Origin of the sequence: Candidatus Enterococcus willemsii (genome assembly GCF_009933335.1) — a bacterium.
Classification (GTDB): Bacteria; Bacillota; Bacilli; order Lactobacillales; family Enterococcaceae; genus Enterococcus_F; species Enterococcus_F willemsii.
In genome coordinates, this window is record NZ_MAEL01000004.1 from 1 (window position 1) to 57,671 (window position 57,671).

General features: G+C 36.6%; 55 protein-coding genes and 1 other annotated feature (1 of these 56 running past the window's edge). Of the genes, 46 read left to right on the plus strand and 9 right to left on the minus strand.

Going from position 1 to position 57,671, the window contains the following annotated elements:
• Nucleotides 1-203: 203 nt before the first annotated feature.
• The 10 genes from BAU17_RS00730 to BAU17_RS00775 all read left to right on the plus strand — a co-directional run bounded on the left by BAU17_RS00730 (nt 204) and on the right by BAU17_RS00775 (nt 9,926).
• Nucleotides 204-1,079, plus strand: a complete 876-nt coding sequence (locus tag BAU17_RS00730) for a viral A-type inclusion protein (RefSeq protein WP_161900897.1) — start codon at nt 204-206, stop codon at nt 1,077-1,079.
• Nucleotides 1,072-1,974 carry a hypothetical protein gene (locus BAU17_RS00735; protein ID WP_161900898.1) on the plus strand — a complete coding sequence of 301 codons (903 nt, stop codon included), beginning with the start codon at nt 1,072-1,074 and terminating at the stop codon, nt 1,972-1,974. The genes BAU17_RS00730 and BAU17_RS00735 overlap by 8 nt, the downstream gene beginning before the upstream one ends.
• Before the next feature lie 45 nt (nt 1,975-2,019).
• The gene (locus tag BAU17_RS00740; RefSeq protein ID WP_161900899.1) at nt 2,020-2,718 is read left to right on the plus strand and encodes a class I SAM-dependent methyltransferase; all 699 of its coding nucleotides are present in this window, start codon (nt 2,020-2,022) and stop codon (nt 2,716-2,718) included.
• Between the two features lie 3 nt (nt 2,719-2,721).
• Nucleotides 2,722-3,342 (plus strand): thermonuclease family protein, encoded by a 621-nt coding sequence (locus tag BAU17_RS00745; RefSeq protein WP_161900900.1) that lies wholly within the window; start codon nt 2,722-2,724, stop codon nt 3,340-3,342.
• Nucleotides 3,343-3,357: 15 nt separating this feature from the next.
• A complete protein-coding gene (locus BAU17_RS00750; RefSeq protein ID WP_161900901.1) occupies nt 3,358-4,773 on the plus strand; it encodes an AcpB/EbpR/MafR family transcriptional regulator in 1,416 nt (471 codons plus the stop codon).
• 10 nt (nt 4,774-4,783) lie between these two features.
• Nucleotides 4,784-6,127, plus strand: coding sequence for an FAD-dependent oxidoreductase (locus BAU17_RS00755; protein WP_161900902.1), 1,344 nt, complete (start codon nt 4,784-4,786; stop codon nt 6,125-6,127).
• A gap of 168 nt (nt 6,128-6,295) precedes the next feature.
• Nucleotides 6,296-7,243 carry an ABC transporter permease gene (locus BAU17_RS00760; RefSeq protein ID WP_161900903.1) on the plus strand — a complete coding sequence of 316 codons (948 nt, stop codon included), beginning with the start codon at nt 6,296-6,298 and terminating at the stop codon, nt 7,241-7,243.
• Complete coding sequence (locus BAU17_RS00765; protein WP_161900904.1) at nt 7,240-8,199, plus strand: iron chelate uptake ABC transporter family permease subunit; 960 nt, start codon at nt 7,240-7,242, stop codon at nt 8,197-8,199. Before BAU17_RS00760 ends, BAU17_RS00765 begins: the two co-directional genes overlap by 4 nt.
• The gene (locus BAU17_RS00770; RefSeq protein WP_161900905.1) at nt 8,196-8,954 is read left to right on the plus strand and encodes an iron ABC transporter ATP-binding protein; all 759 of its coding nucleotides are present in this window, start codon (nt 8,196-8,198) and stop codon (nt 8,952-8,954) included. The genes BAU17_RS00765 and BAU17_RS00770 overlap by 4 nt, the downstream gene beginning before the upstream one ends.
• A gap of 15 nt (nt 8,955-8,969) precedes the next feature.
• A complete protein-coding gene (locus BAU17_RS00775; protein WP_161900906.1) occupies nt 8,970-9,926 on the plus strand; it encodes a siderophore ABC transporter substrate-binding protein in 957 nt (318 codons plus the stop codon).
• 50 nt (nt 9,927-9,976) lie between these two features.
• Here BAU17_RS00775 and BAU17_RS00780 read toward each other — a convergent pair whose 3' ends face one another.
• Together BAU17_RS00780 and BAU17_RS00785 are read right to left on the minus strand one after the other, a co-directional pair.
• Nucleotides 9,977-11,164: an anti sigma factor C-terminal domain-containing protein gene (locus tag BAU17_RS00780; RefSeq protein ID WP_161900907.1), complete on the minus strand. Its 1,188-nt coding sequence runs from the start codon at nt 11,162-11,164 to the stop codon at nt 9,977-9,979.
• A complete protein-coding gene (locus BAU17_RS00785) occupies nt 11,157-11,636 on the minus strand; it encodes an RNA polymerase sigma factor (RefSeq protein ID WP_161900908.1) in 480 nt (159 codons plus the stop codon). The genes BAU17_RS00780 and BAU17_RS00785 overlap by 8 nt, the downstream gene beginning before the upstream one ends.
• Before the next feature lie 95 nt (nt 11,637-11,731).
• Here BAU17_RS00785 and BAU17_RS00790 point away from each other — a divergent pair, with 95 nt between their 5' ends.
• From BAU17_RS00790 to ahpF, 5 genes are all read left to right on the plus strand, one after another.
• Nucleotides 11,732-12,385, plus strand: coding sequence for a DNA alkylation repair protein (locus tag BAU17_RS00790; RefSeq protein ID WP_161900955.1), 654 nt, complete (start codon nt 11,732-11,734; stop codon nt 12,383-12,385).
• Nucleotides 12,386-12,529: 144 nt separating this feature from the next.
• Complete coding sequence (locus BAU17_RS00795; RefSeq protein ID WP_161900909.1) at nt 12,530-12,865, plus strand: PadR family transcriptional regulator; 336 nt, start codon at nt 12,530-12,532, stop codon at nt 12,863-12,865.
• Nucleotides 12,862-13,827 (plus strand): permease prefix domain 1-containing protein, encoded by a 966-nt coding sequence (locus BAU17_RS00800; RefSeq protein ID WP_161900910.1) that lies wholly within the window; start codon nt 12,862-12,864, stop codon nt 13,825-13,827. The genes BAU17_RS00795 and BAU17_RS00800 overlap by 4 nt, the downstream gene beginning before the upstream one ends.
• 317 nt (nt 13,828-14,144) lie before the next feature.
• Nucleotides 14,145-14,705: an alkyl hydroperoxide reductase subunit C gene (gene ahpC, locus BAU17_RS00805; RefSeq protein ID WP_161900911.1), complete on the plus strand. Its 561-nt coding sequence runs from the start codon at nt 14,145-14,147 to the stop codon at nt 14,703-14,705.
• A gap of 11 nt (nt 14,706-14,716) precedes the next feature.
• Nucleotides 14,717-16,249: an alkyl hydroperoxide reductase subunit F gene (gene ahpF / locus BAU17_RS00810; protein ID WP_161900912.1), complete on the plus strand. Its 1,533-nt coding sequence runs from the start codon at nt 14,717-14,719 to the stop codon at nt 16,247-16,249.
• 17 nt (nt 16,250-16,266) lie between these two features.
• Here the strand turns inward: ahpF and BAU17_RS00815 are convergent, their stop codons facing one another.
• Nucleotides 16,267-17,970: a hypothetical protein gene (locus BAU17_RS00815; protein WP_161900913.1), complete on the minus strand. Its 1,704-nt coding sequence runs from the start codon at nt 17,968-17,970 to the stop codon at nt 16,267-16,269.
• Nucleotides 17,971-18,132: 162 nt separating this feature from the next.
• On the opposite strand from BAU17_RS00815, the gene BAU17_RS00820 reads away from it, so the two are divergent.
• The 20 genes from BAU17_RS00820 (at nt 18,133) to namA (ending at nt 39,086) form a co-directional block, all read left to right on the plus strand.
• On the plus strand, nt 18,133-19,155 hold the full coding sequence (locus tag BAU17_RS00820) for a YibE/F family protein (RefSeq protein WP_161900914.1): 1,023 nt from the start codon (nt 18,133-18,135) through the stop codon (nt 19,153-19,155).
• On the plus strand, nt 19,155-19,925 hold the full coding sequence (locus BAU17_RS00825) for a YibE/F family protein (RefSeq protein WP_161900915.1): 771 nt from the start codon (nt 19,155-19,157) through the stop codon (nt 19,923-19,925). Before BAU17_RS00820 ends, BAU17_RS00825 begins: the two co-directional genes overlap by 1 nt.
• Before the next feature lie 136 nt (nt 19,926-20,061).
• Nucleotides 20,062-20,113 (plus strand) — a sequence feature (sodium ion sensor (DUF1646 type); this cis-regulatory element may regulate processes involved in with the transportation of sodium ions).
• A gap of 83 nt (nt 20,114-20,196) precedes the next feature.
• Complete coding sequence (locus BAU17_RS00830; RefSeq protein WP_161900916.1) at nt 20,197-20,520, plus strand: DUF342 domain-containing protein; 324 nt, start codon at nt 20,197-20,199, stop codon at nt 20,518-20,520.
• Nucleotides 20,507-22,465, plus strand: coding sequence for a V-type ATP synthase subunit I (locus BAU17_RS00835; protein WP_161900917.1), 1,959 nt, complete (start codon nt 20,507-20,509; stop codon nt 22,463-22,465). Before BAU17_RS00830 ends, BAU17_RS00835 begins: the two co-directional genes overlap by 14 nt.
• Before the next feature lie 3 nt (nt 22,466-22,468).
• On the plus strand, nt 22,469-22,939 hold the full coding sequence (locus BAU17_RS00840) for a V-type ATP synthase subunit K (RefSeq protein WP_161900918.1): 471 nt from the start codon (nt 22,469-22,471) through the stop codon (nt 22,937-22,939).
• An 18-nt stretch (nt 22,940-22,957) separates the two neighbouring features.
• The gene (locus BAU17_RS00845; RefSeq protein ID WP_161900919.1) at nt 22,958-23,548 is read left to right on the plus strand and encodes a hypothetical protein; all 591 of its coding nucleotides are present in this window, start codon (nt 22,958-22,960) and stop codon (nt 23,546-23,548) included.
• Nucleotide 23,549: 1 nt separating this feature from the next.
• Nucleotides 23,550-24,542, plus strand: a complete 993-nt coding sequence (locus BAU17_RS00850) for a V-type ATPase subunit (RefSeq protein WP_237579059.1) — start codon at nt 23,550-23,552, stop codon at nt 24,540-24,542.
• Nucleotides 24,532-24,843: a V-type ATP synthase subunit F gene (locus tag BAU17_RS00855; RefSeq protein WP_161900920.1), complete on the plus strand. Its 312-nt coding sequence runs from the start codon at nt 24,532-24,534 to the stop codon at nt 24,841-24,843. Before BAU17_RS00850 ends, BAU17_RS00855 begins: the two co-directional genes overlap by 11 nt.
• Before the next feature lie 15 nt (nt 24,844-24,858).
• Nucleotides 24,859-26,631, plus strand: a complete 1,773-nt coding sequence (locus BAU17_RS00860; protein ID WP_161900921.1) for a V-type ATP synthase subunit A — start codon at nt 24,859-24,861, stop codon at nt 26,629-26,631.
• 3 nt (nt 26,632-26,634) lie between these two features.
• On the plus strand, nt 26,635-28,032 hold the full coding sequence (locus BAU17_RS00865; RefSeq protein WP_161900922.1) for a V-type ATP synthase subunit B: 1,398 nt from the start codon (nt 26,635-26,637) through the stop codon (nt 28,030-28,032).
• A gap of 27 nt (nt 28,033-28,059) precedes the next feature.
• Entirely contained in the window at nt 28,060-28,692 is a 633-nt protein-coding gene (locus BAU17_RS00870; RefSeq protein WP_161900923.1) for a V-type ATP synthase subunit D, read from the plus strand.
• Between the two features lie 12 nt (nt 28,693-28,704).
• Nucleotides 28,705-30,087 carry a TrkH family potassium uptake protein gene (locus tag BAU17_RS00875; RefSeq protein WP_161900924.1) on the plus strand — a complete coding sequence of 461 codons (1,383 nt, stop codon included), beginning with the start codon at nt 28,705-28,707 and terminating at the stop codon, nt 30,085-30,087.
• A 318-nt stretch (nt 30,088-30,405) separates the two neighbouring features.
• A complete protein-coding gene (locus BAU17_RS00880) occupies nt 30,406-32,289 on the plus strand; it encodes an endonuclease MutS2 (RefSeq protein WP_161900925.1) in 1,884 nt (627 codons plus the stop codon).
• Nucleotides 32,290-32,624: 335 nt separating this feature from the next.
• The gene (abc-f, locus tag BAU17_RS00885) at nt 32,625-33,992 is read left to right on the plus strand and encodes a ribosomal protection-like ABC-F family protein (RefSeq protein WP_272927940.1); all 1,368 of its coding nucleotides are present in this window, start codon (nt 32,625-32,627) and stop codon (nt 33,990-33,992) included.
• Nucleotides 33,993-34,061: 69 nt separating this feature from the next.
• Entirely contained in the window at nt 34,062-34,730 is a 669-nt protein-coding gene (locus BAU17_RS00890; RefSeq protein ID WP_161900926.1) for a hypothetical protein, read from the plus strand.
• Nucleotides 34,730-35,596 (plus strand): sce7725 family protein, encoded by an 867-nt coding sequence (locus BAU17_RS00895; RefSeq protein WP_161900927.1) that lies wholly within the window; start codon nt 34,730-34,732, stop codon nt 35,594-35,596. The genes BAU17_RS00890 and BAU17_RS00895 overlap by 1 nt, the downstream gene beginning before the upstream one ends.
• Complete coding sequence (locus BAU17_RS00900; RefSeq protein ID WP_161900928.1) at nt 35,593-36,186, plus strand: NAD(P)H-binding protein; 594 nt, start codon at nt 35,593-35,595, stop codon at nt 36,184-36,186. Before BAU17_RS00895 ends, BAU17_RS00900 begins: the two co-directional genes overlap by 4 nt.
• A 32-nt stretch (nt 36,187-36,218) precedes the next feature.
• A complete protein-coding gene (locus BAU17_RS00905) occupies nt 36,219-37,478 on the plus strand; it encodes an MFS transporter (RefSeq protein WP_161900929.1) in 1,260 nt (419 codons plus the stop codon).
• 19 nt (nt 37,479-37,497) lie between these two features.
• Entirely contained in the window at nt 37,498-37,884 is a 387-nt protein-coding gene (locus tag BAU17_RS00910; RefSeq protein WP_161900930.1) for an iron chaperone, read from the plus strand.
• A gap of 182 nt (nt 37,885-38,066) precedes the next feature.
• Nucleotides 38,067-39,086, plus strand: coding sequence for an NADPH dehydrogenase NamA (gene namA, locus BAU17_RS00915; RefSeq protein WP_161900931.1), 1,020 nt, complete (start codon nt 38,067-38,069; stop codon nt 39,084-39,086).
• Nucleotides 39,087-39,126: 40 nt separating this feature from the next.
• Here the strand turns inward: namA and glmS are convergent, their stop codons facing one another.
• Nucleotides 39,127-40,938: a glutamine--fructose-6-phosphate transaminase (isomerizing) gene (gene glmS, locus BAU17_RS00920; protein WP_161900932.1), complete on the minus strand. Its 1,812-nt coding sequence runs from the start codon at nt 40,936-40,938 to the stop codon at nt 39,127-39,129.
• A gap of 398 nt (nt 40,939-41,336) precedes the next feature.
• Here glmS and BAU17_RS00925 point away from each other — a divergent pair, with 398 nt between their 5' ends.
• From BAU17_RS00925 to yihA, 8 genes are all read left to right on the plus strand, one after another.
• Nucleotides 41,337-41,624: a hypothetical protein gene (locus BAU17_RS00925; RefSeq protein ID WP_161900933.1), complete on the plus strand. Its 288-nt coding sequence runs from the start codon at nt 41,337-41,339 to the stop codon at nt 41,622-41,624.
• 25 nt (nt 41,625-41,649) lie between these two features.
• Entirely contained in the window at nt 41,650-42,672 is a 1,023-nt protein-coding gene (gene sppA / locus BAU17_RS00930) for a signal peptide peptidase SppA (RefSeq protein WP_161900934.1), read from the plus strand.
• A 2-nt stretch (nt 42,673-42,674) separates the two neighbouring features.
• Complete coding sequence (locus BAU17_RS00935) at nt 42,675-43,313, plus strand: RDD family protein (protein WP_161900935.1); 639 nt, start codon at nt 42,675-42,677, stop codon at nt 43,311-43,313.
• Between the two features lie 66 nt (nt 43,314-43,379).
• A complete protein-coding gene (locus tag BAU17_RS00940) occupies nt 43,380-44,297 on the plus strand; it encodes a hypothetical protein (protein ID WP_161900936.1) in 918 nt (305 codons plus the stop codon).
• A 127-nt stretch (nt 44,298-44,424) separates the two neighbouring features.
• A complete protein-coding gene (tig, locus tag BAU17_RS00945; RefSeq protein WP_161900937.1) occupies nt 44,425-45,705 on the plus strand; it encodes a trigger factor in 1,281 nt (426 codons plus the stop codon).
• A gap of 139 nt (nt 45,706-45,844) precedes the next feature.
• Nucleotides 45,845-46,267 (plus strand): hypothetical protein, encoded by a 423-nt coding sequence (locus BAU17_RS00950; protein WP_161900938.1) that lies wholly within the window; start codon nt 45,845-45,847, stop codon nt 46,265-46,267.
• Nucleotides 46,268-46,454: 187 nt separating this feature from the next.
• Complete coding sequence (clpX, locus tag BAU17_RS00955; RefSeq protein ID WP_161900939.1) at nt 46,455-47,696, plus strand: ATP-dependent Clp protease ATP-binding subunit ClpX; 1,242 nt, start codon at nt 46,455-46,457, stop codon at nt 47,694-47,696.
• A gap of 66 nt (nt 47,697-47,762) precedes the next feature.
• Entirely contained in the window at nt 47,763-48,347 is a 585-nt protein-coding gene (gene yihA, locus BAU17_RS00960) for a ribosome biogenesis GTP-binding protein YihA/YsxC (protein ID WP_161900940.1), read from the plus strand.
• Between the two features lie 33 nt (nt 48,348-48,380).
• Here yihA and BAU17_RS00965 read toward each other — a convergent pair whose 3' ends face one another.
• Nucleotides 48,381-48,818, minus strand: a complete 438-nt coding sequence (locus BAU17_RS00965; RefSeq protein WP_161900941.1) for a VOC family protein — start codon at nt 48,816-48,818, stop codon at nt 48,381-48,383.
• Nucleotides 48,815-48,976, minus strand: coding sequence for an SPJ_0845 family protein (locus BAU17_RS14080; protein WP_202622252.1), 162 nt, complete (start codon nt 48,974-48,976; stop codon nt 48,815-48,817). Before BAU17_RS14080 ends, BAU17_RS00965 begins: the two co-directional genes overlap by 4 nt.
• Nucleotides 48,977-49,084: 108 nt before the next feature.
• Between BAU17_RS14080 and BAU17_RS00970 the strand changes: the two genes are divergently transcribed.
• Complete coding sequence (locus tag BAU17_RS00970; protein ID WP_161900942.1) at nt 49,085-50,407, plus strand: hypothetical protein; 1,323 nt, start codon at nt 49,085-49,087, stop codon at nt 50,405-50,407.
• A gap of 23 nt (nt 50,408-50,430) precedes the next feature.
• Here the strand turns inward: BAU17_RS00970 and BAU17_RS00975 are convergent, their stop codons facing one another.
• The 3 genes from BAU17_RS00975 to BAU17_RS00985 are packed head-to-tail and all read right to left on the minus strand — an operon-like array spanning nt 50,431 to nt 54,016.
• Entirely contained in the window at nt 50,431-52,341 is a 1,911-nt protein-coding gene (locus tag BAU17_RS00975) for a PTS fructose transporter subunit IIABC (protein ID WP_161900943.1), read from the minus strand.
• An 11-nt stretch (nt 52,342-52,352) separates the two neighbouring features.
• Nucleotides 52,353-53,264 carry a 1-phosphofructokinase gene (gene pfkB, locus BAU17_RS00980; protein WP_161900944.1) on the minus strand — a complete coding sequence of 304 codons (912 nt, stop codon included), beginning with the start codon at nt 53,262-53,264 and terminating at the stop codon, nt 52,353-52,355.
• The gene (locus BAU17_RS00985) at nt 53,261-54,016 is read right to left on the minus strand and encodes a DeoR/GlpR family DNA-binding transcription regulator (RefSeq protein ID WP_161900945.1); all 756 of its coding nucleotides are present in this window, start codon (nt 54,014-54,016) and stop codon (nt 53,261-53,263) included. Before BAU17_RS00985 ends, pfkB begins: the two co-directional genes overlap by 4 nt.
• Nucleotides 54,017-54,227: 211 nt before the next feature.
• Between BAU17_RS00985 and BAU17_RS00990 the strand changes: the two genes are divergently transcribed.
• Together BAU17_RS00990 and pcrA are read left to right on the plus strand one after the other, a co-directional pair.
• Nucleotides 54,228-55,682 carry an alpha-amylase gene (locus tag BAU17_RS00990; RefSeq protein WP_161900946.1) on the plus strand — a complete coding sequence of 485 codons (1,455 nt, stop codon included), beginning with the start codon at nt 54,228-54,230 and terminating at the stop codon, nt 55,680-55,682.
• A gap of 129 nt (nt 55,683-55,811) precedes the next feature.
• Nucleotides 55,812-57,671: the 5' portion of a DNA helicase PcrA gene (gene pcrA / locus BAU17_RS00995; RefSeq protein WP_161900947.1), read on the plus strand. Its footprint extends 378 nt past the window's final position; the window shows 1,860 of its 2,238 coding nt (coding positions 1-1,860); its start codon is at nt 55,812-55,814; the stop codon falls past the right edge of the window.

Sequence of the window (57,671 nt, forward strand, 5' to 3'; positions counted from 1 at the left end):
TTATCGAGTCTTTTTTTGTTGTATTCTTTCAAATAATTACCCTATCTGTTTTGAATTTGTTTCTTATTTAATTGTTCTGATAATAAAATCCTGTTATTTCGTTAAAAAAATACTAAAAGAAGTTCAAATAAAAGAGATTTTGGCTACTTTTTCTGCTTAAAAATGATAAACTATAAGAGAGAAAGTTAGAGGGGGGCATTGCTATGTCAGAAGATTTACACCAAGAAAATCAATATGAAGAAACTTCCAATTTGGGTGCTAACTTTGAAGAAATAAAAGAAGTAGCTTCAAAAAACATAGGTTCAATGTTAAAAGATTTACATGCATTTGAAGAAGCTATCGAAAAAGAAGATATTCCTGAAATTTACCGTATTTATAAGGGAAGATTACACAAAGAATTAAAAGAGACATCGAATCAAAATCATGAAATCGATGAATTATTATCTAAAAAACTACATGATAATTTTGTTGCGGCATTTCCATTTATGCAACATGTAGAGAAAATTTCGCATACAATCCATTACTATAAAATAAGTAGTTACTATCGAGAACGAATCACCATTGGTTTTGATGCAAGCATTCCTGAAATTTTTGTACTGCCACAAATTGATGAAGAATGGCATCATTTTCAACCAGATAATCGAGAAGCACTTGATGCGATTGAAAAAGAAATTGATAATCTTGATGCGAATTTTATTGCTGCTGAAATGGAATTAGCAGCAGTTCAAAAAGAATTAAAAGAAATTGAAAATCAAAAAGCAGCAATTCATAATAATAAAAGCTTTTTCAATCGAACTAAAATTGAGGAAGATTTAGAAAGTATCGAGAAGAAAGAAATCGAATTAAAGAAAAAGCGAGATAAATGGTTACCGTTTATTGAAAATAAAGAACAAACGAATCGACAAAAAGATCAATTGATGCAAAGTTATCAAGAAACACGTTTAAAACGTGCTGTAGTAGCGAAAGAATTCCGCTTGATTAATAAGTATTTTGGTTCCATTGAATCAATGGGTCAACAACTAAATGACTTCTTAAAGACATACTTAGCGCCAGAGAAAGGAGCCATTGACAATGAGTGAAGAAAAAGTAGAAGCCGAAGTGGTTGAAACAACGGAAGTGAATCAAATTGATTACTATTATGATATGAAAGAAAGAGATCATGAAGAAATTGTGCAATGGATTGCTTCAGCAGAAGAAGAATTAGCTGATTTGCGTTTGCGTAAAGCGTTATTAGAAGCAGATTTTTCAGAGCTTTTAAAAGAATACCGCCGATTAATCACAACAAATGCACCGATTTCAACAATTGCCAAAACGAATTTATTGGATTATTTTTCTTATGAATTGTTAAAACCACTGAAAGAAGTTGGATTGGAACAAGCAGAAGTCTACAATACATGGGAAAGCAGACATTTCTTAATTGCTTATCAACTTGATGAAAATCGTGATTTAGAACTGAACTTTAAAATGGACGTTGTGGACGTTCGCTTTGACGCGAGCTTTATGCCGTTGATTCTTGTCAAACCTGTAGAAATGACGGTTGAAGTTGATGAGAAACAAGTGCTAGAGTTAATTCATTTATGGCATACAGAAAAAATCTTTTCTCGTACTCAATTATCATTAATCAATTATGATTTGAATCAATTGTTATCATGGTTTAAAGAATTAGGTTTTTCTGTTGCCCCAAGCTTACTAGACAATACGCAAGCCTTAACCGTGGACTTAGAGAGTGAGCTTCCACTAGAGACAAAAATTTTAGACAATATTTTTATTACAACGATGGAGTCAGAAGAATACGATTTTGAGAAGCTAGGAACAGACCATTATCAAGTGAAGTTAAATCAAGAACAGAATGTTTATATTCGTTCTGAAAACGGACGGACACATTTATTTGTCGATTCAAATAATCGTCGTCGTTCAATCTTAGATTTCTTTACACATTATCCTTTCTTAGTGCCTTTAATCGTACGTAACTAAAAAAAAGTCTGGATGATGATTCCAGACTTTTTTTAAGGAGAGAATATGAACGAAGAAATTCAATTTTGGAATGAGTTTGCGGAAGAATATGCAGAAATTCAATCTGAATCACAAGTAACAATTGCTAAAGATGTAGCAACTTTCTTAGTTGAAAAAGAAATCTTACCGACCAATACCTTTGTTGATTTAGCTGGTGGGTGTGGAAGATATGTAGCAGAGGTTATTCCTTTTACTCAAACGTATCTACTTGTTGATTTTTCAAAAGAAATGCTTCATATTGCAGCAAAACAACATTCGTTTAGACAATTGCATTTACTGGAAATGGCTCAAAAAGAATTTTTTGAACAAACGCAAAATGAACAGTACGATGTTGTATTTACAGCGATGAATCCAGCTTTAGATTCGAAAGAAGAACTAAATGAGCTTCTTCGAATTACTCGAAAAACAGCATGTATTTTACGTATGATAAAAGAGCAAGATGAGCTATTTTCACCTTATGAAGAAAATAGAGATACCTTGATGTCTAAGTACAAAGAGTGGCTTGGTGTGCCATTTGAAGTACAGAGATTTCAATATTTTACGGAAGAAGTGATTAGCAAAAGTTTTTTTAAAGACTATTTTGAGATGGATATATCTGAAAATGAACTTGAAAAAATGGTAGCGAAACACTTTAAAACAGATGAACGATTAAATCGGACAGAAATTGTCTTTGAATTACTGATAATAACCAAGGAGAGAAAGTAGCAAATGCGTAAGAAAGTAACTAGTTTTTTAACAGTTTTAGTTGTCGCTATTGTAGGTGTCTGGCAATGGTTAGATACTAGCGATCAAACTGCGACAACGAATCAAGAACAGATAGTCGAAAAACAGCATTCAGTTGAGGAAGTCGATTTAACGGACCCGCCGCGGTTTGAAAAAATAGCTGTATCGTCTTTGCGAAGTGTTGATGGTGATACGTTTGCTTTTTACACAGATAAAGAATACAAACTCCGCTTATTAATGGTGGATACTCCAGAGAGTGTCAAAAAAGGGATGTCTGTTCAACCTTTTGGAAAAGAAGCCAGTGAGTTTACCAAAGAACAGTTAGCTAAAGGTGATGTGTCACTTGTTTTTGATAAAGGGGACGTTGCCGATAATTATGGACGTTTGTTAGCTTACGTTTATGTGGGTGAAAATTCATTACAAGAAGAATTATTAAAAGAGGGCTTAGGTATTGTACGTTATGTGAACAAAGGCGGTGACAGCTTTGTCGATCAATTATTGACTGCACAGGAAGTTGCCCAAAAAGAAAAACTAGGTGTTTGGAGTCAAGAAAATTACGTGACACAAATGAAAAATGGATACTATCGTTATAATGAGGTGCAATAGAATAGAGGTGACTACATGAAGTTAACTGATTTAATGGATAAACATCAGCAAGTCCAGTTAGCTATTTTTCACAAAATTTTAATTAGTAAACATTCAGTATCTATTAAAACCTTGGAAAATGAAATGGACGTTTCTTTTCCAACTTTGCAAAAAGAGATTCGTGCGTTACAATCAGCTTTAAGTCTCTTTCAGCCCGGTGCTGAACTTATTCGTTTGGAAGATGATTCGTTAACCTTAGAATTAGGAAATCAATTTCCTGTTAAAAAATTTATATATTCTTATTTAGAGCAGGCTTTAGATTATCAAATTTTATGTTTCATTTTTCAGAATAAAGAAGTTTCAATTACGAAAATGGCAATGCATTTACAAGTAAGCGAAGCGTCAATTTTTAGAAGATTGAAATCAATCAATGAATTACTTAATGAATATGATATCCAGTTTCGTAATAAAAAGATAGTTGGAGAAGAAAAGCAAATTCGGGTCTTTTTTTATCATTTCTTTGAAACTAGCTTACCTTTTGAGGTATTGCAAAAACAATTTAAGAACTCAACTATTCGTCATCTGATTCAAGTAATGGAAAAGCAACTTCATTTGAAATTTACGAATCAACGGTATTGGCAATTGGCGCTGTGGTTAGGAATTATGCAAAAACGGCTAGATTATCGTGGTGAACAGCGCTTGTATTTTGAGAAAAAAACAATCCAATTAATTGAACAAGATACCTTTTATCAAGAATTAAAAAATATTTTGGCTCGATATTTAAGTCGATTTGCTTTTCCTTGGTCGGAAGAAGAAGCGGTCTTTTTTTACTTATTTTTCTTATCAGAAGGATTTGTTTTATTAACAGATACGTGGCTAGAAGATTCGCCAATTGTGTCAGAATTAGTGAATGTTAATCAACAAATTTATGAAACAATTGTGGGAACAACAGATGATTTAGAGTCATTTCAAGCTTTTTTATTAGAACGACATATTAAATTAGCTTATTTTAAAGGCTGGATTGATACGCAAGAGAATGATTTACTCTTATTATCAGATCAATATCCAGAAAAAATGTCCACTTGTATGACTATTGTGGAGTCGAGCTTATCTAAAAAAGTGTCTGATTCGCAATGGCATATGTTAGATCAAGCATATGGTTTAGTTCTTGATGTTTATCAGCGTCGTCAACAAAAAGAATTGTATGTTGGCGTTGCATTGGATAATTCGTTACAATCGGAAGAGATTTATCAATTTCTTCATCAACATTTAGCAGGTATTCCGAATGTAACGATTAAACGTGCGAAAAAGCGGGAGTATTCCTTATTAGTTGCATCAGAATTTACGGATATCACACAGTTTTCATTTCAAGAATTATTTTTATTGAGTGGACAGTTATCCATGTTTGAAATAAATAGGCTAAAGAATGCCATTCAACAACTTTTAGATTAGGGGGGAGATTGTGCGAGTCATAATCATTGGTGGTTCTCATGCAGGAATTGCTGCAGCGAGACATTTAAAGAAGATCGATGACATGGTTGAAGTCATCATTATTGAACAATCGAATGTATTAGGTTATATCGGCAGCAGTTTGAATCTCTATCTGGAAGGATTTATTGATAAGTTAGAAGATGCTCGAACCGTAACAGCAAGTCAACTGTTGTCAGAACAAATCAATGTATTATTGAATACCCGTGTTGTAGCAATTGATGAAAAAGAACGAACAATCGATTTTATGACATTGGTAGAAGGAGATACTGTGGATTCGATGGGCTACGATTATTTAATTTTAGCAATGGGATCGAGTCAATACAGCACAGATTTTTCGGCAAGTGCAGAAGAGACGATTACAAATTTTAAAACACTCACACAGTCAAAAGAAGCGCTAGAGACATTAACGCAAGCAAATAGTGTAGCCATTATTGGTGCAGGCTTAATTGGTTTTGAATTAGCAGAGTCCTTAAGTCGATTAGGCAAAGAGATTTTTTTAATTGACCGCATGGATAGTATCTTATTTCGTTATTTTGATGAAGAAATTTCGGATGTTTTGATGCAAAAAATACCAGAAAATGTTCACGTGCTGTTAAACAGTAATGTGCAAGAGATAGAAGAGCAGGAACAGAAAAAAATTAGTTTAGCTAATGGGCAAGAATTAGTGGTGGATGAAGCATTCTATGCGATTAATCCTCGTCCGAATTGCGAATTAGTCTCTGATTGCTTGGAGATTAATATGGATGGAACGATTGTAACGAATGAATATTTAGAAACCTCAGATCCATTCATTTATGCAGTGGGAGATTTGGTTTCTGTGCATTTCAATCATTCAGCAATGCCTATTTATATTCCTTTGGTCACGAATGCTTATCGAACAGGAATGATTGCGGCATCGAATATTTTGCTCAATGAAAAAATACCTTTTCCAAAAGTTCAACGGACGATTGTTAGTGAGCTCTTTGATACGTATTTGGCAAGTTGTGGTATTAATGAAGAAGAAGCGCCTTATTATGGGTTTAATGTGTCTTCTGTTACCAAAAGTTATCATCGAAAAGCTTTGTTTGATGATGAACCATTCGAACTGACGCTTAAATTAGTGTATGATGTCGATTCCAAACAATTAATGGGCGGACAGCTGATGAGCAGTTCAAAGCATTCATTGGAGATTATCAACACGCTATCTGCTTTGGTCACAATGGAAGCCACGTTACATCAACTAGTAACCATGGATTTTTACTTTAATCCGAAATTATCAATGCCTTTGCATTTTTTAAACGATTTAGCAATGAAAGGTGTTATCAATCAAGAGTAGCGTTTTGCTGCTCTTTTTTGCATTGTTTAGCGAAAAATTCATTGAAAGCGAACTTTTGTAGGATTTTTCTGTCAATTTAGTCAAAAAAAGATTGTAATTTTCTTTGTTTTCTAATAAACTAAGTACGAGAATGAGAATCGTTCTCAATTGTAACGTGAGGAGTTTGTTATGAAAAAAGTTTGGTTAATTCTTTTTGTACTTCTTCTTGCTTGGTTGTCACTTTTTGTAGGTGTTCACGATGTTTCTGTCTCCGGTTTGATGCAAGGAGATGAATTGCAGTGGCTGTTGTTAGTAAAAACAAGAGTACCTCGAACAATTAGTTTGATTCTGGCAGGGGGAATGCTGAGTGTCTGCGGGAAGATTATGCAGCACTTAATGCAAAATAAGTTTGTTTCTGCTGGGACAATCGGGATGATGGATAGTGCTCGATTGGGTATTTTACTAGTGATGTTATTGTTTCCGAATAGCTCAACACTCTTACGGGCAGGAGTGGCCTTTATTTTTGCTTATATTGGTGTCTTATTCTTTTTAAGTTTAAGTCGAATTTTACCGAAAGGTGATCCAATGATTCTGCCATTAACAGGGGTAATGTTTGGAAATATTATTGGCGCAGTCGCTTCGTTTTTTGCCTATCAATTTCAATTAGTCCAAAATTTATCTTCGTGGTTACAGGGGAACTTTTCGACTGTTATGGAAGGAAATTATGAACTGATTTATGTGACGGTGCCTGTGTTTATCATTTTGTACTTATTAGCGTATCAAATGACTGTTGCTGGGCTAGGAGAAGAGCTGTCAACCAGCTTAGGAATGAACTATCAATTGTTACAATTTATTGTTTTTGCACTTGTTGCGCTAGGTAGTAGCTCTGTGCTAATTATGGTTGGGAATATTCCTTTCCTAGGTGTGGTTGTACCTAATCTTGTTTCACTATTTTATGGGGATCATTTGAAAAACACGATGAGCATAACGGTTATCTTTGGTAGTGTATTTATGCTAATCTGTGATATTTTATCACGTGTGTTGATTGCCCCGTATGAGATTCCAGTCAGTGTTGTGGTGGGAATGATTGGTGGCGGACTTTTCTTATTCTTGCTAGTTAGGAGGAGAAAAGGATGAAATCAAATCATTTTATGATGAAAATTGGTTTGTTGTTACTTATAAGTATTGCCATTATTTTGCTCTATTTGACGTATAATACGTACGGAAATTGGGAATTCGCACTCAAACTTCGGGGCAAAAAAATCTTAGCATTCTTATTTGTTTCGTTGGCAACGTCGGTGAGTACAATTGCCTTTCAAACGATTACCCGCAACCAGTTTTTAACGCCAGGTATTTTAGGACTGGATAATCTATATATCTTAATTCAAACATTGCTATTCTTTTTTGTGGGTGGTGTGACAATGCTCTCGCAAGAATCAATTTGGATGTTTGGAGCGAACATTGCTGCGATGACTGTCTTGAGCGTCTTATTTATCTCATTTTTTATGGATAAAGTGACAGGGAATTTATTTTTACTTTTAATGGTAGGAATGATTTCCGGCACGCTTTTTTCAAGTATTAGCACCTTTGTTCAAGTGTTGATGGATCCAAATGAGTATGACTTATTACAAGGTCGTTTGTTTGCTAGTTTTAGTAATGTGAATGTCCAACATTTGCTAGTTGCAGCAGGGATTATTTTTATTTCCGTGGGTATTCTATGGTACGTTTCACCTGAATTAGATATTATGCATATTGGTAGAGACCATGCTGTGAATCTGGGAATTGCTGTAAATAAATTACAAACGCTGTGTCTATTTTGTATTGCTTTACTGACAGGAACAGCAACGGCTTTAGTTGGTCCGACAATCTTCTTAGGATTTATTGTTGCAACGATTAGTTATCGCTTATTTGCAACTTATCAACACAAAAAATTATTTATTGGTAGTTTTTTATTAGGAATTATTTTATTAGTTGGCGGGCAATTTCTAGTGGAACAAGTTTTCCAATGGAATACGACGATTAGTATTGTGATTCAATTTGCTGGGGGAATTTTCTTCCTTGGAAAAATTCTATCGGAAAGGAAAAAAGGATGATTGAAGCACAAGATATTTCAAAAAAATATGAGAATAAAACCGTTCTTCAACATGTGGATTTAGAGATACCAAGAGGGCAGTTAATTGCTTTTATCGGTCCAAATGGTGCAGGAAAAAGTACCTTTCTTTCGCTTGTCAGTCGTTTACAACCACAATCGAGTGGGGATATTTTCCTTGACCGAGAAGAAGTCCGGAGTTGGAAATCTAAAGAACTGGCGAAGAAGTTAGCTATTTTGAAGCAAAGTAACACAATTCAATTGAATATTACGGTTCGTGAATTGGTTTCTTTTGGTCGCTTTCCATATAATCGTGGTCGTTTAACAGCAGAGGATGAAGCATTGATTGATCAAGCAATTAATCAAATGGAACTACAAGAAATGGTCAATGAGTCAATTCATTCCTTATCGGGTGGTCAATTACAGCGTGTGTATATTGCGATGATTTTGGCACAAGATACGGAATATGTGCTATTAGATGAACCGTTGAATAACTTAGATATGAATCATGCCAATCAAATGATGCATTTATTAAAAAAATTGGTTGAAGAGCAAAATAAGACGGTCTTGATTGTTTTGCATGACATCAACTTTGCAGCTGGTTTTGCGGATCATATTGTCGCGATGAAAAACGGGGAGATTTTTGCCAAAGGACCAACGGATGAGATTATTCAACCAGAAATCCTAAATAAATTATATGGAATGAATATACGTATATGTGAAGTTGAGGGAAAACGCTTCTGCATGTACTTCAGTTAATAGGGGGAAAGATAGATGAAAAAATTCATCAGTGGATTTATTATGTTAGCAGCTACATTGACATTGGCTGCATGTGGTGGCAATGACACAGCAAGTACAGATAGTACAACAGCAAGCTCAACTGCTACGCCGAAAGAAGTTACTGTCAAAGATTCAAATGGCGATGAGATTACAGTACCTTACAATCCAAGTAAAGTTGTCGTCTTTGACAACAGTGCGTTAGATACAATGGATGCGTTAGGTGTGGGAGATGCAGTCATTGGTGCAGCAACCGACAGTATGCCGGATTATTTAGCTGATTATAAAGAGGTTGAATCAGCTGGTGGGATTAAAGAACCAGATTTAGAAAAAATTAATCAACTTCAACCAGATTTGATTATTATTTCTGGTCGTCAATTAGATTTTGAAAAAGACTTAAGTGCAATTGCACCGACGATTTTCTTGAGTGTAGATGGTAAAGATACTTGGAATTCCATTCAAACAAATGTAAAATTACTGGCAGAGATTTTTGGCAAACAGGAAGAAGCGGCTACACAGTTAGCTGACTTAGGTCAATCTATCGATGAAGTAAAAGCCAAAGCAGCCGACTCTGGCGAAAAAGCTTTAACATTGTTAGTTAATGAAGGTAGTTTATCAGCTTATGGTTTAGGTTCTCGCTTTGGCATTATCCATGATGCTTTTGGTTTTGCACAAGCAGATGAAAATATTGAAGTATCAACGCATGGGCAAAATGTTTCCTATGAATATGTTTTAGAAAAAAATCCCGACATCATTTTCGTGGTTGACCGTACAAAAGCCATTGGCGGCGATGATTCAAAAAATAATCTGGCAGCTAATGACTTAGTAAAAGAAACCAATGCGGGTAAAAATGATAAAGTCATTGAATTAGATCCACAAGTTTGGTATTTATCAGGTTCTGGCTTAGAATCGGTTAAGATTATGCTAGACGATGTGAAAAAAGCGTTAGACTAATAAAAAGATTCCTCTCGATGATATTTGCCGTCGAGAGGATTTTTTGTTGCTTAAGGCGTACGATAAAGAGTACTATCTAGAATTTCTACGTTCCAAACAAGTCTATTTTGGATAATCGCTTCTAATACGTCAGGGCTGGAGGTAAAGTAGATAGCGTTAATTTTCAATCCTTTTTTTTGAACATAATTTCGGGCATCTTCAAATAGTTTTTTATCATAGCGGTGAGATAAATGATTAACTTCTGATTCATAATGATCGATGCTGTAATCGAGCATCGATAGGAATTGTTGCTCGTAATTCTTACTTGTCATTGACTCGCGTGAACCGATAAAGGAGTAAGGGTAAAGTTCTGGGTACTCTTTATTGCGCTCGATATTGTAGTCTGTATTTGACAAGTTAAGTTGATTTGCTGAAAAACCAATTGGTAGACCTAGTAGTGAGGTGCCAGTACCGACTTCAGAAATTTCAACTGCTGCCCATTTCAATCCATTTTGTGTCTCTTCCGAAGAGAAAAGGGAATGTAATTCATCAATAGTGATAGCATGATTAAAGGAGATTACTGAAAACAATTGACTACTTTTTGGTAATTCTTGGATTGTTGCGAGAGTCCTTTTTTTTAAGTCAGCGGCTATCTTTTCAGCAGCTGTTTCATTATCAAGGGTCATTTTTAATAATGGTGGGTGAACAGAAAAATAAGGAGTAGATTCAGATATTTGGATGTTACCGTATTGAAAAGTATAAGTTTCTACTTCAGGTTTGGCATAGACGCTATTTTGGTTCAGTATAGGTTGATAAGTGTTTTGGACACGATACCGCGCAAATCCATCTTTTTCAATTATAGAATTAGTTAGGATATAATGAGGATTCGTGAGTTGCGTGTAAATATCTAACATGACTTGGTGGTTCGAGAGTTGACTGTCCTCTTGAGTAGTAGTTGGATTGTAGTACCATTTTTCAAGAATCGGTCGAAGTACAAAGAAACCTAAACTAAAGAAAATTAAAAGACTGAGAAATATTTTAACACCTAAATGAAAAAATTTTCGATTGTAGTTCTTTTTTAATTGGTTTATATTTAGTGTGTCATGAATATCAGTTTCTTCGAAGTCACTTTCTTTTTCAAAATAGAGGTCTTGTAAGATAGAAAATTCATTGAGTTTTTCTTCTATGATTTTATCTTCTTCCGTGGTAGTGGCGTGTTGTTGCTTTTTTTCTAAAAGTTTTTTTAAAGATTCAGTCATGTGGGAGTTCCTCCTTTAGAATTTTTCGTGCGCGATAGAGCAGTGTTCGGACTTGTCCAGGTGTGAATGCAAGATACTCGGAAATCTCTTTAGTTGACCAATTTAGAAAATAAAAGAAGACGATTATTTCTTTATAAGGGAAATTTAATTGATCAATTGCTTGATATAAAAAATGATACTTTTCTGATTTTAAATACAGACTTTCAGGCGTTTCACTTGTTTTCTGAACAGTTACTTCAAATGGCAACCAGTGCCAACGTTTGTTTTGTCTAGTTGTATCGAGAAATTTATTGCGTACCACTCGAAATAACCAATATTTTATTTGTTCGGGAAAGGGGTCTTGGAGAGCTAATTGAAAAAAAGCATCGCTGACTAGTGCCTCGGCATCTTGTGTGTTCTTCGTGAGTGAACAGGCATAAAAATATAACTCTTGCGCATAGCGTGTATATAGTATTTCAATCTCAGAATGCATTGAGCTCCCCCCTTCATTAAATAAACGTTTGATTAAGCAAAATGTCACAATAAAGTGTATATTTAAAAGTATACTAGAAAGTTGGTGGGCAAGTGATAACATTTGAAGTAATTTTCAATTCTTTTCAAGAAGCAGCTGATGAAGAGCGGGCGGAAAAAATGGCTGCGTATATGCGGAATCAGTTTTCTTTTTTGGGAGTTGCTACTCCCAAGAGAAAAGCATTGACGAAAGACTTTTATCATCAAGTTAAAGGGCAGGTAATTGATTGGGCATTCGTTGATGCTTGTTGGGCATGTCCTTATCGAGAACTACAATATGTTGCGATTGGTTACTTGCAACAATTAAAGAAGAATTTGGTACCGGATGATATTCCACGTTTGCAAAAAATCGCTCAGACAAAATCATGGTGGGATACGATTGATGGTTTGGATAAGTTGGTTGGAGAAATTGCTTTTCGTTATCCGGAAGTAAAGGCCATCTTGCTTGAATGGAGTGTCTCTGACGATTTTTGGCTTCGAAGAATTGCGATTGATCATCAACTACTCCGAAAAGACGAAACTGATACAACATTATTAGCAAACATTTTGGTAAATAATTTGAATCAGACCGAATTTTTTATTAATAAGGCAATTGGCTGGAGCTTACGAGATTATTCAAAAACGAATCCAGAATGGGTGCGTGAATTTATTCGCACGTATGAAAATCAAATGGCGCCTTTGAGTATTCGTGAAGCAAGTAAATATATTTAAAGCAAAATCCTCGGTTGAGGATTTTTTTATTTTTATCTACGACTTTGGACTGAATTTACCAAAGATTTATTCTTTTACTTTACCTGTCGTAGTAATTGTCATATAATTATTACGACAGATGGAGTAATTTCAAGGAGGGATGAAATGATTACAAGCGATGGAATTCGTGGGTATAATGATGTGATTATTTTGTCTATTCTTAAAGAAGGCGATTCCTATGGATATGAAATCTCAAAAACAATTCGTGAGAAGACCAATGAGTTATATGTCATTAAAGAAACAACACTTTATTCTGCATTTACTCGCTTAGGTAAACAAGGTTTAATTGAATCCTATCCTGGTGAATTAACCCATGGCAAAAAAAGAACATATTATCATTTAACCGATAAAGGCAACGAATTTTTAGCGTTGAAAAACCAAGAATGGGAACAAACAAAATTTGTTGTAGATGAATTTTTAAAAGGGGGAACTGAAAAGTGAAAATTATTAAGGACTATTTAGATAGCTTATTTCTAACGGTACCAGTTACTGCAGAAACGCAGAGGGCAAAAGAGGATTTGCTAGCAATTATGGAGGATCATTATTATGAGTTAATTGAAGAAGGCAAGAGTGAGCATGAAGCGATTGGTGCAGTGATTAGTGAGTTCGGATCCATCGATGAAATTTTAGCTGCACTTGAATTGGAAAGAGAAGAAATCGATGAAGAAGAGTATCTGTCAGCAGAACAAGTAACGCTTGATGATGCATTCGATTTCTGGGCTGCTACGAGAAAATTTGCATTAGAGTTGTCATTGGGTATTCTTTTGATGTTTTTCTCTATGGCTTCAATTTTTATGGTGGAATCTTATGGCGTGATTTATGCCATGGGAATTTTAGGTTTCTTTGTTTTTGCAGCATTAGGAATTGGCTTTATTATTTCAGGATCAATGAAATATGTTCGTGAAAAGAGAAAACTTAAAGATCGTTCATTAGTAAAAGAGATTTACCGTGAAGCTTTCTTTCAATTAGAAGATTATGATAAGAGTTTTCGAGTGGGTTTAGTGTTGGGGATTGGTTTTTGTATTTTAGCTATTCCTTTGACGATTATCTTTAGTAATATGTTTTATGTTGGTTTGATGGCAGGAAGTTTGTTCTTTTCAACCATTGGCATTGGTGTCTTTTTAATTATTTATTCAAGCATTATTCGTCATGGCTTCAAAAAATTGACGAATGGACAATATTTTGTTTCTAATAACCATCGACCAACAAGAGCGACGAGAGCGAGTTATGGGAATGCAACACCATTGATCATTACCTTACGAAAGTTTTATTGGCCGTTAGTGGCACTTTTCTACTTTTTCTGGTCAACAGTAACGAATGCTTGGGAATATAGTTGGATCATTTTTGTTATTGCCGGTATGGTCGATAGTTTTATTCGTGAGTCGTTGAAACGTTCAAAATAATTCTTTGCTAGAAATTTTTCGGAATTTCTAGCTTTTTATTTTAAATGAGAATAGATATATCTAATTGAGAATGAAGATAAGATCGTTACTCCTTTTTCAGATAAGAAGGAATAAAAAAACACTGTGCATTATAAAAGTGTCGTTTATTCACATTAAGATGAAACAAGACGAAAATACAATAAAATCAAGTTTTATTTTCACAAAGAAAAAAGAAACACAAAAAGTTTAATCAAAACCATTGACCTTATTTCAGTCTTTCTATATAGTTAATAAGTGAGGGAAATCTCAAATAATTATTCTAATTGGAGGCTGTATTTATGTCATTAATCGGAAAAGAAGTTGTCGAATTTAACGCAAATGCTTATCATAATGGTGAATTTATCGAAGTTTCATCAGAAGATTTTAAAGGAAAATGGAACATTGTTTGTTTCTACCCAGCGGATTTTACATTTGTCTGCCCAACTGAACTAGAAGATTTACAAGAACAATATGCAACATTGAAAAGCTTAGGTGTTGAAGTTTATTCTGTTTCAACAGATACGCACTTTACACATAAAGCATGGCATGATCATTCAGATGCTATTGGCAAAATCGAATATATCATGATTGGTGACCCATCACATGTCATTTCTCAAGGATTTGATGTGTTAGATGAACAAGGATTAGCACAACGTGGTACATTCATTATCGATCCAGATGGTATTGTTCAAGCCGTTGAAATCAATGCAGATGGTATTGGTCGTGACGCAAGCAGCTTAATTGATAAAATCCGTGCAGCGCAATATGTACGCACTCATCCAGGCGAAGTTTGTCCTGCAAAATGGAAAGAAGGCGCAGAAACATTAAAACCTAGCTTAGATTTAGTAGGTAAAATTTAAGGAGGATTTTCATGGCATTAGATAATGAAATCAAAAGCCAATTGGCTCAATATCTGGAGCTTTTAGAATCAGATATTGTCTTCCAAGCAAGCTTAGGTGAAGATGAAAATTCAGTCAAAGTCAAAGAATTTTTAGAAGAAATTGCAGAAATGTCGCCAAAAATTTCGATTGAAGCAATGACGCTTTCACGCACACCAAGCTTTAAGTTAGCACAACCAGGACAAGAAGGTCGTGTTGAATTTGCCGGATTACCGTTAGGGCATGAGTTTACGTCATTTATACTTGCATTATTACAAGTTGCTGGACGTGCACCAAAAGTAGATACTGCCGTGGTGAAACGTATCCAAGCGATTGACAAACCTTTGCATTTTGAAACATATGTTAGTTTAACTTGTCATAACTGTCCGGATGTTGTTCAAGCCTTGAATATTATGTCTGTTTTAAATCCGAATATCTCGCATACAATGATTGAAGGCGGCATGTTCCAAGATGAAGTGGAAGCTAAAAAAGTCATGGCCGTACCAACTGTTATGTTAGATGATGTCGAATTTACAAGTGGCCGTGCGACAATTGAACAATTAGTTGAATTGGCAGCTGGTCCAACAAGTGCAGATGAATTTGCAGACAAAGATGTCTTTGATGTCTTAGTTGTCGGTGGTGGACCTGCTGGAAATAGTGCCGCAATTTATGCTGCACGTAAAGGTATCAACACTGGTATGGTGGTTGATACGTACGGTGGTCAAGTAATGGATACAGTAGGTATCGAAAATATGATTGGTACGACTTATACAGAAGGTCCGCGTTTAATGGCCCAAGTAGAAGAGCATATTAATCAATATCAAGTAGATATTATGAAAAATCAACGAGCAAAAGCGATTCGTAAAAATGATTTAATCGAAGTGGAATTAGAAAACGGTGCGGTTCTAAAAGCAAAATCAGCTATTTTATCTGTTGGTGCTGCTTGGAGAAACGTCAACGTTCCTGGTGAGGAAGAATTTCGTACCAAAGGTGTGACGAATTGTCCACACTGTGATGGTCCATTATTTACAGGGAAAGATGTTGCGGTTATTGGTGGCGGAAATTCTGGTATTGAAGCAGCGATTGACTTAGCTGGTTTAGCAAAACATGTCTACGTATTAGAATTCTTACCAGAATTAAAAGCAGACCAAGTCTTACAAGATCGTTTAGCTTCTTTAGGTAATGTGACAGTCATTAAAAATGCGGCAACTAAAGAAATTACCGGAACTGACCAAGTGAATGGCATTTCATATGTTGATCGTGAGACAAATGAAGAACATCATATCGCTTTAGAAGGTGTCTTTGTACAAATAGGTTTGATTCCGAATACTTCTTGGTTGCGTGAATCAGACGTCGCGTTAAACGAACGTGGAGAAATTGTTGTTGATAACCATGGCATGACTAGTTTAGAAGGTGTGTTTGCTGCAGGAGACTGTACAGACAGTGCGTATAAACAAATTATTATTTCAATGGGTGCAGGTGCTACAGCAGCTCTAGGTGCATTTGACTATCTAATTCGTCAATAAAGAAAAGACCAAATCAGTTAGGCTGATTTGGTCTTTTTATATGTTTGTTTGATTAAAAATGTGAGTGCGATTATCCATGAAATTAAAGAGAAAATAATCGGATACAAGACTTGCCGGGAGCCATTGTAAGTAAGAACTAATTCATTATGACCGATTTTTGATTGTACTTGAATTGTTCCGATTTTAGTTAATCGAAGATCATCTTTTTGAAGAGCTTTACCGTTCAAGGTAAGTTCCGTGCGCTCATAATTAATGACAGGCACATCCAGCATATCGGTTGTGTTACTTTCCCATTCGACTACTAGTCGATGGTTCTTAACCGTCTTTTTAAACTTATGAGGATTATTTAAGACATATTTTTCATATTGATTATATTTATTTAACGGATTGTCTTGATAAATGGGTAGATAATCAGGGGTTGATTTTTCAACTAGCTGTAAGAATTCAGAAAAATCACGGGTATGAACGGCTGCTTTTAATTTCTGATTATCATTTGTTCGAACGAACAGATGTTTCTTCCCAGTCATAATCATTTGTTTCTCATCGACCCAGTTTTGTAAGATATGATAAGTAGTCATCATCGTTTGTCCGACACTTGCGACTAAAAGTAAAGTGACAAGTAGTTTCTTTGTCGTTGATTGATGGACATAGTGTTGATAGGTATAGCAACTTAAGAAGATGAGTAGGACTGTTACTGGAACAAAGAATCGAAAAGGAAACTGAATTAATTCGACAATGTAAATATCTTTTCCTTGTAGATGTTTCCAAGGCACAATATTGGTTGACAATATTAAGAAGAAAATCATACTCCCAGTCATTAATCGATTTAATGTCGACATTTTTTTCCATAGTAGTGGCGTAAAAATTAATTGAGTGATTAAAAGAACACCTAAAAATCCAGGAGTAAAAACCCAATAAATACTATTTCTAGTAATGACACTACGATCCATGTGTAAGTTAATAAATGGGTCTGCAATGGTATTGCCACTATAAACAAAATAGAAACTAATCCAGATTGCGAGTGTCAATAAAAGAAACAGGCCAATTGCCTGTGCGAGTTGTAAAACTAACTTGCTTTTTCTATCCGAATAAAGCCAAGCATAAAGGAAAAAGGGAATATAAATCAAAATTAGAATCAAACTAGAAAAGACGTGCGTTTGAAACATGAGAGAAGTTAATATACTTAACTGTAACCAATTAAAATCTTTCTTCGTCGCCATGTCAATTATTGGTAGTAAGCAAAGTGGTAATAGAGCTGCTCCCCAACTAGAAAAACCTTGTCGCATCGTCCAATATTGAATAGAAAAAGTAGTTAAATAAAAAATAGCTCCCGCACAACTCAAGGAGTGGCGGATTTGTCCTTTTTGTAAGAAGGTATACATAGAGATACCTGAAAGGAAATAGATTAAAAAACAAGAGAGTACTTGATAGCCAAACCAAGACGGACTTAGTAGAATCAGAATCCCTTGGATATATGCAAATAACGGACCATACAGAGCGTTGACAATCCGTCCTGTTTGCTGAAAGCCATACATCGAGACAAAATGTTGAAAATTAAATTCTTTGATTTGCATTGCTGTATCATAGAAACGATTGTAATGAAAAACAGCATCAGATCCCAGAATCATTCCTTTTGTCAAAAGTTGGGGTAGAATAAGTACAAAAGACGCTAGAATAATGAATAAAAGATAGCGTCCGTGATTACGAATAACTGTTTTCATAGTAAACCTCGATTATATTTTTTTGTAAGTATAGCATGAAAAAATATTGAAAACGAATAATAAAGCTTGTTAAATGTTATTTTAAAAGAAATTTTAGTCATTTTTTAATGTTGAATTCTTCATTTTTTTGTTTTATCCTTATTGAAAGACGAAGGAGAAGTTATGAGACGAAAGATAATTTTAACAGGAATTGCTATGTTTATTTGTGTAATTGTTAGTATGTGTATTCAAGCATACAGTGCAGTACTTTATAAAGAACCGATTGCAAAAATAGAACAAGTGACTATCCAAGAAGAAAAACAAGTGATACAAGCAGAAGTATTGAATGGTAGAGAGAAAGGGAAAAGTATTAAACTATTCTCGAATTACCAAGAAAATGAAGTGGAAAATACCAAATTAGTCGAGGGAAATCAAGTTTTTTTTCAAAATGAAGAAGTAACTGAGAAAAAAAGAGATGGTTTTGTTTTCTTCATCGTTACTTTGTTGTTATTGACGCTAATCGCTATTGGTGGGAAGACGGGTTTAACGACTTTTATCAGTGCAGGATTAAATAGTGCTGCGTTAGTTTTGATGGTTTGGTTCTATCGAGAACATAGTGATATATCGTTACTTCCGCTAACGATGCTCTATATGATTTTTGCGGTGGGGCTGACACTCTTTCTAATCGATGGCTTTAAAAAGAACAGTCTGCAAAAATTTTTCGCAACAATTGTAACGATTTTAGCTGCGTATTTTATATGTTATTTTACGATGAGCTTGCTTCATGACAAAGGATTACGGTTTGAGGATTTAGGGGTATTGACACGTCCATATCGTCCGATATTTTTGGCCAGTTTATTAATTGGTGCAATTGGTGCGTCGCTGGATACTGTGGTGACCGTTATTTCTACCTTAGAAGAAATTGAGCAACAAAATAGGCAAGTCACATTGAAGCAATTAATTCAATCTGGACAAATAATAGGAAAAGATGTTAGCGGTACGATGATTAATGTCTTAATTTGTTCCTATTTTAGTAGCGCAATTCCCATGATTTTAGTGTATTTATTTAATGGTTGGAATTTCATGCAAGCAATGAACATGTTATTGAGTTCAGAGGCGGTTCGAGTCATTTGTGGTGGATTTGGTATTTTGTTATCAATTCCAATTTCCTTAGGCTTCTTTTACTTTGGAAGGAGGAAAGCGTGATGAATGTTATCAGTATGTTGCTCTTATTGTTTATTGTCTGCATGTTTGCAATCATGGGTAAGTCTTCCTTTTATATTCTTAGTGGACTATTTATGAATTTGATTTTATTCGCGCTATTTATCTATCTATTGAGTAAAGGCATGCACGTCTATGGAGTCAGTTTATTATATATTTTGGCAAATAGCCTGATAGTTTTAGCCTATGTGAATGGTTGGAATGAAAAAACCAAAGCAGCCTTTTATAGTATGTTGTTGTTTTTGCTTGTGTTAGGTGTCTTGTTCATTCCGTTTATTCAGCGCTTATCCGTTCATGGCTTTCCACCGCAAGATATTGAAGAATTAGCTGCGATGGATTTAAATGTACCCATTGCTTTTTCTGAACTGAGTGTTTCGGTGCTATTTATTGGAGTCTCAGGTGCGTTAATCGATGGTAGTATGGCAATTTCAAGTGCTACAGCAGAACTTTATCATCGAAGAGATGGAGAAATAACATTTCAACAACTCTTTCAATCGAGTATGACTGTTGTAAAAAGCATTCTAAACTCAACGATTAATACGATTTTATTTGCCTTTATTAGTAGTAGTTTTGCTTTGATATTTTGGTATCAGGATTTGAGTATCCCGTGGCATGAGATGATTCACTCGAAAGCATTTGTTTCGGAGTTGTCGATTATTTTATTGTCTGGCGTTGGTGTCTCTTTTGTGTTGCCCTTTACTAGTGTCGTTACTTGTTGGTACTTGTTGAAAAGAAACCATTCATCTGCTCATTGAAGAGTGGATAAATTCATTTGATTATCACGACTTCTTCTGTTTACCAATAATCACGGTTGTAAATAAGGAGTCAGATGTTATTGGATTTTTCATAGCTAATTTGTTATACTAAATCCATAAATAAAAAATACACAAAGGTTGAGCAATTCGTTGCTTCAAGGATCGTGTTCTTCAAGGGGTGAGAAGAGCTTTCTTGAGGTGGATTCTGGCCTTTTTGGTCTACTTTCAAGAAGAAAGTAGACCTTTTTTTTGTAGAAGGGAGTGAAATAAGTTGAAAGAAGCATTAGAAAAAGTTCGTCAAGCCGAACAAGCGAATCTTGATAAAAATCAGCAAATGTTAGCAGATATTGCACAATATAAACAAGAAAAGGAAGAGAAATTAACACGTCTTCGTCAAGAACAACAAACGCAAAGAAATCAGATGATGACTAACTTGCAACAGAAATATCAGGAAAGTTTACAGCAACAACAAGCAGAATTAGCAAAAGAGTTGTCTTTGGAAAAGCAGGAATTTGAAAGAATGTATCAGAAAAATAAAGTGGCAGTTCTTGAGCAAATTATTGAAGGAGTGAAGCAAGCTAATGGCAGTGAGTAAATTAAGTAAACTATCGATTCTTGCCGAAAAGAAGTATCAAGATACCATTCTGACTTTGCTCCAAGGGATGCAAAATATCGAAGTTGAAGATAGCTTGCATATAGAAGAAAATCAAGAATGGTTGGCGACTTATTTTCCAGAAATGAATGAATTTGATGTTACAGATCAATCTTCATACAACTACTTGCTTACACAAATTCGTGATGCGATTTCCTTTATAAGGAATCACGGTTCATCTAAACAACGAATTGTTACTCTCAAACGTGATGATATGGATATTTTACAATTAGAAAAAGAGTATGATGAACCTTCATTGCGAGAAATGTTAGAAAATATTCAACGGCTACAAGAAAATTGGGAAGAGGCTGCTAAAAATCGTCGGTATTGGGAAGAAGCTGAAAGTTGGGCAACTACTTGGCAAACGATTGATATTGAGCCAACAGATCAATTACGATATGTATCATATTTTCTAGCAAATGTACCAGAAGAGCAGTGGGAAGAAGTTCGTGCGTATTTAACAGAACATCATGTACATTTGGAAGTGCATCAAACGACCAAAAAAGATGTCGCTTTTAGTGGACTTTATTTAAAAAATGAAGCTGAAATTTTAGGGAAACTCTCTGAGATGGGGGTAACGTTTGAAGAAAATCCCTATGAGACTTCACCGAGAAAATTGTTGGCCCAAGCAAAAGAAGAGTTAAAAACAATTACTGAAAATCAAAAAATTCAAGCGATTGATATTGGATTTTACAAAAAGCAAGTTGGTTATCTGCAATTGAATGAAGAAATTTTATTAGCGAAACTTTCACGAGAAACAGTCAAAGAAACGCTTGCTTCATCAGATTATTTAATTGTGATACGAGGCTGGGTGGATAATGCAGAATTGACGTCTATTCAAGAAAATTTAACGAATTTTTTACCAGATGATGCTGTTTATTATTCAATTGAAGCGCCGACAAGACATCAAATCAAACAAAATGTTGTTCCCACGAAATTAACAAATAAGAAATTGATTCAGCCATTTGAAAGTTTAACGGGTATGTATGCTTTACCAAAATATGAAGAGATTGATCCGACACCTTGGATGGCACCATTTTATCTAGTGTTTTTTGGAATGATGGTAGCCGATTTAGGTTATGGTATTTTAATGCTTCTTGCAACGACAATTGGTTTGAAATTACTGAAATTGCCAACCGGTACACGTAAATTTGTCAAGATGTTTCAATTACTATCCGTATCGGTGATTTTCTGGGGGACGATTTACGGGAGTGCCTTTGGTGTGACCTTACCGTTTCAACTCTTATCACCAACCAATGATTTTATGACAATCTTCATGATTTCACTCATTTTTGGTGGGATTCAAATCTTTACAGGCTTATTTTTGGCTGCCAAAGAGAACATCAAGAAAAAAGCTTATTTGTCAGCCATCGGTGACGGTTTTGCTTGGCAAGGTCTTTTAGCAGGCATCTTTATTGGGGCAGCTGGTGCATTGATGCTAGATTCGACTGCTTTAAAAAATACTGGGATCACCATTGCTATCATTAGTGCGATTTTAATTGTTTTAGTCCCACTGATTCAATCTAAATCGAAAGTTGGTGGCTTTTTCAGTGGCTTATATGCCCTGTATGGAATTACTGGTTATATCGGTGACTTTGTTAGTTATAGTCGTTTAATGGCATTAGGTATTTCTGGTGGGAGTATTGCAATGGCGTTCAACATGTTAGTCGGAACGATGCCACCAGCGGCTCGTTTCAGCATTGGGATTGTGTTGATTGTTGTCTTACAAGGATTGAATATTTTCTTATCTATTTTAGGTGCTTATGTTCATGCGGCCCGCTTGCAATACGTTGAATTTTTCGGGAAATTTTATGAAGGTGGCGGCAGAGCTTTCCGTCCATTCAAAGCAGAAGAAAAATATATGAATATCAAAAGAAAAGAGGAATAACAAATGATTAATTATTTATTAGAGAACAATGCAGGGATTATTTTTGCGATTTTAGCTATGGGAACGGCAACGATTTTTCCAGGAATCGGTTCAGCAATCGGGGTAGGGAAAACTGGTGAAGCTTCCGCTGCTCTAATGACCAGTCAACCAGAAAAATTCGGTCAATCATTGATTTTGCAATTGTTGCCAGCCACACAAGGGTTATATGGTTTTGCGATTGCGGCTATGATCTTTACGAATTTATCATCAGATATGTCGATTATTACAGGTATGTCTTATCTAGGTGCTTCTTTACCAGTGGCATTCACGGGTCTAAGTTCAGCAATTCCTCAAGGGAAAGTATCTGCTGCAGGGATTCAAATCTTAGCGAAAAAACCAGAACACTTCTTTAAAGGTGTGATGTATTCAGTCATGGTAGAAATGTATGCTATTTTAGGATTTGTTATTTCATTCTTATTATTAGGTAGCATTTAGAAAATAGGAGGAGTATCAATGAACGCGATTGACAATATCATTTCAGAGATTAATCGACAAGCAGAAGAAGAACGACATGCTTTAGAAAAAAATCGCTTAGAAGAAATCGATACTCATTTTTTAGTTGAAAAAAGAGCCAGTGAAGAGGAGCATCAGCAATTAACTGAACGTCAAAAAAACCAAATTGAGCGCAAATTTCAACAAGAAAAAAATCGAGTGGCGATGAAAGCGCGCCAAGAAAAATTAAAACAAAAACAAGTATATTTAGAACAAATTTTTGAAGAAGCCTATCTACAGATGACAAAATGGTCGCAAGAAGAGGCGCAATTATTTGCCTTAAAGGCGTTAAAGCAAAGTAAGTTAACTAGGGGTGAATTTATTCCTAGTGAAGCTTTGAAGGCAACTTTCACAGCTGATTGGCTACAAAAAGTTAATCAAACGTTAGCTGCCACCTTCACTTTAGCTAACCCAATCAATAGTCGTGAATATGGTTTCTTAGTGGAGCAAGAAGGGATTCGTTATAACTACTTTTATCGTGAATTATTAGTAGAATTAAAAAAAGAACATGGAAATGACATTATGCGCGCGCTATTTGATAAGGAGGGATAACGTGAAAGATTTATATCATACAGTCAATCCGATTATCCGCATTAAAGAAAATGAGCTATTGTCTAATGAGACATTTCATCAACTAATTGAAGCCGAGTCCTTTGAAAAGATTGCTGAAATTTTGCGTCCAACAATTTATGGTAAGTATCTGGAGCAAGATTTTCAGTTTGATTTTGAAAAAAAATTAAATCAAGAATTGTTCGCAACTTATGAAGAGATGATTGCGCTCGTTCCAGAACCAGAGATTGTTTGGATTTATACGATGCGTTATACCTTTCATAATTTAAAGGTCTTAACCAAAGCTGAGCGAATGCAAGAAAACTATGACTATCTGTTCATGCCAGATGGTTTCTACTCGATAGAAGAACTAAAGCGAGCTATTCAAACGGGGAGTTCTTCTCGATTACCTGCGGAAGTCTTAAAAAGTATTCGTGAGGTAAACGATTATTTCAAAGAGTCGACGATTTTACAAGGAATCGATGTCATTTATGACCGTCGATTTTTAAAAGAACAACGTCGTATCGGTGAAAAACTAGGTTATCAAGAGTTATTAGAAGAAATTTGTCACTTTATTGATTTGACGAATATTATTACGGCTTCGCGTTGCTTATTACAACAACGGAGTCAAGGGTTTATGAGTACTGTTTTATCAAGTGCCGGCTCCATTCCAAGAGAAGCTTTCTTAGAGTTTGTCAACAAACCATTTGAAGAGTTTAAGACATTTTTACGCTGGTCTGATTATGGGAACTTACTGGCTCCAGCTTTGGAAGCCGACACGATTGATTTTCTAAAAATGGATTTAATTAAGGATCAACACTTAAGTGAATTTTATGAACGTTCGCAAACAACGGCGTTTGGTCCGCTACCAGCGTTGGCTTTTATGAACCAAAAAGACATGGAAGCAACCAATTTACGCTTAATTATTGTCGGAAAGCGCAGTGGATTTACAAAAGAACAGATAAGAGAAAGGATGCGAGAAGTCAATGAGTTATAAAATCGGCGTGATTGGCGATAAAGAATCGGTCTTACCTTTTAAACTATTTGGCTTTACGGTCCGTTACGGAAATGATTTGCAGGCAATTGAAACAGCATTTGATGAGATGGTTGCAGCTAATTATGGCGTGATTTACATGACAGAAGCTTGTGCGCAACAAATAGAAGCGAAAATTGACTTATTTAATGATCGTTTAACACCGGCTGTCGTTTTAATTCCGAATCATGATGGTTCAAAAGGTGTAGGTCGTCAAGCCATCCAAAAAAATATGGAAAAAGCTGTCGGACAAAACATTCTGTAGAAGGGAGCTGACATTGTGGAAGTTGGCAAAATTGTAAAAGTTTCAGGACCATTAATAATGGCAGAGAATATGGCTCATGCGAGCATTCAAGATATATGTTATGTAGGAGATATTGGTGTAATTGGAGAGATTATTGAAATGCGAGGCGATGTTGCCTCCATTCAGGTTTATGAAGAAACGTCTGGTATTGGACCCGGTGAACCTGTTCATTCAACAGGTGAGGCATTGTCCGTTGAGTTAGCACCAGGGATCATTTCTCAAATGTTTGACGGGATTCAACGTCCACTTGACGTGTTTGCCAATCAAACCCAAAGTAATTTCTTAACCAGAGGTGTCAAAATTTCAGCGTTGGATCATGAGAAAAAATGGTTGTTCCAAGCGACTGCTGAAGTGGGAGCAACTGTAAGTGAAGGAGACATTCTTGGTTATGTGCAAGAAACTAAACTAATCTCTCATAAAATCATGGTACCGGTAGGAATTAGTGGCACGATCAAAACTATTCAAACGGGTGACTTTACGATTGATGAGATTGTTTGTGTATTAGAAACAACGACAGGTGAAATTGAATTACCAATGCTTCAAAAATGGCCTGTGCGTCGTTTACGCCCGGTAAAAGAAAAACACAATCCAGATGTTCCAATGATTACTGGTCAACGAGTAATTGATACCTTTTTCCCAGTGACTAAAGGTGGCGCAGCTGCTGTTCCAGGTCCGTTTGGTGCCGGAAAAACAGTTGTCCAACATCAAATTGCGAAATGGGCAGACGTTGATTTAGTCGTTTATGTTGGTTGTGGGGAACGTGGAAACGAAATGACCGATGTAATGAATGAATTTCCAGAATTAATTGATCCAAAAACAGGCGAATCACTGATGGAACGCACGATTTTAATTGCGAATACATCAAATATGCCCGTTGCAGCTCGTGAAGCCTCGATTTATACAGGAATTACAATCGCCGAGTATTTTAGAGATATGGGTTATTCTGTAGCGATTATGGCAGATTCGACATCTCGTTGGGCCGAAGCGCTCCGTGAAATGTCGGGTCGTTTGGAAGAAATGCCTGGTGATGAAGGCTATCCCGCTTATTTAGGTAGTCGTTTAGCAGAATACTACGAACGTGCAGGACAAGTTACGGTACTTGGATCAGAAGAGCGTCAAGGAAGTATCACTGCTATCAGTGCTGTTTCGCCTTCAGGTGGAGATATTTCTGAACCGGTCACACAAAATACACTACGCGTGGTGAAAGTCTTTTGGGGCTTAGATTCGACGTTAGCGCAACAAAGACATTTCCCATCCATTGATTGGTTGAAGAGTTATTCGTTGTATTCAAGTGAAGTAGGAAATTATCTGGACCGTGAACTACAAGTAGAATGGTCTGCTTTGGTTCGTGAAGGCATGCGGATTTTACAAAAAGAATCTGAATTAAATGAAATTGTCCGCTTGGTCGGGATTGATTCTTTATCTGAAAAAGACCAATTTACGTTAGAAATCGCCAAAGAAATTCGCGAAGATTACTTGCAACAAAATGCCTTTGATGATGTCGATACGTTTACTTCAAGAGAAAAACAATACCATATGTTGCATAATATTTTGGCATTTCATCAAGAAGGCTTGCAAAGCTTGGAATTGGGTGCTTATTTGAAAGAATTAATGGCAGGAACGATTCAATTACGCGACAAAATTGCACGTATGAAATATATCCCTGAATCAGAGCTAGATACCATTATTGGTCTACAACAAGAAATGAAAGAAACACTCCGGACGATACTACAAAAAGGGGGCATGTAAGAGATGATAAAAGAATACAAAACCATCGGCGAAGTTGTTGGCCCTCTAATGGCAGTGGATCATGTCGAAGGGGTTAAATACGAAGAACTGATTGAAGTCCGCTTACAAAATGGCGAAATTCGCAAAGGTCAAGTGTTAGAAATCCAAGAAGACAAAGCGCTCGTGCAAATTTTTGAAGGAACAGCAGGGATTAATTTACGCGATTCTTCTGTCCGCTTCTTAGGTCACTCCTTGGAACTTGGTGTGTCGGAAGAAATGATTGGCCGTGTCTTTGACGGTCTAGGTCGTCCTAAAGATGGAGGTGCCGAAATTTTTCCAGAAAAGTCAATGGATATTAATGGGGAGGTAATCAATCCGATTTCTCGCGACTACCCAGATGAGTTTATTCAAACGGGGATTTCATCGATTGACCATTTAAATACTTTGGTACGCGGGCAAAAGTTACCGGTGTTTTCAGCTTCTGGTTTACCTCATAAAGAATTGGCGGCTCAAATTGCCAGACAAGCAACGGTGTTAAATACCACGGATAATTTTGCGGTGGTCTTTGCAGGAATCGGGATTACGTTTGAAGAAGCCGAATACTTCATGGAGGATTTCCGACAAACAGGAGCGATTGATCGTTCCGTGATCTTTATGAACTTAGCGAATGACCCTGCGATTGAACGGATTGCCACTCCTCGTATGGCATTAACTGCGGCAGAATATTTAGCGTATGAAAAAGGCATGCATGTGTTAGTTATTATGACCGATATGACCAACTATTGTGAAGCGTTACGTGAAATTTCAGCAGCACGACGTGAAGTACCTGGTCGTCGGGGCTATCCGGGGTATCTTTATACAAATTTAGCGACGTTGTATGAACGTGCCGGTAAAATTAAAGGCTTAAAGGGCTCGGTTACGCAAATTCCAATTCTAACAATGCCAGAAGAAGACAAAACCCATCCAATTCCCGATTTAACTGGTTATATTACAGAAGGACAAATTATTTTGTCTCGTGATTTGTATAAAAATGGGATTGAGCCACCGATTGATGTGTTACCTTCGCTTTCTCGATTGAAAGACAAAGGAACCGGTGAAGGCAAAACAAGAGGCGATCATGCGGCAACGATGAATCAGTTGTTCTCTGCGTATGCCCAAGGCAAACAAGCTAAAGAGTTAGCGGTTGTTTTGGGAGAAGCGGCATTGTCTGATGTCGATAAAATTTATGCTAAATTTGCTGAAAAATTTGAAGAAGAGTATGTCAATCAAGGCTATACGACGAATCGTTCGATTGAAGAAACCTTAGACATGGGCTGGCAATTATTGGATATGTTGCCTCGTACGGAACTAAAACGAATCAAAGATGACATGATTGATGCCTTTTTACCTGACAAAGGTGTGGATCACGCGCCGTTAGTCTGATGAATCAGGAGAAAGGAGACGATTCAGATGGCAAAACTAGATGTACAATCGACGCGAATGGAAATGACGCGTTTGTCCAAACAGTTAGCGACTGCCAAACGTGGGCATAAATTATTAAAAGACAAGCAAGATGAATTGATGCGTCGCTTTATTCTGCTTATTCGCAAAAATGACCAGCTCAGAAAAGAAATGGAAGAACAAATGACGCAAGCAATGAAAGCTTTTCGATTAGCGAATGCGACCTTAAATGAAAATTTTATTGAAGAACTCTTTATTTTACCAGCAGCCAAGGTCAACTTGGATATTGGCACCAAGAATATTATGAGTGTACCTGTGCCTGTGATGAATTTTCAGTATGATGAAGACTATTTAAATACCCCTTTAGAATACGGCTTCTTAAATTCGAACGCACCGTTAGATGAATCAATTGATGGATTTACAAACGTTTTTCCGTTATTATTAGAGCTAACGGAAATTGAAAAGACATGCCAGTTAATGGCCGACGAAATTGAGAAAACCCGACGCCGTGTAAATGCTTTGGAATATATGACAATTCCAGAATTGGAAGAGACTATTTATTTCATTAGAATGAAGCTAGAAGAAGACGAGCGAGCGGGAGTGACTCGGATGATTAAAGTCAAAAATATGCGAACGAACTAGGAGAGAAGGACAATGCAACGAAAGCAACGTTTATTTCGTTTATCTGCTTCACAATTAATTACCATTGGTTTTGGAGGGTTAATTTTGTTAGGTGCCATTCTTTTAATGACACCTTTTGCCTCTGCAAGTGGGGAAGGGACTAATTTTTTAGATGCACTATTTACCGCTACTTCAGCCATTTGTGTGACCGGATTAACGACATTGTCAACAAATACACATTGGAGCCTGTTTGGTCAAGGTGTGATTCTAACATTGATTGAAATAGGTGGGCTGGGATTTATGACAATCCCAGTTTTCTTCTTTGTCATTATGAAGAAAAAAGTAAACTTAAGTACACGTATGGTTTTACGAGAAGCGCTAAATTCCCAGCAAATGAGTGGTGAAATACATTTACTGCTTTATATGTTGAAAATCACGTTTGGTATTCAAGCAATTGGTATGGCGTTGCTGGCATGCCGTTTTGTACCATTATATGGTTGGGGCACCGGACTATGGTATAGTCTCTTTCATGCAGTTTCAAGTTTTTGTAATGCAGGATTTGATTTGTTTGGTGATAGTCTTGTCGGATTTCAAAAAGATCCGTGGGTGCTGTCAGTCATTAGTTTGTTGATTATTTCTGGTGGATTAGGCTTTTTTGTTTGGCATGATGTATTAGGTTTGAGAAAAACAATCAGTGGAAAGCTGAAAGTTAAAATGTTACGTCGCTTAAGTTTGCATAGTCAAATTGCATTATTAGTGACAGCAGGTCTACTCTTGTTCGGAACCATTGGCTTTTTCATAACTGAATTTAATAATCCATCCTCGCCGTCAGGAACAATCATTCAGCGCGTGTTCAATACGATTTTTATGTCGGTGACACCTCGAACAGCCGGTTTCTTCTCTGTAGACTATGCTTCGATGACACATGCTGGCCTTGTTTTAACGATGATATTAATGTTTATTGGAGGAACATCAGGTTCAACTGCTGGGGGCTTCAAAACAACAACTTTTGGTATCTTGTTAATTAAGATGAGAAGCACCTTTAAAGGACGGAATCGTGCAGAATTTAATGGTAGAACGATTAACGATGCTGTTATTTTTCGAGCATTAACTCTATTTTTTACTTTTTTAGCGGTCATTATTATCAGTACGATGATTTTATCAGTGACTGAAACTATTCCGAATGTGAATCAGCTTGGATTAGAATATATCGTCTTCGAAGTAATATCAGCTTTAGGTACAGTAGGATTAACTATGGGATTAACACCAGAGTTGACAGCTATTGGGAAAATTATTATTTTGACCTTAATGTTTCTAGGTCGTGTTGGGGTAATGACTGTGTTCTTCTCATTAGTAAGTGCGAATAAACAAGAATCAAACTTTAAATATCCAGAAGAACCCGTCATTATTGGTTAAGAAAGTCGCCGTATCTGGCGGCTTTTTTCTTGCTTTTTGTAAATAAATTAGTGTATAGTAAAAGCAATAAAACTCGTTTTCTGAAAGAGGGACTTTTTGTGAGTGTGCAAGGTATCTAATTAAGCAATTGAATACAAATAAACCGAAAAAAGACAGGGTTTATTTGTTATGCCTATAGATACCTGAAAAAATCAATCAATGATGAAGGTAATAGGACTCCTATTGCCTTTTTTGATGCTTTTTTAGCATGGAATAACTGAAAACGAGGACCTCGTTGATCTTTTTTAGGAATCTTTTGTAAAAGAAAGGATAACTAAAATGAATATAAAATTATTACAAGTAACTGAATTTAACGCAATTAAACAAATGGTGATTGACCGCTGTATTAGCGATTATGGTAAAGAGTTATTAGAAGAAAAAGAACCTGCAACAGCACTTACGACTGTCAAAAAGCGTTTAGCTGAAACGAGCGAAGCCATGTTAATCTTAGCTTCTGGTCAGCATGTACCTTTTATGGGACTAACGCAGATTAAACATTTAACGACCAAAATTGCAAAAGGTGGCATATTGGAAGCCAGTGAATTAACGGAATACAGCGACTTTTTACGTTCATTTCGTTTGATTGCCAATTTTTTTGAAAAAAATAAATTTCAAACTCCAATTTTAGCAAAATATACACGAGAATTAACGGATTTTCGTACGATTAATGAGGCAATTGAAACAGCAATTGCTGGCAATCGTGTGAAGTCTGAGGCAACACGGGAATTGAAAAAAGTCCGTGGGAAAATAACCAAATTAGAAGGCGATATTGAAAAAAGTTGTAGTAAAACCTTAAAATATGCCACAGCGAATGGTTGGTTACAAGATCGTTTGATTGTTAAGAAAGAAGAACGATATACATTACCAGTTAAAACTAATTTTCAATCTAAAATAGCAGGTAATATTATTGAGCGTTCGAGTCGTGGGACAACGGTTTTTATCGAACCAGAAGGTATTCGCAAATTAAATGATCAATTAATTTTATCGCAAAGTGAAGAAACGGCAGTTATTTATCAAATTCTAGCTTCGTTAACCGGTATGATTGCTGAAGAAGCTGTGACGATTGGCTATTGTATGGATATTATCGTGGAATTAGATACAATTTTTGCTAAAGCCAAATATAGTCAAAGTATTGGTGGGAAAGCAATCGAAGTGAATGATGAGGAAGTTTTAGTGCTTGATAAAGTCAAACATCCGCTGTTAGATAATCCTGTGCCGCTAGATGTGAGTTTGGGGCAATCGATGCACGGCATGATTATTACTGGACCGAATGCAGGAGGCAAAACCGTCGTCTTGAAAACCATTGCGCTCGTGTGCTTAATGTCTTATTTTGGTTTATGTATCAATCATGGTGGGAAATCAAGTATTGGTATCTTTAAGAAAATATTTATTGACATTGGTGATCAACAAAGCTTGGAAAATTCATTAAGTACGTTTTCTGGTCATATGAAAAATATTAGTGATATCGTGCGTCAAACGTCAAGAAAGACCTTAATTTTATTGGACGAAATTGGTAGTGGAACAGAACCAAATGAAGGGGCCGCACTGGCAATTGCCACGATGGAAGCCATGTATGCAAAAGGTGGCACGATTGTAGCAACGACTCATTATGGTGAAATCAAAGAATTTGCTTTACAACATGAAGATTTTCAAACTGCAGCTATGGCGTTTGATTCAGAAACATTGACACCACAATATCGTTTGTTGTTGAATCAAGTTGGTGAAAGTAATGCTTTTTGGATCGCTCAGAAAATGGCGTTAGATGTTGAAATTTTACAAAAGGCGAAGCAATACCTGACCAACAAAGACTATCAAACAAAACAAATACCACGCAAGCAACAAAAAGTGACAGTCGAAAAAAGCCAACTAACTGACTTTCATAAAGGGGATCGTGTTTGGAGTACGGAACTTCAAAAAACAGGTTTGTTTTATGAATACCAAGATGCACATCAAGCACAAATTTTAGTTGAAAAACAATTTCATACCGTTCAAGCCAAACGTCTACAATTAGACTTGCCAGCAACTGAACTCTACCCGTTAAATTATGATGTCGAACAATTATTTGTCGATTATCATGAACAAAAATTTAAGCGTGACATTGATCGTGGCTCGAAAAAAGCGCAGAAAAAATTGCGAAAAATGGCTGAAGAACGGAAAAGTTGAATGGTCTAACTAATCATGCTATAGTGAAAGAACAATAAGGAGAAAAGAGGGATGTACAATGGCGTCTATGAGATTGCGTTTATTACTTTTGAATCGTTAATTTAATACAAATTCAAAAGTCTTGTAACGAAATTCATAGGTGAAGTGTGCCCTTTTTTAAACACATTTTAGATATACGATGAATGGAGATGGTGAAGACTGTCTCCTTTTTTGTGTGCTTTTCGTTACAACGGAAAGGAAAAATAATGCAAGAACAAGTCATACACATTAAGAAATTAGAACTGGAAGGACAACTACTAGATATTCCAGAATTAGCGGTCTAACAAAATGAAAAAATTGGAATTGTTGGGAATAATGGCTCTGGAAAATCAACGTTATTGCGTTTGATTGCTGGCGAGTTAGAACCAACAAGAGGCGAGGTAACAACTTTTATTGACATGACTTTTTACCAACAAATTGCTCCTATTGATGAACAGAATGGTGCGGCTAATTTAGATGGTGAATTATTAAGTCGCTTGGCTGTTCCGAAAAACGAAGTGGATACACTAAGTGGTGGTGAGCAAACAAAATATCGATTAGCGCAACTATTATCCAACTATCGGCTAGGTTTGTTGTTGGATGAACCAACGACACATCTGGATGCGAAAGGTAAGCAACAGCTGATAGAAGAATTACGCTATTATTATGGAACATTGCTTTTTGTTAGTCATGATCGCGCCTTTCTAAATGCACTCGCTGACAAAATCTGGGAGATACGAGACGGTCAAGTAATTGAGTATAAAGGAAATTATGAAGACTATGTAAACCAGAAAAAACAAATGGAATTGACAAAAGAACGGGATTTCCAAAACTATCAAAAAGAAGCTGCTCGTCTAGAAAAAGGCATTCTAAACAAACAACAAAAAGCCATGCAAGCAGCAAAGGTTTCAACGAAAAACAAGCAGAAAAATATTCGTCCTAGTCGTTTGTCCTCATCAAAGCAAAAGGACACAGTTCAAAAAAATCTACATCGACAAGCCAAAGCGATGGCTGCCAGATTGGAACAATTAGTAGAAGTCAAACCGCTTCAAAAAGCAATAACTATTGACTTTCCCAAACATGCTTCTGCTGAAATCCACAATGCTTATCCTATTCGGGCAGAGGAATTGACGATAGCTAAGGGGGAGAAAGTAATCCTTAACAAAATTGACTTTCAATTGTCTCTAGGAAGAAAAGTTGCATTAGTTGGTCCTAATGGCGCTGGGAAATCGACTTTGTTAAATGCAATCTTAGCGAAGCATCCACAAATCATTACCTCAAGCAAGGCGAAGATTGTTGCTTATGAACAAATGGCGTATCAATTTACCGAGAACACCCCAATCATTGATGAATTGATGCATACAACTGATTGGCAAGAACCGACCGTCCGAGCATTATTGAACAACTTAGGCTTTTTACCATCCGCTATTTATCGACCGCTAAACAGATTGAGTGGGGGCGAAGCGACAAGGCTTGCTATTGCGAAGCTTTTTACCCAACCTTCAAATATTCTTTTGTTAGATGAGCCGACCAATTTTATTGATTTAGCCACCATTGAAGCGTTAGAAATTTGTTTAAAAGCATATCAAGGAACGGTTTTATTCACTTCACATGATCAGCAATTTATCGAAAATGTGGCAGATGAAATTTGGACATTAGACGAGGGAAAATTAAACCAAACTTAGTGACTTTTTAACTTGCAATATGCGAATATATGTTCTATTCTTTAGATAACAAAACGCAAGGAGAACTGTATGAAAACAAGCTTAACTGTACAAATGGAAGAAACTCTCTATTACTATTGTCGTGAAAACGGTGATATTGTTGTTGAAGAAGTGACGATGCCTGATGACCAAGGAATTGTTGATACATTAAGTTGTCGTCTGGATGCGGAATCACAATTCGAATGGCGCTGTTACGAGTTGAAAGTCAGTAAAGCTGATTTCCGTTCAAAAGCAAAATTATCTTTTGTTGGTCACTATAATTATTTTGTGCTACCCGAACAGTTGTATGTTTCGGTGCAAGATGAGATTCCTGCACACATTGGTGTATTGGTTTACCATGCCTATGTAAGTGAAGATCTAGGCATGCCCGGCTATTTTACGATTGCTAGAAAGCCTCAGCGACAAGCCTTACAAGTCAATGAGCATCAATTACTGTATCGCTTGATTGCTTCACAAGCACGAGAAGTTGGCAAGGCGAAAAAAACAGCACGTGGTCTGCGGGTTTTTGGTACCGAACAAATTTATAAAGAATTAAAAAAACGTCAACCGGACTATGACTTATTTGGCGGTGGTGTAAATTATTATGATCGGTTTATTGAAGATACGCAAAATCAGGCAATCGAAGCAATGAAAGAAGAACTAGAAGCGACCCGAGCAGCTTATTTTGAATTGGAACAACGTTATTTGGAGGGGAAATAATGTATTATCCGTATTTTCGAGGCAAGCAATATGATTTATTAGCGTTGCGAGCATTGATTGAAGCCAAACGCTTGTCTAAAAAAGTGCAACCTATTATCGAGCCGGTAAAAAATTCTCCCACATTTATGAAATTTTTAGACGTTGTTCATCAGGCTGACCATCCATTATTTGTGATTCAAAATCCACAAGCTGGTGCATTTTTAACGGAAACGGGTTTAGCAACCTTGCAAAAAATTCCTCATCGGAAAGCGATGATTTTGGAACAACCGTTAGAAACCGTAGAGAATCCTTCTGAATTACTGATTGTTCATCAGGCAGCGCCAGCGTTAGTTAGTGACTGGCAGAAGGTAAATCAAAAAATCTTAGTACCGAATGAATTTCGTGTGTTACAAAAAGTCCAAGGGGAATGTATTTTAATGGAAGATGTGTTTACGCGTTTGCCACGTACGCAATTTTATCAAGAATTACCTGATGAAGTATTTTCAAGGACACATCAAACCTTTGCGCAAAGAGGTTTTGTCGGTTTTAGCGACTTTTCAATTGATAGCAAAATTTATTATGAACATGGCTATCCAGCAACGGTATTGAGTTTGCACTTAGTTTATTTTGAAGCAGACATATTGCGCATCCATCATTTTTTATCATCAGAAGACCTACCTTCCCAAAAGGAGAAATTTTTAGTGATGATGGAAGAGGTGTGTACGTGGGCAGAACGCTTATGTGGCGACCAATTAACATTAGGACTGTCCTTGCTCATTGACAATGCACAATGGGGGAAATTTCCTGGAATGGGTGTCATGAGAAAAGCTGCGGTGATGCATCATATGGAATTAATGAGTCGTTATTTAGAGGAGGGAAAAGAATGAAAAAGATGGTTATCTTTGGTGGTAGTGGTTTTTTGGGGAGAGAAATTATTCAACAAGCCTTACATCAAAATTTCGACGTCACAAGTATTTCAAGAAGCGGTGCACCAGAAGTTCGTGAAAGTTGGATGAATAAGGTTTGTTGGCTAAAAGCCGATGTTTTTGATCCGAGTATGTGGCGAGAAAAGTTAGTGGATGTAGATGTGGTCATCGATGCAATTGGTGTGTTAATTGGCGATGAAGAATTATATGAAAAAATGAATGTCCTTCCTGCTAAAATACTTGCAAAAGAAGCTTCAACAATGCATGTGCCAACTTTTGTGTATATTTCTGCTAAATCATTTAGCGAGAAATTTCTGACCGCATACTTTACTTCGAAAAAAGAGGCGGAACGAGCTGTTAAATTTTATTATCCGGACGCTTTGATTGTTCGACCAAGTTTTATGTATGGCAAACGCAGAAAAGGAACGACTGCTCAAGCGAAATTCATTCAATTGGCTAAAAAAATACCGTTCGTTTCTTCAAAAATAACCCATTTACAGCCACAAGCAGTTGAACATGTCGCGCATGCGATTGTTGCTAAATTAGTGTAATAATAAAAACTGAATAGTTAAAGGAGAACGTTATGAAAACAACTTCCGATTTTTCGCTGCTTCATTGGCGTCAAAATTTTTACTTTTTTTTAGGTGGTCAATTTTTATCTGGTTTGACCAGTATGGTTGTGCAATACTCAATCATTTGGTATTTGACGAAAGCAACCAATTCTGCAACTGTGTTAAGTTATGCAACAATTTTAGGAATGTTGCCAATGGTCCTGTTAAGTCCGTTTATTGGTGGGTTAGTGGATCGATGGAATAAGAAAAAACTGCTAATTGTGACAGATAGTATTGTAGCGTTGTTTGCAATAATGTTATCTTTAGTAGGTACGATTGTTGGTGAGTTTCCGCTTTGGTTTGTTTTTGTATCGCTACTTGCTCGTTCAGTGGCACAAACCTTTCAAATGCCTACCATTCAATCGATTCTACCAACGATTGTTCCAGAAGAAGAATTAACGAGAGCTAATGGACAACTTGGAATGATACAATCAGCGAATTTCATTGTTGCGCCAGCGTTAGGAGCTTTCCTCTTTGCGATTGTCCCAATTAATTTATTAATTTTACTAGATGTCCTTGGTGCTGTTTTAGGCATTGGTTTGTTGTTTTTTGTGACGATTCCTTTTGTTAAAATGACAGGTGAGGCTGTTCATTTTCTAGAAGATACCAAATTCGGCCTTCAAAAATTGATACAAAATAGAGGACTGTGGTTAATTACGCTGATTGGTTCGGCGTTTACTTTGATATTTATGCCTGCTGCTAGTATGTATCCGTTAATGACGATGGAATACTTTGGTCGCTCCGTCGGTGATGCCGGTTTGATTGAAGTGATTTATGCAGGTGGTATGCTGTTGGGTGGAACCATCATCGGTATGTTTGGTAAGTGGAAAAATCGGATGCAACCGATTCTGCTGGCGTATCTGGTGATGGGCGTAACGATTGGTTTGAGTGGAACTCTGCCAACGACGAATAAAGGATTTATTTGGTTCATCATTTTAAATGCTTTGGCTGGATTTGCGACCCCCTATTTTAATACGTTATTGATGGCGATGATTCAACAAAGCTATGAACCACAGCACTTAGGAAGAATCCTAGGTGTATTGAACTCCTTAATGAGTATCACTGGACCTGTCGGATTAATTTTTGCTGGTCCTTTAGCGGATAAAATCGGGGTCGAAAAAATGTTTGTCATTGCTGGCGTTGGGACACTCATCTGCGGCTTACTTACGTATCTAATACCGCAAACAAGAAACTATGATTTGGAATTACAAAAAAGATTGCTGAAGAAATAGGGAATAGGAGGAGCTGTTTATGGAAACTTTAGAAGAATATGTAGCAACAATTCCTGACGCTCAACACAGAACAAAATTTTTAACGCTCTGTCAGTGGGTGAGTGAGACATTTCCGGAATTGCAATTAAGATTTGGTTGGCGGCAACCGATGTTTACCCACCATGGCACATTTATTCTTGGTTTAAAACAGACGAAAAAATATATAACGGTATCTCCTGAAGTAGCTGCAATGAAGCAATTTACTGCCCGACTAGATGCCATTGGGTATGCACATACCGATAATACCTTTCGAATTGGTTGGCAGGAGATTGTTGATTATGAATTACTGCAAGCGATTATTCAATTTAATATGGAAGATAAAGCAAATTGCACGACTTTTTGGCGAGCGAAACCAAGTAAAACATAATTTATCTATCTAACGCAAAAAGGAGCGAAATCAGCTCCTTTTTTTATTTAGTTCATAAAGTTTTGTAAGTTCATCTAAAAAGTTGCTGCAAAACCAATCGCTGCCGAACAATCAACCTATTTGGTATTTTTAGCTACTCTTGTTACACTAAGTAAGTGAATTTATTTTAAGGAGATGCTTGCATGACAAAAAAATTATTTGAACCCATAACAATCGGTTCAATGCAATTAAAAAATAGATTAGTAATGTCACCGATGTGTATGTATTGTGCGAAAGAGGATGGCAAAGTCACTTCATGGCACAATACGCATTACGGATCACGGGCAGCAGGACAAATTGGTTTAGTGATGTTAGAAGCGACTGCAGTGCAAGCAGTTGGTCGAATTAGTCCAAATGATTTAGGGATTTGGTCAGATGATCAAGTGGAAGGATTACGCAATTTAGTAACAATCGTCCAAGAGAACGGGAGTGCAGCTGGTATTCAACTAGCGCATGCTGGACGAAAAGCACAACTTTCGACTGAAAGTGTCGCACCTTCTGCGATTCCTTTTGATGAAGCATCGAAAGTACCAAAAGAGCTAACGATTGAACAAATTCAACAAGTCATTGCGGATTTCAAACAAGCAGCCATTCGTGCAGATAAAGCTGGCTTTGATATGGTAGAAATTCATGCTGCTCATGGCTATTTAATTAATCAGTTTTTATCCCCATTGACGAATCAACGTAAGGATAATTATGGCGGTTCAGCAGAAAATCGTTATCGTTTGTTAAAAGAAGTGATTACAGCTGTTCGTGAAGTTTGGGATAAAGCGTTATTTGTACGTATCTCTGCTTCGGATTATCAAGAAGCTGGTTTACATTCCGCTGATTATGTCCAATTCGCAAAATGGATGAAAGAACAGCATGTTGATTTAATTGATGTCAGTTCTGGTGCAGTGGTTCCAGCAACCATCGATGCTTTTCCAGGGTATCAAGTACCATTTGCAGAACAAGTAAAAAAAGAAGCAGGGATTGCAACTGGAGCAGTAGGTCTAATCTTAAATGGCACGCAAGCCGAAGAGATTCTCAAAAACAACCGTGCAGACCTTATTTTCTTAGGCCGTGAATTATTACGAAATCCTTATTGGGCGTATGAAGCAGCGAAAGAACTGCATACTGAAATCAAAGGACCTGTCCAATACACACGTGGTTGGACATTTTAATAAAAAAGGACTTGCTTTTCATGGCAAGTCCTTTTTTTGTTTATTCAACTGTAACTGATTTTGCAAGGTTACGAGGTTTATCGACATCATAACCACGTTGTAAAGTAGCAAAATAAGCAATTAATTGTGTTGGTATAACAGATACTAAAGCTGTTAATAATGGATGCACGTTTGGCAAGACAAGTTGGTCCGTTGGTCGTGCAAATTCTTCACTGACAATGACTAATGTTTTGGCGCCACGACTTTCTACTTCTTTGAGGTTTCCACGAGTGTGAGAACCAGTCAAAGCATCGGTGATAATACCTAAAACAGGAGTGCCTTCTTCGATTAAAGCGATTGTTCCGTGTTTCAGTTCTCCGGCTGCAAAACCTTCTGCTTGAATATAAGAGATTTCTTTTAATTTCAAAGCTGCTTCACTTGAAACGTAGTAATCATTTCCACGGCCAATATAGAAAGCATTGCGTGTGTTGCTTAAATAATCTTCTGTCAATTGTGAGATAACCGCTTTTTCGCTAATCATTGTTTCCATAGCAGTAGCAACTAAAGACAATTCGTGGAAAATATCCATTTCCTGTGCAGCTTCAATGGCTAAATAATTTCCGACACCTTGAGCTAAAATCGCCATGACAGCAATTTGAGCAGTATACGCTTTAGTTGAAGCAACTGCAATCTCTGGTCCTGCGTGTAATAGCAAAGTATGTTTTGCTTCGCGAGAAAGGGTTGATCCAGCGACGTTGGTAATAGTTAAAGAAGGGTAGCCTAACTGGTTAATTTGTACCAACACTTGACGACTATCCGCAGTTTCTCCACTTTGTGTTAAGAAAATAAAGAACGGTTTTTTAGATAACAATGGCATATTATAACCAAACTCACTGGATAAATGTGCTTCAACAGGGATATGCGTCATCGTTTCAATAAACTTTTTAGCTGCTAAACCAGCATTATAACTAGTCCCGCAAGCTACAATATAGATACGATCGCTAGCTGCTAATTCTTCTACTAATGACGCATCTAGTTGAACATTTCCTTGTTCATCTTCGTAAGTTTGAATTAAGCGACGCATTACGGCTGGCTGTTCATCAACTTCTTTTAACATGTAGTAAGGATATGTTCCTTTTTCGATATCGGTTAAATCTAATTGCGCTTCGTAAGATTCACGATAAACTAGATTGCCTTTTGCATCTTCAATTTGGAACGCATCTGCGGTAACAGTTACCGTTTCACCATCGACGATTTCGACAAAATGATTTGTTTGATCCAACATTGCAAGGGCATCACTACAGATTACGTGGAAGTTTTCGCCAATTCCAATTAATAGTGGGCTTTTATTTTTAGCGACATAAATTGTTTCAGGAGCCTCTTTATCGACCAATGCAAATGCATAAGACCCTTGAATGATTTGCACTGCTTTTTGGAAAGCTTCTTTCGTTGCTAACTGCTCTTGTTCCATTAAAGCCGCAATTAAATGAACGGCAATCTCGGTGTCTGTCTCACCGTAAAATGAGTCATTGGCTAGATATTGTTGACGAATTTCTTCAAAATTTTCAATCACACCATTGTGAACAAGGACTAGACGGCCATTTTCTGAAGTGTGAGGGTGAGCATTGTTTTCAGATGGTTTGCCATGTGTTGCCCAACGCGTATGTCCGATACCGATAGTTCCTTGTACATCTTGTGTCAATTTGTCTGATAAATTTTTAATGCGACCTTGCGCTTTAATCAAGTGTGACTGTTGAGTATCTGCAACGAACAAGCCTGCTGAGTCATATCCTCGATACTCTAAACGCTCCAATCCACTAATAATTATTTTTTCTGCATGTTCTTTTCCTACGATTCCTACGATTCCGCACATAATGTCATTCCTACTTTCATTTGTCATTATGTATTTCTAACTGCGTGATAAAAATTTTGTCAAAGTCTCACAACTTAGGTTTGTTTTTTATCTGTAGAGTGCAGACCCTAGAGTCACCCGCCGAATATTTCGATAAACTCTTCCTCGTCATCTATTAAAAAATAGATCTGGCGCTTTTTTTAATTGGTATAGTCAATTCGTTTAAGTGTTTCTTTTAGAAATACAAACGTAATGATAACCATAATTGGATTGTAAGTCAACAATAAAATTTAAAAATTAAAATTGGTCTAATTGAAACTGGCTTGTAGAAAGAAAAAAGTAGAGAAAAAAATTGGTTTTCCCTATCAAATATTTTCAAGTTTCGATACAATGAATAGTAACAGAAAGAAGGGATAGGTATGTCAGAATTTGTCAATCCAATGACATTTAAAGAATTGAAAAATTTGGTACAAGAATTAGAAAAACAACAAATTCCTGAGGACACCAAAATATTTTTAGACACTGGTTGGGATAGTTTACAAGAAATACTGCCAGGGGCTATTCATCTGAAAGAAGCCCAGCAATTCCAAGTCCAAGATGTCTTAACCAAAGAAACTTTTGGCGGTTACTCATTAATTGAGAAAGCCGAAAAAACACAAGCAGAGGGTGCTTCGGAGCGAGTAATTGTTATCGAAAATCTGTACTAAAATTTAAAGGTTAGAGGAGAGAAATATGAATAAAAGAAGATGGATTGCAGTGATTATTGCTGCAGGGTTGTTTATTTTTTCAATCGTGGTATCTGCAATGACACCTAGAGAAGAGACCGATGCATTGGCTGGGATTAACGCCTTGCTTTATGGTACCAATGAATTAGCTGAGTTTGTCGAACAAGAAGGAAATACGAATGCGAGAATTGCTCATCTTTATGTAGATGGCGCAATTACCAATTCTGGAGAAAGTGGCTTGTTTGCCACAGAAGGCTATAATCATCAATCATTTCTAGAACAGCTGAAGCAAGTACAATACGATTCAACAATTGCTGGTGTGCTATTAGAAGTGAATTCACCAGGTGGTGGAGTTTATGAAAGTGCTGAGATTGCCAAAGAAATTCGTAAAATTCAAGAATTAGAAATCCCAATTTATGTCACAATGACCAATATGGCGGCTAGTGGTGGCTATTATATTTCAGCATCAGCTGATAAAATTTTCGCTTCGGAAGAGACGGTCACAGGCTCAATTGGTGTAATTATGTCAGGCGTTAATTACTCTGGTTTATTTGAAAAATTAGGTATTGAAGATGCGACGTACAAGAGTGGGGCACTCAAAGACATGGGGTCAGCTGCACGCCCAGTAACCGAAGATGATAAAAAAGTGCTGCAAGGTTTTGTAGATAGCTCCTATAATCGTTTTGTAAATGTGGTTTCACAAGGTCGTCAAATGTCGGAAGAAGAGGTCCGTAAAATAGCAGATGGCCGAATTTATGATGGGGTACAAGCATTAGACAATGGCTTAATTGACGAATTAGGTTACCCAGAAGATGCGTTGGAAGCCTTAAAAGTTGAGAATGATTTAGAATCTGCAGAAGTGATTTCTTATGATTTTTCAGCAACTGGATTTGCAAGCACATGGTTTGGCTCAAAATTAGCAGAAATGCAAGGACTGAAACAAACAGATAGTAGTCGTATGATGACGTTATTGGAAAGTATCGGTACACCAAATGCACCGAAACCACTTTATTATTACGGAGGTGAGTAACTATGACAGACTCAGAAGAAAAAAAGCCAGATATTTCAGAGCCAACTCACCAAGATGATTTTTATCAAAAAGTCTTACAATCATCGAAAAAAGAATATACATCCGTTGAGGTTGAACAGAATCAACAAAAGTGGGAACGTTTTGTGCAACCAGAAAAATCAGAGAATAAGATAAATGATTTTCCAGATTATTTTTATGCCGGCTTTTGGATTCGCCTGTGGGCATTTTTGGTTGATATGATTTGTATCGTTGCAATTACAACTGCGACAATTGATGTGATTTTTCATCTCTTTCAATGGCAAATGTCAACCGCGATGTTTAGTGTTTATGGTCTGCTGAGCTTAGCAATATATTTAGCATATTTTACGCTAATGACCAAATTAAACCATGGACAAACTTTGGGGAAAATGTTGTTTGGTATTCGCGTGGTTTGTCATACAGAAGAAGAGCTTTCTTGGCAAACTGTATTGATACGTGAAGTGGCAGGGCGATTTGTCCTTCAAGTAAATCCTTTGTTGTCACTAGGTTATCTACCAGCAGCATTTACTAAACGTAAGCAACATGTGATTGATTATTTTACAGATACCAGTGTTGTTACGTTAAATATGATTAAAGCTTTCAATAATCAAGCGCAACTATAATAAAAGGCTGTGATATAATGTATAATGTTATATTACAGCTTTTTTAATTAAGAAAAGGAGATTGAGATGACAGAAATATTTTCTTTTCCCGATGAACCACAACGTTTATGGATAAATGGAAACAAAAAGATGGAAGAACAAGAATTTTTGGCGGCCAAAGAAGACTTTTTGCAGTTGTATCAGTTAGAACCAACATTTAGACATTGTCGTAAAGTAGTGAGTGTCTTACAGATGTTAGGAGAATTTTCAGCAGCGCTCGACTTTGCTGAAGATTATTTTGATCATTTTTTAGCTGAGGAAGCGGCATTTGTTGAGTATGTTCATTTGTTATTATTAGATGAACAGTATCTCTTTGCACATCGTCTTTTACACCAAGCACCATTTGAAACAAGCCAATTAGTAAATGAATTGCAGCAACTAGAACAAATGCAGGAATGGATGGCAGTCGATCATCAACAAATCAAATGGCAACAACTGCTTCGTTGGGACCAAAGCAAATCACCGATTCCGCAGAAAGCTTGGCATAAATGGATAAAAGGGATGTCCTTAAACAACTTCTTTCAACTGTGTCAAGATTATGTCGCGCTGAGAAAAAATCCATTTATCTTACCAAAATTAATAGAAGAACTTGTTCGTGATGGGGCACAACAATCTATTCAAATCGATGAACAGGTGATTGATTTAGCAACTTTAAAGGATTTAGATCAGATGCCGATTTTTCAACGAATCAAACAAGCGGTTGAAAACCAACAATTGAAAGATCCGCAAATGAAAGAAATGCTTTTGACAGAAATTAATGCACATTTTGCTTTAATGTACCCTTTACTACCACCAGAAGTTGATGCACAAAAATGGGCAGATAGCTATGTATTAGAGTACCAAAGTTGGTTTGGCGATGAAGTCGCGCAAAAAGAATTAGAAAATTATGCAACGATTCAAGCAAAAAAACAACAAATTCGTGAAATATATCAAGGTTTGTTATAAAAAATTTGAGAAATCGATGAACTTTTCATTCAAAATGTTTACATTTTTCAAGGCTTAGTGTACTATTTAAAAGTATGCATGAAACTATTTCATATGTAAATTTATTTGTTAATTCGGAGGGAAATACATGACTGCAAAATGGGAAAAAACAGGCGTCAATGATGGCGTATTAACTTTTTCAATTGCTCAAGAAGAAATTCAAAAAGGTTTAACGACTGCCTTTAACCGTGTGAAAGGAAACCTTAACGTACCAGGGTTCCGTAAAGGAAAAGTATCTCGTACAGTATTTAACCGTATGTACGGTGAAGAAGCATTATATGAAGATGCTCTAAACGCTGTATTACCAGAAGCTTATGAAGCTGCTGTTAAAGAAGCTGGAATTGATCCAGTATCTCAACCTAAAATTGATGTTGAAAGCATGAATAAAGGTGAAGATTGGACAATTAAAGCAGAAGTAACTGTAAAACCTGAAGTAAAATTAGGTGAATACAAAAACTTAACAGTTGAAAAACAAGACCGTGAAGTAACAGATGCTGACGTAGAAGCTCGTCTACAAAGCGAATTAGAACAACAAGCTGAATTAGTTGTTAAAGAAGACGCTGCTGTTGAAGGCGATACAGTAGTTATCGACTTTGAAGGTTTCTTAGGCGATGAAGCTTTTGAAGGTGGAAAAGGCGAAAACTATTCTCTAGAGCTAGGTTCAAACTCATTCATCCCTGGTTTTGAAGACCAATTAGTTGGTAAAAAAGCTGGCGATAACACAGATGTGACTGTAACATTCCCAGAAGATTACCAAGCAGAAGATTTAGCCGGTAAAGAAGCTGTCTTCAAAGTAACTGTTCATGAAGTAAAAGCAAAGGAATTACCAGAATTGGATGATGAATTTGCAAAAGACGTTGATGACAGCGTTGAAACTTTAGCAGAATTAAAAGAAAAATATCGTGCTGAATTGACAGAAAGCAAAGAAAAAGCAGCCAAAGAAGCTGTTGAAGAATCTGCAATCCGTCAAGCAGTAGAAAATGCTGAAATCGTTGAATTACCACACGTAATGGTTCACGATGAAGTACATCGTGCAATGGATGAATTCCTAAACAACATGCAACGTCAAGGAATCAACCCAGAAATGTACTATCAATTAACTGGTACAACTGAAGCTGACTTGCATAAACAATTTGAAGGCGAAGCAGATACTCGCGTGAAAACAAACTTAGTTATCGAAGCGATTGTTGCTGCTGAAGGCTTAGAAGCAACTGATGAAGAAGTTGAAGCAGAAATCAAAGAATTATCAGAAGCATACAACATGCCAGAAGCACAAGTACGCCGCGTACTAACTGAAGACATGTTAAAACATGACATCAACATGAAGAAAGCCGTAGATGTGATTACAACTACAGCTGTTGAAGCATAATTGTTAACGTTAGAAATCGTCAAAGTTCATTTATTGAGCTTTGGCGATTTTTCTTTTGTTTAGTTTAATAAAAAATGTCCTTTTTTTGATGTATATGAGATGTTATACTATTAGAAATTCATTCAAAAAAGGAGTAGTTATGGAAGAAAAACAAGCAATACAACGTTATGGACAACAACTATTTAAATGGAGTCTCTCTTTATTGGGCTTAGCAGTTATTTCGGTTATCATTGATGTATCTTTAGGGGTGTTTGAATTAGGCTCATTGAGCTCAGTTTTCATTCCGTTGTATATGTTTAGTATTAGTACCAATATACGTCATAAAGAATTGACGCAGATTACAGGATGGATAACTGCTGTGAAAATTTTAGCGATTATTGGCTTTTTTATTGGGATTCTATCTGTTTTTAGCTTATTTTTGTTGATCAATAATATCCTGTTACTAATTCGAATTGCACCTCTTGTGATGATTTTGACAACGATTCTCTCGCTTGCATCAATAGTTATTTACTGGAAAATCTGGTCTTGTCATCGCCAAATGGAACAAATTGTTAGAAAATGACTAAATTCAAATTTTGGAATAGAAGTAACTCTTTTTTTCGTACTTATAAATAGAAAAAACTTCTTTACTAATCCTTAATTTGCAAGGTTTAAAGGCTTTTTCTTTCGTCTTATCTATGCTAGAATGGATAAAGACTGAGTTTTGAATATTTCTTTCCAGTCGAAAGAAAATACAAGGGGTGAACACCATGTACGACAATACAAACGGAAATGAGCCGGTACGTTGCTCTTTTTGTGGCAAAGCGCAAGAAGAAGTGAAAAAAATCGTCGCTGGTCCTGGTGTCTACATTTGTGATGAATGCATTGAATTATGTAAAGAAATCATTGACGAAGAGTTTTATGAAGAAGCGATTCGTGAATTTATGGAAGTACCAAAACCAAAAGAGATACTTGATGTATTAAATGACTATGTAATTGGACAAGAGCGTGCAAAACGTGCATTAGCTGTTGCTGTATATAATCACTACAAACGTGTAAATGCAGAAGCTTCAGAAGATGATGTGGAATTGCAAAAAAGTAATATCTGCTTAATCGGACCAACTGGATCTGGTAAAACTTTCTTAGCACAAACACTAGCCAAAAGTTTAGATGTGCCATTTGCAATCGCAGATGCTACCAGTTTAACAGAAGCGGGTTATGTAGGAGAAGATGTGGAAAATATCTTGCTAAAACTCTTGCAATCGGCTGATTACAATGTTGAGCGTGCTGAAAAAGGAATTATTTACATCGATGAAATTGATAAAATTGCTCGTAAAAGTGAAAATGTATCAATTACACGTGATGTATCTGGTGAGGGCGTGCAACAAGCACTATTAAAAATCTTAGAAGGAACGGTAGCAAGTGTTCCTCCTCAAGGTGGCAGAAAACATCCACATCAAGAAATGATTCAAATCGATACAACGAATGTTTTATTCATTGTTGGTGGTGCTTTTGACGGTATTGATACGATTGTTAAAAACCGTCTAGGTGAAAAAACAATTGGCTTTGGTTCAAATAACCAAAAAATTTCTGATGATGAAAGTGTGATGAAATACATCATTCCAGAAGATTTATTGAAATTTGGTTTAATCCCTGAATTTATTGGACGCTTGCCAGTAATGGCTGCTTTAGATAAATTAACAGTTGAAGACCTTGTTCATATTCTAACAGAACCAAAAAATGCTTTAGTTAAGCAATACAAAAAATTGTTAGCTTTAGATGATACTGAACTTGAGTTCGAAGCCGGAGCTTTAGAAGCTATTGCGGCCAAAGCGATTGAGCGCAATACGGGTGCTCGTGGATTACGTTCGATTATTGAAGACATCATGATGAACATTATGTTTGATGTACCATCAGATGAAACGATTGAAAAAGTAACGATTACAGAAGATGCTGCTAAAGGGCTTGCTGAACCGACTGTTACGTATCGTGAAGAGAAAAAAGCAGGTTAATTATTAACCGGATAGCACACAATCTGGCTATCCGGTTTCCTGTGTGCAAAGAAGGGAAGTACATTTATGAAAGTAAATTCAGCTGAAATTGTGATTAGTGCGGTTTCTCCAGCGCAATATCCAGATACACCATTACCAGAGATTGCTTTAGCAGGACGTTCAAATGTGGGGAAATCTTCATTTATCAATACATTGATTAATCGTAAAAATTTAGCAAGAACTTCCTCAAAACCAGGGAAAACGCAAACACTAAATTTTTATTTGATTGAGAATGCTTTACATTTTGTTGATGTTCCAGGGTATGGCTATGCAAAAGTATCTAAAACAGAACGAGCAAAGTGGGGCAAAATGATTGAAACATATTTATCTGAACGTGAACAATTACGTGCAGTGGTTTCTCTAGTAGATTTACGACACGCACCTTCACAAGAAGATATTCAAATGTATAATTTTTTGAAATTTTATGATATTCCGGTGATTGTTGTGGCGACTAAAGCCGATAAAATCCCACGTGGGAAATGGAACAAGCATGAAAGTGTGATTAAGAAAGCCTTGAATTTTGATAATACGGATCAATTCATCTTGTTTTCTTCTGTCACCAAACAAGGAAAAGAGGAAGCTTGGGCAGCAATTGAAGCCGCAATTAGCTAAAAAAAGACATTCAGTGAAAACTGAATGTCTTTTTTAAGTTTGTTCATGAAATTCTTGGTAGAAACGATAGCGTTCTTCAAAAGAAACTTCTCGGATGATTTGATTAATGGTCCATGTATAGCCGGATGGATCAACAATTTCAGCATGACGAGTACCCATAAATTCGTCGGGTTCCTGTGTAATCGTTGCTCCTAATGCAACTGCTTTTTGTAAGGTTGCAACAACGTCTGGCACGACCAATTGTAACCACATCGAGTCTATTTCTTCTTTTTTAGGTGAATAACAATCAAAAGCTGGATTTTCGTCCATTAGACGTAATGCAACATCCCCAACAATGATATTGGCTTCGTTTAAACCGGTTTTATCTGGAAAAGAGTAGACCTCTTTTCGTAGTCCGTCAAATGCTTTTTCATAAAATTCCATGGCTTCAAGCGCGTCAGGAACAATTAAGTTTAAGGTTAGTTGACTCATTTTTTGTCAGACTCCTTTTTCTTTGGTGTAGGATTTAAAAAACGTTCAATATCTGCTTGTTTTGCCTTTTCTTTTTCTTCTAGTTCTAAATCAGGAAAAGTTGCAAATTCTTCAAATTTTTTGTCTAGTGAATCATCACGTTGGAATTTTACGCCCATGTCATCACCTCCAATATAGAAAGTGTAGCACGAATAGTCAAAAGTTTCACGCAAAAAAGATAGAAGATATATGTTACAATAAATAAAAGAGCAGTAGGAGGTGGAGATATGCCAAAAACGGAAAAAATGTATAGCTATATTCAAACGATGATGCAAAAAATTCCAGATATTCAATCATTTATTTATGATAGTTTGGCGTTAGGACGTATTTTATTCACCCCTCAATTCATTGAATTTAATCATGTACAGCAACCATTTACGCTGGCTTTACAACAAGAAATTTTGTCGAAAATTAAGACGGGGCAGGAATTTACTTTACGAATTTATGATCAACAAAGTGAAACAGTCATTCAGCAAATCAATCAAATTGTCTTAGAGCGACATTATTTAACGAAAGAACAGTTTATGACGAAGGGAAACATTTTATTCGATTATATGGATGAACGAATGAAGTTGGCACGTTTTGGTTATCTACGTCCCTATGATGAATTTTTATATCATAATATTGAAAAAATTACTTATCGTGCAATGGTCGAAGAAGAGCAAGTGACTGCTCGCCATCCTAAAAAGAGAGATAAGACAGGGGAGATTATTGTTGATGGGTATTATTTTGCTGGCTACGATATTTTTTATTTAGGTTTTTGTTTTACTTCTTGCTGGCGAATGTATTTTGGAGAAGATTATAGCACGATTTTACCTTTGGATTTACTACGAGAGGTGCAGCAAGTAGAGCAAGTGAAAGACATACATACGAATACTGTCTTTATTGAATTGTATCGCAATCCGTATTTATGGGATCATCCGCAAAATTTAGAATATCAACGACGTTTCCGTGATCAATTAGGAATCGATCAATTGAGCCGAATGGATGGTGTGGGTGTCTTGAAAGAACCTTATGTCGAATTTCAGATAGCGCAGCCGATTCATCAAATCATTCAATATCAAAATGATTTTTTTCAACCAGTCCCGAAGCATCAGGCAACGCATTTTGTCACATGGATGTATAATCCATTGACTAAGAAACAAAAGATTAGCCGGGTGAAAGGGGTATTGAATGCTCAAGCGTTCTTTCCAATTATTGATGACCGTCGTAAGCGAATGGCGGATATGGTGACACTATTTTTAGAACAAACAATTGATGAAGGATTGGAAGCTTATGAGTATTACATTCGTAATCATCTTGAAATTGAATTCCATGATAAAAAATATGCGACGTATACACCCGTATTAACCTTCGTACTTGCTGATGAGGTGTTAGCTGAATTACCCTTACAAAAACTGCAACGAAACATGCCGGATGTGTCTTTTAGCAGTGAGAAAAAACAAAAAAATAAGCGTAGTGTAAAGTTAATAAAAGATTCAAATACCTTGGAAGTGGAGTTTTTGCCATTAAGTATAATCTATCAAAAAAAGAGTGAACAGACGAATTAAGTCTGTTCACTCTTTTCATATACTTATTTTTCAATAGGTTTTCTTAGTAATCCTAGTAATATTCCAGAGATAATCGCACCTAAAAGAACAAATGCTAGATATAACAATGGGTTAGTAAGTAGTAGGGCAACGAAGATACCACCGTGAGGAGCCATCAAACGAATACCAAATGCACCAACTAAACCACCAGTTACTGCAGAACCAACAATGAAACTAGGGATTGCACGTAATGGATCGGCTGCCGCAAAAGGAATCGCACCTTCTGTTACGAATGATAGACCCATAATGATGTTTGTTAAACCAGCTTCATTTTCTTGTTTCGTGAATTTACTTTTGAATAGGCGAGTCGCAACGAAAATTGCTAATGGTGGAACCATACCGCCGGCCATTACTGCAGCCATTACAACACTACCGCCATCTGCAACAGTAGCAGCGATTGTACCAGTACCGAAGACATAAGCGGCTTTATTGATTGGTCCGCCTAAATCAGCTGCCATCATACCAGCTAATAGAGCGCCTAGTAAAGCAGCGTTAGCACCATCTAAGCCTTGTAAGAAACCATTTAATCCATCATTGATAGCTTTCATTGGGACATTGACAAGTAACATGATAAATCCTGTAATCAATAAACCGAAGAAAGGATAGAATAGAATCGTTTTGATTCCATCCAATGATTTTGGTAAACCTTTTAGAATAACGCGTAAGAAGACAATCACATAACCAGCGATAAAACCACCAACTAATGCGCCAAGGAAACCAGCACCACCAGCATTAGCTAACGCACCAGCAGCAAAACCAGCTACTAAACCAGGACGATCACCAATACTCATTGCAATAAAACCAGCTAAAACAGGTAACATAAAGCCGAATGCTGCGCCGCCAATTTGGTTGAAGTAAGCAGCAACTTGGTTATACGTACCTAAGCTTGCTAACTCCGCATCAGGAACACCCATAAATTGATCGACCATGAAGGAAATCGCAATTAAAATTCCACCAGCAATAACAAATGGTAACATGTGTGAGACACCATTCATCAAGTTTTTGTAGATTTCTTGTCCAACTGAACCTTTTTCATTTGATTCATCAGAAGAAGAACTACCGTCACCATGATAAATTGGCGCAGAACCACTTAAAGCTAAATTAATTAATTCTTCTGTTTTACGAATACCGTCACCAACTGGACGATTTACTAAGTGTTTGCCATCGAAACGATCCATTTCAACTTTTTTATCTGCTGCTACAATAACACCGACTGCACGAGAAATGTCATCAGAAGTTAAGCGATGTTTCACACCTTCAGAACCGTTTGTTTCAACTTTAATATCAACGCCCATTTCTTTGGCTTTTTTCTTCAATGAATCTTCAGCCATGTACGTGTGAGCAATACCTGTTGGACAAGCAGTAACGGCAACAATGTATGGACGATCTTCAGATGGCTCAACAACAGCTGTTTCTTCGGCTGCTTTTTCTGCTTCCTCTTCTTTTTCCGCTTCCGCAAAAGTCGCTTGTACTTCTTCCGGAGTTGTCGTTGTTTTTAGTTTTGCGACAAAGTCTGGGTCAATCAATTGTCTTGATAGGGCAGCAAGTGCTTGTAAATGCGTATCATTTGCACCTTCTGGGGCTGCAATCATGAAGAATAGATAAGTTGGTTGACCATCTAATGCTTCATAATCAACACCGGCATTACTTTTAGCAAATAAAACAGTGGCTTCTTTAACTGCCGCATTTTTCGCATGTGGCATTGCGATACCATCACCTAAACCTGTCGATGTTTGTGCTTCACGAGCGACAATTCCTTCTTTATAAGTGTCGATGTCTGAAATACGTCCGGCATCGTACATTTTTTGGACCATTTCATCGATAGCACCTTTTTTGTCAGTTGCTTGTAAGTCCATAATCATGGCATCTTTAATCAATAAGTCATTGATTTTCATGGTAAATCCTCCTATAATTTTGTAATTTTTACTTCTGGAAGTAGTTCTTGAATGAAGGCTGCTTCTGCTAAATCGTCTGAAAAGGCGGTTGCACTTCCGCAAGCAACACCCCATTTAAATGCTTCAACTGCATCTTTTGTTTTCGCATAATTGCCGATGAAACCAGCAATCATTGAATCCCCAGCGCCAACAGAATTTTTTAATGGACGTTTCAATACATTTGATTGATAAGTTCCTGATTCTGTGAATAATAGGGCACCATCGCCAGCCATTGAGATAATGACATTTTTTGCACCATCTGCAAGTAACTTTTTGCCGTGGACAATAATATCGTCCATTGATTCAAAAGTTGTGTTGTACAAATCGGCCAATTCATGATTATTGGGTTTTACTAAAAGAGGATGATGACTTAATGCTTGTAGTAAATCATCGCCAGTTGTATCAATAACGAATTCGGCACCTTTTTCTTCAATTAATTGGATTAATTCTTGGTAAAATCCTTTACGTAAACCAGCAGGGGTACTACCTGATAGCACAACGATGTCATCTGTTGTAACTTTTGCCAAAGAGTCTTTTAGCGCTTGAATTTCTTCTTCTGAAAGCGCAGGACCTTGTCCATTAATTTCGGTTTCTTCGGCTGCTTTTAGTTTGACGTTGATGCGTGTATCTTCTTTGACTGGGGTAAACTGACAATCGATATGCTCATTTTTCATCCAGTTTTCAATAAAGGAACCCGTAAAGCCACCTAGAAATCCTAAAGCAGTTGAAGTAGAGTCAATGCGTTGTAAGATACGTGACACATTGATTCCTTTTCCACCAGGGAGTTTGAAATCTTGTGACATACGGTTCACATCACCCATTTTTAATTCATTCACATGGACAATATAGTCGATGGAAGGATTTAAAGTCATTGTGTAAATCATGATTGTACCTCCGTAATTTTAGTATGCACTAGAAATTTTTTTGCCAGTTCTGTAGGCAATGTATTGGTAATTATATTGGCTGCTTCTAGCGGGGCAACTTGAGTAAAGGTTGTCTGTTGTAACTTCGAACGATCCAATAAGACAAAAGCAATTTGACTTTGTGACATAGCAAGTTCCTTAATGACGGCCTCTTCTGGATCAGGGGTAGTGTAGCCAGCTTCAAAATGTGCACCATTCATCCCCATAAATGCTTTATTAAAACGAAATTGCCTTAACTGTTGTAGAGCGAAGTGTCCTAATACAGCGTTTGTAGAGAGTTTGATAGTGCCACCTAAAATAATTGTATCGATTCCACGATCGATTAATAGCGATGCGTGTTTGACGGAATTTGTGACTACTTTAATGGATGCATGGATAGGAATAAAAGGAATCATTTCAATAGTAGTAGATCCAGCATCTAAGTAGATAACATCTTCAGGTTCAATTATTTCAGCAGCAACTTTCGCGATAGCAAGTTTTTCAGCATGAAACTGTTGCTCTTTCTCATCCATCGATGCTTCAAAATTTAATCGTTGTTTTTTCTTGGCACCACCATGAATACGTGTGAGTAACCCTTTTTTTTCCAGACTTTGTAAATCTCGACGAATAGTTGATTCAGATGCTTCGAGTGGTTGTAAAAGTTCGTTGATTGTTACGATATCATTTTCTTCCACACGTGTCAGAATTTGTTGATGTCTCTCTTCTGTAAGCATTTTCATTCACCTCTTCACGAGTATTTTAACATGCGATTTTTTTTAAATCAATCAAAATCGGTAAAAAACAGTCAAAATAATGCAAAGTGTTTTGTTGTTTGTTCTAACTAAGGGGAAAACCAATTGTAACAATCGTTTTATAATCATTTAAATGAAAATAACGGTATACTATTTAATAGTAACAATGTTTAATTTTAAAGGAGGGAACAAGATGTTAAATAAAACAATTTTACAAGGATTTGAATGGGATTTACCTGCGGATGGCACACATTGGCAGACACTGCGAACAAAAGCACAAGAATTGCAGGCATTAGGATTTAATGCCATTTGGCTACCGCCAGCTTATAAGGGTTCATCGGGGATTAATGATGTAGGGTATGGTGTGTACGATCATTATGATTTAGGAGAATTTCAACAAAAGGATACAGTTCCTACTAAATATGGAACCAAAGACGAATATTTACAAGCCATTCAAGCGTTACAAGATCATGGACTAGAAGTTTATGCCGATATTGTTTTCAACCATTTAATGGGAGCAGATGAAACTGAAGTGGTTCCTGCTGTGCAGTACAGTTGGGATGATCGAACAGAAGCAATCAGTGACACAGAAGAAATTGAAGCATGGACCAAATTTACTTATCCTGGAAGAAACGGAAAGTACAATGATTACGTTTGGACTTGGAAAAATTTTTCAGGTGTGGATTTTGATGCGCGTTCGAAATCGCATGCTATTTATAATTTTGCTGGTAAAGGCTGGGACCAAGAAGTTGATAATGAAGATGGCAATTATGACTATCTTATGGGTTGTGATTTAGATATGGAAAATGAAGAGACGATTGCTCAATTGGAAAAATGGGGTAGTTGGTATCAATCGTTAACGAATGTCGATGGTTATCGTTTAGATGCGGTCAAACACATTCAATTTGATTATTATGTGGATTGGTTACTCAATCGACGGGCAGAAAAAGGGAAAAGTCTGTTTGTTGTGGGAGAATACTGGTCAGAAGAGTTGGATAAATTAGAAACGTATCTCAATTCATCTGGGAACTTAATCTATTTATTCGACGTACCGTTTCATTTTCGCCTATTTGAAGCTGCTACATCTAACGGTGAATTTGATATGCGGCAAATCTTTAGTAATACCTTACTTGAAACAAGAGAAGATTATGCAGTCACTTTTGTCGATAACCATGATACCCAAAAAGGACAAAGCTTAGAGTCGTGGATTGACGGTTGGTTTAAAGTGCATGCTTATGCGTTAATCTTATTGCGAAAACAAGGGGTACCAGTCGTTTTCTGGGGCGATTTATATGGAATTCCTACACAAGGTATTGAGCCAGTGGGAGATAATTTACATGCCTTATTAAAATTACGTGCAGATACCTTCTTTGGCAATCAAGTGGATTATTTTGATGACCCTGATTGTATTGGTTGGATTCTCACAGGTGATTTTGAAGAAGAAACATCAGGCGTTGCGGTTGTGATGACAAATGGTGAAAGTGCTGAAAAAGAAATGACAGTCAGTGCAATTCACCGTGGCAAAACATTTGTGGATATTTTAGGTAATAATGAAGCAAAAGTGGTCTTAGACAATAGCGGAAAAGGAGTTTTTCCAGTAAATGCTGGTCAAGTGTCTGTCTATGTGCAAGAAGCATTGATTAAATAAAAAAAGCTGGCTGTCTTTTAAGATAGCTAGCTTTTTCTAAAAAATTGATGTAAATGGTAGTGTTCGGTTTTCTGAAAGCACGGATAATGCTATAATTGAATGGATTGAGAAAGAAAGGATGTTTGTCGAATGTCATCCAATAAGTTTTTACAAGGAATGAATCCAAGACAGAAAGAAGCAGTCATGTGTACAGAAGGACCATTACTACTTATGGCCGGTGCTGGAAGTGGGAAAACGCGGGTTTTAACACATCGGATTGCTTATTTAATTGAAGAAAAAGATGTGAATCCATGGAATATTTTGGCGATCACGTTTACAAATAAAGCAGCAAAAGAAATGAAAGAGCGCGTGAAAACATTATTAGGCACGCAAGGAGAAGACGTGTGGGTTTCTACCTTCCATTCAATGTGTGTACGAATTTTAAGACGAGATGTCGATCATATTGGTTATTCACGTAATTTTACAATCATTGACGGTTCTGAACAGTTGACCTTAATGAAACGTGTGTTGAAAGAACTAAATATTGATCCCAAAAAATATGACCCACGAACTATTTTAGGTGCGATTTCAAATGCTAAAAATACACTATTGACACCAGAAGCCTATCAAAATAATCAAGGAGATTTCTTTGAACAGATTGTAGGTCGTTGTTATGAGATGTATCAAAAAGAATTGCGTCAAAATCAATGTATGGATTTTGATGACTTGATTATGAACACAATTCGTTTGTTCCAAGAAAACGAAGAAGCGCTTGCTTATTATCAACATAAATTCCATTATATTCACGTTGATGAATACCAAGATACAAACCATGCCCAATATACTTTAGTTAATTTATTAGCAGCACGTTTTAGAAATTTATGTGTTGTTGGGGATGCAGACCAAAGTATTTATGGTTGGCGTGGTGCGGATATGCAAAATATTTTGGATTTTGAAAAGGATTATGCGGATGCTCAAATCATTTTATTGGAACAAAATTATCGTTCAACTAAAACGATTTTACAAGCAGCCAATCAAGTGATTCAAAACAATCGCAATCGCCGAGACAAAAAATTGTGGACAGAAAATATTGATGGTCCGCAAATTACGTACTATCGAGGAGAGAGTGAACGCGATGAAGGGCAATATATTGTGCGAGAAATCCAACAGCAAATTGCTCAAAATGGGAAAAATTACGGTGATTTCGCTGTTTTATATCGTACAAATGCGCAATCCCGTGCAGTCGAGGATAGTTTAGTCAAAGCCAATATTCCTTATACAATGGTTGGTGGACATAAATTCTATGACCGTAAAGAAATTAAAGATATTTTGGCGTATTTAAATGCGATTGCCAACCCAGATGATTCAATTAGTTTGGAGCGAATCATCAATGTACCAAAACGTGGTGTTGGTCCAGGTTCTGTTGATAAGTTACGACAATTTGCTAATTTACATGGTTGGCCGTTGCTAGAAGCGGCTCAAAATGTCGAACTGACCAATATTACTGGAAAAGCTAGTCGTGAACTTGGAAACTTTGGACAAATGATGGATGATTTTCATAAAATGATTCCGTATTTAACCGTAACAGAGTTGACTGAACAAGTTTTAGAGAAGAGTGGTTATTTAGAAGAGTTAAAAATCCAAAATACACTGGAATCTCAAGCACGTTTAGAAAACTTAGAAGAGTTCTTAACTGTCACACAAGAATTTGATAAGCAGTACATTAGTCTTGAGAATCCGGAAGAAGACGCAGGGGATAAACTAACCGTATTTTTAAATGATTTGGCGTTATTCTCTGAATTAGATAATGTCGAAGAAGAGACTACTCAAGTGACATTAATGACCTTACATGCGGCGAAAGGCTTGGAATTTCCAATCGTATTTTTGATTGGTATGGAAGAAAATGTCTTTCCTTTATCACGCTCATTGATGGAAGAACGTGAATTGGAAGAGGAACGACGCTTAGCGTACGTCGGAATTACACGTGCGGAAGAAAAGCTTTACTTGACC

Excerpts from the sequence above, each read along its gene's own strand:
- BAU17_RS00730 (WP_161900897.1), top strand. The coding sequence starts at position 204 with ATGTCAGAAGATTTACACCAAGAAAATCAATATGAAGAAACTTCCAAT.
- BAU17_RS00735 (WP_161900898.1), top strand. The coding sequence starts at position 1,072 with ATGAGTGAAGAAAAAGTAGAAGCCGAAGTGGTTGAAACAACGGAAGTG.
- BAU17_RS00740 (WP_161900899.1), top strand. The coding sequence starts at position 2,020 with ATGAACGAAGAAATTCAATTTTGGAATGAGTTTGCGGAAGAATATGCA.
- BAU17_RS00745 (WP_161900900.1), top strand. The coding sequence starts at position 2,722 with ATGCGTAAGAAAGTAACTAGTTTTTTAACAGTTTTAGTTGTCGCTATT.
- BAU17_RS00750 (WP_161900901.1), top strand. The coding sequence starts at position 3,358 with ATGAAGTTAACTGATTTAATGGATAAACATCAGCAAGTCCAGTTAGCT.
- BAU17_RS00760 (WP_161900903.1), top strand. The coding sequence starts at position 6,296 with ATGAAAAAAGTTTGGTTAATTCTTTTTGTACTTCTTCTTGCTTGGTTG.
- BAU17_RS00765 (WP_161900904.1), top strand. The coding sequence starts at position 7,240 with ATGAAATCAAATCATTTTATGATGAAAATTGGTTTGTTGTTACTTATA.
- BAU17_RS00770 (WP_161900905.1), top strand. The coding sequence starts at position 8,196 with ATGATTGAAGCACAAGATATTTCAAAAAAATATGAGAATAAAACCGTT.
- BAU17_RS00775 (WP_161900906.1), top strand. The coding sequence starts at position 8,970 with ATGAAAAAATTCATCAGTGGATTTATTATGTTAGCAGCTACATTGACA.
- BAU17_RS00780 (WP_161900907.1), bottom strand. The coding sequence starts at position 11,164 with ATGACTGAATCTTTAAAAAAACTTTTAGAAAAAAAGCAACAACACGCC.
- BAU17_RS00785 (WP_161900908.1), bottom strand. The coding sequence starts at position 11,636 with ATGCATTCTGAGATTGAAATACTATATACACGCTATGCGCAAGAGTTA.
- BAU17_RS00795 (WP_161900909.1), top strand. The coding sequence starts at position 12,530 with ATGATTACAAGCGATGGAATTCGTGGGTATAATGATGTGATTATTTTG.
- ahpC (WP_161900911.1), top strand. The coding sequence starts at position 14,145 with ATGTCATTAATCGGAAAAGAAGTTGTCGAATTTAACGCAAATGCTTAT.
- ahpF (WP_161900912.1), top strand. The coding sequence starts at position 14,717 with ATGGCATTAGATAATGAAATCAAAAGCCAATTGGCTCAATATCTGGAG.
- BAU17_RS00815 (WP_161900913.1), bottom strand. The coding sequence starts at position 17,970 with ATGAAAACAGTTATTCGTAATCACGGACGCTATCTTTTATTCATTATT.
- BAU17_RS00820 (WP_161900914.1), top strand. The coding sequence starts at position 18,133 with ATGAGACGAAAGATAATTTTAACAGGAATTGCTATGTTTATTTGTGTA.
- BAU17_RS00825 (WP_161900915.1), top strand. The coding sequence starts at position 19,155 with ATGAATGTTATCAGTATGTTGCTCTTATTGTTTATTGTCTGCATGTTT.
- BAU17_RS00835 (WP_161900917.1), top strand. The coding sequence starts at position 20,507 with ATGGCAGTGAGTAAATTAAGTAAACTATCGATTCTTGCCGAAAAGAAG.
- BAU17_RS00840 (WP_161900918.1), top strand. The coding sequence starts at position 22,469 with ATGATTAATTATTTATTAGAGAACAATGCAGGGATTATTTTTGCGATT.
- BAU17_RS00845 (WP_161900919.1), top strand. The coding sequence starts at position 22,958 with ATGAACGCGATTGACAATATCATTTCAGAGATTAATCGACAAGCAGAA.
- BAU17_RS00855 (WP_161900920.1), top strand. The coding sequence starts at position 24,532 with ATGAGTTATAAAATCGGCGTGATTGGCGATAAAGAATCGGTCTTACCT.
- BAU17_RS00865 (WP_161900922.1), top strand. The coding sequence starts at position 26,635 with ATGATAAAAGAATACAAAACCATCGGCGAAGTTGTTGGCCCTCTAATG.
- BAU17_RS00870 (WP_161900923.1), top strand. The coding sequence starts at position 28,060 with ATGGCAAAACTAGATGTACAATCGACGCGAATGGAAATGACGCGTTTG.
- BAU17_RS00875 (WP_161900924.1), top strand. The coding sequence starts at position 28,705 with ATGCAACGAAAGCAACGTTTATTTCGTTTATCTGCTTCACAATTAATT.
- BAU17_RS00880 (WP_161900925.1), top strand. The coding sequence starts at position 30,406 with ATGAATATAAAATTATTACAAGTAACTGAATTTAACGCAATTAAACAA.
- BAU17_RS00890 (WP_161900926.1), top strand. The coding sequence starts at position 34,062 with ATGAAAACAAGCTTAACTGTACAAATGGAAGAAACTCTCTATTACTAT.
- BAU17_RS00895 (WP_161900927.1), top strand. The coding sequence starts at position 34,730 with ATGTATTATCCGTATTTTCGAGGCAAGCAATATGATTTATTAGCGTTG.
- BAU17_RS00900 (WP_161900928.1), top strand. The coding sequence starts at position 35,593 with ATGAAAAAGATGGTTATCTTTGGTGGTAGTGGTTTTTTGGGGAGAGAA.
- BAU17_RS00905 (WP_161900929.1), top strand. The coding sequence starts at position 36,219 with ATGAAAACAACTTCCGATTTTTCGCTGCTTCATTGGCGTCAAAATTTT.
- BAU17_RS00910 (WP_161900930.1), top strand. The coding sequence starts at position 37,498 with ATGGAAACTTTAGAAGAATATGTAGCAACAATTCCTGACGCTCAACAC.
- namA (WP_161900931.1), top strand. The coding sequence starts at position 38,067 with ATGACAAAAAAATTATTTGAACCCATAACAATCGGTTCAATGCAATTA.
- glmS (WP_161900932.1), bottom strand. The coding sequence starts at position 40,938 with ATGTGCGGAATCGTAGGAATCGTAGGAAAAGAACATGCAGAAAAAATA.
- BAU17_RS00925 (WP_161900933.1), top strand. The coding sequence starts at position 41,337 with ATGTCAGAATTTGTCAATCCAATGACATTTAAAGAATTGAAAAATTTG.
- sppA (WP_161900934.1), top strand. The coding sequence starts at position 41,650 with ATGAATAAAAGAAGATGGATTGCAGTGATTATTGCTGCAGGGTTGTTT.
- BAU17_RS00935 (WP_161900935.1), top strand. The coding sequence starts at position 42,675 with ATGACAGACTCAGAAGAAAAAAAGCCAGATATTTCAGAGCCAACTCAC.
- BAU17_RS00940 (WP_161900936.1), top strand. The coding sequence starts at position 43,380 with ATGACAGAAATATTTTCTTTTCCCGATGAACCACAACGTTTATGGATA.
- tig (WP_161900937.1), top strand. The coding sequence starts at position 44,425 with ATGACTGCAAAATGGGAAAAAACAGGCGTCAATGATGGCGTATTAACT.
- BAU17_RS00950 (WP_161900938.1), top strand. The coding sequence starts at position 45,845 with ATGGAAGAAAAACAAGCAATACAACGTTATGGACAACAACTATTTAAA.
- clpX (WP_161900939.1), top strand. The coding sequence starts at position 46,455 with ATGTACGACAATACAAACGGAAATGAGCCGGTACGTTGCTCTTTTTGT.
- yihA (WP_161900940.1), top strand. The coding sequence starts at position 47,763 with ATGAAAGTAAATTCAGCTGAAATTGTGATTAGTGCGGTTTCTCCAGCG.
- BAU17_RS00965 (WP_161900941.1), bottom strand. The coding sequence starts at position 48,818 with ATGAGTCAACTAACCTTAAACTTAATTGTTCCTGACGCGCTTGAAGCC.
- BAU17_RS14080 (WP_202622252.1), bottom strand. The coding sequence starts at position 48,976 with ATGGGCGTAAAATTCCAACGTGATGATTCACTAGACAAAAAATTTGAA.
- BAU17_RS00970 (WP_161900942.1), top strand. The coding sequence starts at position 49,085 with ATGCCAAAAACGGAAAAAATGTATAGCTATATTCAAACGATGATGCAA.
- BAU17_RS00975 (WP_161900943.1), bottom strand. The coding sequence starts at position 52,341 with ATGAAAATCAATGACTTATTGATTAAAGATGCCATGATTATGGACTTA.
- pfkB (WP_161900944.1), bottom strand. The coding sequence starts at position 53,264 with ATGATTTACACAATGACTTTAAATCCTTCCATCGACTATATTGTCCAT.
- BAU17_RS00985 (WP_161900945.1), bottom strand. The coding sequence starts at position 54,016 with ATGCTTACAGAAGAGAGACATCAACAAATTCTGACACGTGTGGAAGAA.
- BAU17_RS00990 (WP_161900946.1), top strand. The coding sequence starts at position 54,228 with ATGTTAAATAAAACAATTTTACAAGGATTTGAATGGGATTTACCTGCG.